53 protein-coding genes and 1 pseudogene (1 of these 54 running past the window's edge) are annotated in these 57,671 nt (G+C 37.4%); 38 read left to right on the forward strand and 16 right to left on the reverse strand.

The annotated features are described in order from the left end of the window. Positions 1–252 precede the first annotated feature (252 nt). From ACI6MV_RS03450 to ACI6MV_RS03510, 13 genes are all read left to right on the forward strand, one after another. A complete protein-coding gene (locus ACI6MV_RS03450) occupies positions 253–882 on the forward strand; it encodes a DUF1349 domain-containing protein (protein ID WP_407268538.1) in 630 nt (209 codons plus the stop codon). Positions 883–1,007: 125 nt separating this feature from the next. Then, the gene (locus ACI6MV_RS03455) at positions 1,008–1,211 is read left to right on the forward strand and encodes a hypothetical protein (RefSeq protein WP_407268540.1); all 204 of its coding nucleotides are present in this window, start codon (positions 1,008–1,010) and stop codon (positions 1,209–1,211) included. Positions 1,212–1,247: 36 nt separating this feature from the next. Continuing rightward, entirely contained in the window at positions 1,248–1,418 is a 171-nt protein-coding gene (locus ACI6MV_RS03460; protein WP_407268541.1) for a hypothetical protein, read from the forward strand. 251 nt (positions 1,419–1,669) lie between these two features. Further along, complete coding sequence (locus ACI6MV_RS03465) at positions 1,670–2,527, forward strand: metallophosphoesterase (RefSeq protein WP_407268543.1); 858 nt, start codon at positions 1,670–1,672, stop codon at positions 2,525–2,527. Positions 2,528–2,731: 204 nt separating this feature from the next. Then, the gene (locus ACI6MV_RS03470; protein WP_407268544.1) at positions 2,732–3,529 is read left to right on the forward strand and encodes a TIGR00266 family protein; all 798 of its coding nucleotides are present in this window, start codon (positions 2,732–2,734) and stop codon (positions 3,527–3,529) included. 694 nt (positions 3,530–4,223) lie between these two features. Beyond that, positions 4,224–4,466, forward strand: coding sequence for a hypothetical protein (locus ACI6MV_RS03475; RefSeq protein WP_407268545.1), 243 nt, complete (start codon positions 4,224–4,226; stop codon positions 4,464–4,466). Positions 4,467–5,217: 751 nt separating this feature from the next. Beyond that, entirely contained in the window at positions 5,218–5,739 is a 522-nt protein-coding gene (locus tag ACI6MV_RS03480; RefSeq protein ID WP_407268546.1) for a hypothetical protein, read from the forward strand. A 150-nt stretch (positions 5,740–5,889) separates the two neighbouring features. Continuing rightward, complete coding sequence (locus tag ACI6MV_RS03485) at positions 5,890–6,366, forward strand: P-loop NTPase family protein (RefSeq protein ID WP_407268640.1); 477 nt, start codon at positions 5,890–5,892, stop codon at positions 6,364–6,366. A gap of 395 nt (positions 6,367–6,761) precedes the next feature. Continuing rightward, positions 6,762–6,977 (forward strand): hypothetical protein, encoded by a 216-nt coding sequence (locus tag ACI6MV_RS03490; RefSeq protein ID WP_407268547.1) that lies wholly within the window; start codon positions 6,762–6,764, stop codon positions 6,975–6,977. Positions 6,978–7,038: 61 nt separating this feature from the next. Next, entirely contained in the window at positions 7,039–7,230 is a 192-nt protein-coding gene (locus tag ACI6MV_RS03495) for a type II toxin-antitoxin system RelE family toxin (RefSeq protein ID WP_407268641.1), read from the forward strand. Between the two features lie 202 nt (positions 7,231–7,432). Beyond that, positions 7,433–7,807: a VOC family protein gene (locus ACI6MV_RS03500; protein ID WP_407268548.1), complete on the forward strand. Its 375-nt coding sequence runs from the start codon at positions 7,433–7,435 to the stop codon at positions 7,805–7,807. Between the two features lie 148 nt (positions 7,808–7,955). Then, the gene (locus ACI6MV_RS03505; RefSeq protein WP_407268549.1) at positions 7,956–8,426 is read left to right on the forward strand and encodes a hypothetical protein; all 471 of its coding nucleotides are present in this window, start codon (positions 7,956–7,958) and stop codon (positions 8,424–8,426) included. Between the two features lie 330 nt (positions 8,427–8,756). After that, complete coding sequence (locus ACI6MV_RS03510; RefSeq protein ID WP_407268550.1) at positions 8,757–10,139, forward strand: Glu/Leu/Phe/Val family dehydrogenase; 1,383 nt, start codon at positions 8,757–8,759, stop codon at positions 10,137–10,139. 41 nt (positions 10,140–10,180) lie between these two features. Here the strand turns inward: ACI6MV_RS03510 and ACI6MV_RS03515 are convergent, their stop codons facing one another. After that, positions 10,181–10,483, reverse strand: coding sequence for a winged helix-turn-helix transcriptional regulator (locus ACI6MV_RS03515; RefSeq protein ID WP_407268551.1), 303 nt, complete (start codon positions 10,481–10,483; stop codon positions 10,181–10,183). A 400-nt stretch (positions 10,484–10,883) separates the two neighbouring features. Between ACI6MV_RS03515 and ACI6MV_RS03520 the strand changes: the two genes are divergently transcribed. The 3 genes from ACI6MV_RS03520 (at position 10,884) to ACI6MV_RS03530 (ending at position 13,169) form a co-directional block, all read left to right on the forward strand. Continuing rightward, positions 10,884–11,708 (forward strand): aldo/keto reductase, encoded by an 825-nt coding sequence (locus ACI6MV_RS03520; protein WP_407268552.1) that lies wholly within the window; start codon positions 10,884–10,886, stop codon positions 11,706–11,708. 553 nt (positions 11,709–12,261) lie between these two features. Further along, positions 12,262–12,594, forward strand: a complete 333-nt coding sequence (locus ACI6MV_RS03525) for a hypothetical protein (protein ID WP_407268553.1) — start codon at positions 12,262–12,264, stop codon at positions 12,592–12,594. Positions 12,595–12,623: 29 nt separating this feature from the next. After that, positions 12,624–13,169, forward strand: coding sequence for a GNAT family N-acetyltransferase (locus ACI6MV_RS03530; RefSeq protein ID WP_407268554.1), 546 nt, complete (start codon positions 12,624–12,626; stop codon positions 13,167–13,169). An 11-nt stretch (positions 13,170–13,180) separates the two neighbouring features. Here ACI6MV_RS03530 and ACI6MV_RS03535 read toward each other — a convergent pair whose 3' ends face one another. Continuing rightward, the gene (locus ACI6MV_RS03535) at positions 13,181–13,738 is read right to left on the reverse strand and encodes a hypothetical protein (protein ID WP_407268555.1); all 558 of its coding nucleotides are present in this window, start codon (positions 13,736–13,738) and stop codon (positions 13,181–13,183) included. A gap of 107 nt (positions 13,739–13,845) precedes the next feature. Between ACI6MV_RS03535 and ACI6MV_RS03540 the strand changes: the two genes are divergently transcribed. Together ACI6MV_RS03540 and ACI6MV_RS03545 are read left to right on the forward strand one after the other, a co-directional pair. After that, on the forward strand, positions 13,846–14,742 hold the full coding sequence (locus ACI6MV_RS03540; RefSeq protein ID WP_407268556.1) for a phosphatidate cytidylyltransferase: 897 nt from the start codon (positions 13,846–13,848) through the stop codon (positions 14,740–14,742). Between the two features lie 533 nt (positions 14,743–15,275). Then, positions 15,276–19,898, forward strand: a complete 4,623-nt coding sequence (locus tag ACI6MV_RS03545) for a discoidin domain-containing protein (protein WP_407268557.1) — start codon at positions 15,276–15,278, stop codon at positions 19,896–19,898. Positions 19,899–20,048: 150 nt separating this feature from the next. On the opposite strand, the gene ACI6MV_RS03550 is transcribed toward ACI6MV_RS03545, so the two are convergent. Then, positions 20,049–21,671 (reverse strand): response regulator, encoded by a 1,623-nt coding sequence (locus ACI6MV_RS03550; RefSeq protein ID WP_407268558.1) that lies wholly within the window; start codon positions 21,669–21,671, stop codon positions 20,049–20,051. A gap of 36 nt (positions 21,672–21,707) precedes the next feature. Further along, positions 21,708–23,507 (reverse strand): cache domain-containing sensor histidine kinase, encoded by a 1,800-nt coding sequence (locus ACI6MV_RS03555; RefSeq protein ID WP_407268559.1) that lies wholly within the window; start codon positions 23,505–23,507, stop codon positions 21,708–21,710. A 218-nt stretch (positions 23,508–23,725) separates the two neighbouring features. Here ACI6MV_RS03555 and ACI6MV_RS03560 point away from each other — a divergent pair, with 218 nt between their 5' ends. The 5 genes from ACI6MV_RS03560 to ACI6MV_RS03580 all read left to right on the forward strand — a co-directional run bounded on the left by ACI6MV_RS03560 (position 23,726) and on the right by ACI6MV_RS03580 (position 29,159). Continuing rightward, entirely contained in the window at positions 23,726–25,117 is a 1,392-nt protein-coding gene (locus ACI6MV_RS03560) for an ABC transporter substrate-binding protein (protein ID WP_407268560.1), read from the forward strand. Positions 25,118–25,146: 29 nt separating this feature from the next. After that, a complete protein-coding gene (locus ACI6MV_RS03565; protein ID WP_407268561.1) occupies positions 25,147–26,091 on the forward strand; it encodes a carbohydrate ABC transporter permease in 945 nt (314 codons plus the stop codon). Then, on the forward strand, positions 26,091–26,975 hold the full coding sequence (locus ACI6MV_RS03570) for a carbohydrate ABC transporter permease (protein ID WP_407268562.1): 885 nt from the start codon (positions 26,091–26,093) through the stop codon (positions 26,973–26,975). Before ACI6MV_RS03565 ends, ACI6MV_RS03570 begins: the two co-directional genes overlap by 1 nt. Before the next feature lie 24 nt (positions 26,976–26,999). Further along, positions 27,000–27,626: a YesL family protein gene (locus ACI6MV_RS03575; RefSeq protein ID WP_407268563.1), complete on the forward strand. Its 627-nt coding sequence runs from the start codon at positions 27,000–27,002 to the stop codon at positions 27,624–27,626. 90 nt (positions 27,627–27,716) lie between these two features. Continuing rightward, entirely contained in the window at positions 27,717–29,159 is a 1,443-nt protein-coding gene (locus ACI6MV_RS03580; RefSeq protein WP_407268564.1) for a 6-phospho-beta-glucosidase, read from the forward strand. A gap of 36 nt (positions 29,160–29,195) precedes the next feature. On the opposite strand, the gene ACI6MV_RS03585 is transcribed toward ACI6MV_RS03580, so the two are convergent. Both ACI6MV_RS03585 and tnpA read right to left on the reverse strand, forming a co-directional pair. Beyond that, positions 29,196–30,011, reverse strand: a complete 816-nt coding sequence (locus tag ACI6MV_RS03585; protein ID WP_407268565.1) for a YitT family protein — start codon at positions 30,009–30,011, stop codon at positions 29,196–29,198. Between the two features lie 287 nt (positions 30,012–30,298). After that, positions 30,299–30,732 (reverse strand): annotated as a pseudogene (gene tnpA / locus ACI6MV_RS24930) (IS200/IS605 family transposase). 91 nt (positions 30,733–30,823) lie between these two features. On the opposite strand from tnpA, the gene ACI6MV_RS03595 reads away from it, so the two are divergent. Further along, entirely contained in the window at positions 30,824–32,164 is a 1,341-nt protein-coding gene (locus ACI6MV_RS03595) for an RNA-guided endonuclease TnpB family protein (RefSeq protein ID WP_407268567.1), read from the forward strand. 455 nt (positions 32,165–32,619) lie between these two features. Then, complete coding sequence (locus tag ACI6MV_RS03600; RefSeq protein WP_407268568.1) at positions 32,620–39,402, forward strand: carbohydrate-binding protein; 6,783 nt, start codon at positions 32,620–32,622, stop codon at positions 39,400–39,402. An 815-nt stretch (positions 39,403–40,217) separates the two neighbouring features. Here the strand turns inward: ACI6MV_RS03600 and ACI6MV_RS03605 are convergent. Then, positions 40,218–41,099 carry a DMT family transporter gene (locus ACI6MV_RS03605; RefSeq protein ID WP_407268569.1) on the reverse strand — a complete coding sequence of 294 codons (882 nt, stop codon included), beginning with the start codon at positions 41,097–41,099 and terminating at the stop codon, positions 40,218–40,220. Between the two features lie 373 nt (positions 41,100–41,472). Here ACI6MV_RS03605 and ACI6MV_RS03610 point away from each other — a divergent pair, with 373 nt between their 5' ends. Next, on the forward strand, positions 41,473–41,778 hold the full coding sequence (locus ACI6MV_RS03610; protein ID WP_407268570.1) for a hypothetical protein: 306 nt from the start codon (positions 41,473–41,475) through the stop codon (positions 41,776–41,778). A 145-nt stretch (positions 41,779–41,923) separates the two neighbouring features. Here the strand turns inward: ACI6MV_RS03610 and ACI6MV_RS03615 are convergent, their stop codons facing one another. Next, complete coding sequence (locus ACI6MV_RS03615; protein WP_407268571.1) at positions 41,924–42,802, reverse strand: SDR family oxidoreductase; 879 nt, start codon at positions 42,800–42,802, stop codon at positions 41,924–41,926. Positions 42,803–42,889: 87 nt separating this feature from the next. On the opposite strand from ACI6MV_RS03615, the gene ACI6MV_RS03620 reads away from it, so the two are divergent. The 3 genes from ACI6MV_RS03620 (at position 42,890) to ACI6MV_RS03630 (ending at position 44,969) form a co-directional block, all read left to right on the forward strand. Then, complete coding sequence (locus tag ACI6MV_RS03620; RefSeq protein WP_407268572.1) at positions 42,890–43,324, forward strand: MarR family winged helix-turn-helix transcriptional regulator; 435 nt, start codon at positions 42,890–42,892, stop codon at positions 43,322–43,324. Between the two features lie 190 nt (positions 43,325–43,514). Next, on the forward strand, positions 43,515–44,387 hold the full coding sequence (locus ACI6MV_RS03625; protein ID WP_407268574.1) for a riboflavin kinase: 873 nt from the start codon (positions 43,515–43,517) through the stop codon (positions 44,385–44,387). A gap of 48 nt (positions 44,388–44,435) precedes the next feature. After that, positions 44,436–44,969 (forward strand): NADPH-dependent FMN reductase, encoded by a 534-nt coding sequence (locus ACI6MV_RS03630; protein WP_407268575.1) that lies wholly within the window; start codon positions 44,436–44,438, stop codon positions 44,967–44,969. Between the two features lie 108 nt (positions 44,970–45,077). Here ACI6MV_RS03630 and ACI6MV_RS03635 read toward each other — a convergent pair whose 3' ends face one another. Continuing rightward, positions 45,078–45,350: a hypothetical protein gene (locus ACI6MV_RS03635; RefSeq protein WP_407268576.1), complete on the reverse strand. Its 273-nt coding sequence runs from the start codon at positions 45,348–45,350 to the stop codon at positions 45,078–45,080. 50 nt (positions 45,351–45,400) lie between these two features. Beyond that, positions 45,401–45,844, reverse strand: coding sequence for a hypothetical protein (locus ACI6MV_RS03640; RefSeq protein WP_407268577.1), 444 nt, complete (start codon positions 45,842–45,844; stop codon positions 45,401–45,403). Between the two features lie 217 nt (positions 45,845–46,061). Between ACI6MV_RS03640 and ACI6MV_RS03645 the strand changes: the two genes are divergently transcribed. The 7 genes from ACI6MV_RS03645 (at position 46,062) to ACI6MV_RS03675 (ending at position 51,329) form a co-directional block, all read left to right on the forward strand. Further along, positions 46,062–46,496: a VOC family protein gene (locus ACI6MV_RS03645; RefSeq protein ID WP_407268578.1), complete on the forward strand. Its 435-nt coding sequence runs from the start codon at positions 46,062–46,064 to the stop codon at positions 46,494–46,496. Positions 46,497–46,734: 238 nt separating this feature from the next. Beyond that, positions 46,735–47,799: an alpha/beta fold hydrolase gene (locus ACI6MV_RS03650; RefSeq protein WP_407268579.1), complete on the forward strand. Its 1,065-nt coding sequence runs from the start codon at positions 46,735–46,737 to the stop codon at positions 47,797–47,799. Between the two features lie 146 nt (positions 47,800–47,945). Next, positions 47,946–48,224 carry a hypothetical protein gene (locus tag ACI6MV_RS03655; protein WP_407268580.1) on the forward strand — a complete coding sequence of 93 codons (279 nt, stop codon included), beginning with the start codon at positions 47,946–47,948 and terminating at the stop codon, positions 48,222–48,224. A gap of 109 nt (positions 48,225–48,333) precedes the next feature. Continuing rightward, the gene (locus ACI6MV_RS03660) at positions 48,334–49,374 is read left to right on the forward strand and encodes a C45 family autoproteolytic acyltransferase/hydrolase (protein ID WP_407268581.1); all 1,041 of its coding nucleotides are present in this window, start codon (positions 48,334–48,336) and stop codon (positions 49,372–49,374) included. Positions 49,375–49,549: 175 nt separating this feature from the next. Beyond that, on the forward strand, positions 49,550–50,269 hold the full coding sequence (locus tag ACI6MV_RS03665) for a 3-ketoacyl-ACP reductase (protein WP_407268582.1): 720 nt from the start codon (positions 49,550–49,552) through the stop codon (positions 50,267–50,269). Between the two features lie 68 nt (positions 50,270–50,337). Continuing rightward, positions 50,338–50,826, forward strand: coding sequence for an NUDIX hydrolase (locus tag ACI6MV_RS03670; RefSeq protein ID WP_407268583.1), 489 nt, complete (start codon positions 50,338–50,340; stop codon positions 50,824–50,826). Positions 50,827–50,984: 158 nt separating this feature from the next. Continuing rightward, positions 50,985–51,329 carry a DUF805 domain-containing protein gene (locus ACI6MV_RS03675; protein ID WP_407268584.1) on the forward strand — a complete coding sequence of 115 codons (345 nt, stop codon included), beginning with the start codon at positions 50,985–50,987 and terminating at the stop codon, positions 51,327–51,329. A gap of 42 nt (positions 51,330–51,371) precedes the next feature. Here the strand turns inward: ACI6MV_RS03675 and ACI6MV_RS03680 are convergent, their stop codons facing one another. Continuing rightward, positions 51,372–52,406: a GGDEF domain-containing protein gene (locus ACI6MV_RS03680; RefSeq protein ID WP_407268585.1), complete on the reverse strand. Its 1,035-nt coding sequence runs from the start codon at positions 52,404–52,406 to the stop codon at positions 51,372–51,374. Between the two features lie 351 nt (positions 52,407–52,757). On the opposite strand from ACI6MV_RS03680, the gene ACI6MV_RS03685 reads away from it, so the two are divergent. After that, entirely contained in the window at positions 52,758–53,705 is a 948-nt protein-coding gene (locus ACI6MV_RS03685; protein WP_407268586.1) for an ATP-grasp domain-containing protein, read from the forward strand. Positions 53,706–53,755: 50 nt separating this feature from the next. Here ACI6MV_RS03685 and ACI6MV_RS03690 read toward each other — a convergent pair whose 3' ends face one another. After that, positions 53,756–54,028, reverse strand: a complete 273-nt coding sequence (locus ACI6MV_RS03690) for a YqhV family protein (protein WP_407268587.1) — start codon at positions 54,026–54,028, stop codon at positions 53,756–53,758. A 199-nt stretch (positions 54,029–54,227) separates the two neighbouring features. Between ACI6MV_RS03690 and ACI6MV_RS03695 the strand changes: the two genes are divergently transcribed. Further along, the gene (locus tag ACI6MV_RS03695; protein ID WP_407268589.1) at positions 54,228–54,428 is read left to right on the forward strand and encodes a hypothetical protein; all 201 of its coding nucleotides are present in this window, start codon (positions 54,228–54,230) and stop codon (positions 54,426–54,428) included. A gap of 41 nt (positions 54,429–54,469) precedes the next feature. Here ACI6MV_RS03695 and ACI6MV_RS03700 read toward each other — a convergent pair whose 3' ends face one another. The 4 genes from ACI6MV_RS03700 to ACI6MV_RS03715 all read right to left on the reverse strand — a co-directional run. Continuing rightward, positions 54,470–55,594: a CAP domain-containing protein gene (locus ACI6MV_RS03700; RefSeq protein WP_407268590.1), complete on the reverse strand. Its 1,125-nt coding sequence runs from the start codon at positions 55,592–55,594 to the stop codon at positions 54,470–54,472. Positions 55,595–55,924: 330 nt separating this feature from the next. Then, positions 55,925–56,083, reverse strand: a complete 159-nt coding sequence (locus tag ACI6MV_RS03705; RefSeq protein WP_407268591.1) for a hypothetical protein — start codon at positions 56,081–56,083, stop codon at positions 55,925–55,927. Positions 56,084–56,427: 344 nt separating this feature from the next. After that, positions 56,428–56,928 (reverse strand): GNAT family N-acetyltransferase, encoded by a 501-nt coding sequence (locus ACI6MV_RS03710; RefSeq protein WP_407268592.1) that lies wholly within the window; start codon positions 56,926–56,928, stop codon positions 56,428–56,430. Between the two features lie 43 nt (positions 56,929–56,971). Beyond that, positions 56,972–57,671 carry the 3' portion of a glutathione S-transferase family protein gene (locus ACI6MV_RS03715; protein ID WP_407268593.1) on the reverse strand. 341 nt of this gene lie beyond the right edge of the window, so only the last 700 of its 1,041 coding nucleotides appear in the window; its start codon lies off the right edge, out of view — the gene reads right to left on this strand; it ends in the stop codon at positions 56,972–56,974.

The following is a 57,671-nucleotide window of genomic DNA, read 5'->3' on the forward strand; positions in this document are numbered from 1 at the left end:
TTAGCCCGCAAAGTTTCTAGGTGAGGTCTACTGCAAAAGCGATAGCCGATCCCTCTGGGGGAACCGCTTATCTGTAGACCACAGTTGATGCTGTGGTCTGTTTAGTATTATTCATATAGTAACTAAATTATACCATAGAATGTCTATTATAGAAAACAGTACGGGAGGGGTGTTTGAGTCCGCAAATCATTAGTTATTCGACGGGATATTTTGTTATGATAATTAGGATGTGGACAATGAGGAGGCGTGGTCATGACTGAACATCAAATATTGCTAGAAAATTTTAGCCAAAAACACCTAAATCATGGTTTACAATGGTTGAATGAGCCAACAGCGTGGAACCTTAATTCCGAAAGCCGAAGTTTAATTTTAAAAACGGATGCGCAAACAGATTTTTGGCAAAAAACACACTATGATTTTCAAGCTGATAATGGACATTTTTTATATTATAACTTGCATGGGGATTTTAGGTTAACGACAAAGGTGAAATCAAAACCCATTCATAGATACGACCAAGCTGGATTAATGGTTCGGTTCTCGAGTGAGACATGGTTAAAGACGTCCGTCGAACATATTCCTGATGGCAATAGTAAATTGGGGGTTGTTGTAACAAATCAAGGTTATTCGGACTGGTCAAGCCAGCAATTTGTGATAGAAGAAAGTTTCTTGTTTTACCGCATTACAAGAAGAGATGACAATTTTTACGTTGATTACTCGTTAGATAGTATCTCATGGAGTCAAATCAGAATAACCCATCTATCGGAAGAAACAAACGATATGCAGGTTGGTATCTATGCATGCAGTCCACAGGGAGAGGGATATGAAGCGGAGTTTGCGTATATTAAAATCGAATCTATAGATGACACAACTGAAGTTTATTAATTAAAGGACCAGATAGAGGATCTGTCAAGCTAGTATATCTATGATAAAATTATGCTAAGTGGATTGCTAAGCAATATACATGCTATTATAGAAGTGAAAAAATTGCAGGTAAGTAGGTGATTGATATGTTTAATATGGCCTTGCCTATAACGATCATTGTTATTATCTCGATTGTTGCCTTAGTATTAACTTTAGCATTAGCTGGCAAAAGTGATGACGATTATGACAAAAGTTCAAAGAAGAATGTGACACAGCTATCATTAATTTATGTTGTGGCGATATTGGGATCTATAGTTGCATTAATTATATTTATCTATTTCTTTACTTAACACACCGGAGCATCACAAGCTTAGGAGGGTAACAATATGAAAATAAATACATTTCTTTTGCTAATTATTGTGATGATGCAGCTTTCCATGCTCATTAATATTACCGTTTTCGAAGGACAGTGGAACGGAATTGTTTTAGCTTTACATACGGTCTTGTTTATTCTTGCATTTGCAATGTACGTGGATGGTAAAAAAGAAAAGAAATGAGATGTTGTGTAAGACTGCATATAAATTTCCTTCTCAAAGATAGGTCCAATATTTCGAAGCCGCCTCGATCGATTACGTCCCTGAGAGAAGGGAATAGACTCTTCGTTTTTCTTCCTTGATCTTCATTGTGAAATCCCCTAAATCTATTATTAAGATTCAGAAAAATTATAATTTTTATAAACAACTTTATATGTTCATATGCTATTCTTTTTATGAATACTCACAAATTAAAATCCTGAGGAGATTTCAAAATGAAAAAATCACATAAAAGAGTAGTGTATATTTTAATAGCTTGCATCGCGATCGTTTGCTTTTGTCTTTTCCAAAACAATGCATTAGTAACAACAACGTACAATTATCGTTCTGATGAGGTTCCACAAGCTTTTGATGGATACAAGATTGTTCAATTGTCCGACCTCCATAATAAAGCCTTTGGCAAGAATCAAAGTCGTCTAGTGAAAAGAGTTGAAAAGCAAACTCCTGATCTGATTGTGGTAACGGGTGATTTGATAGATTCGGAAAAATATAATGAGAGAATTGCTCTTGAGTTGATGGAAAAGCTAGTGGACATTGCTCCAGTATATTTTGTCACTGGTAATCATGAATGGTGGTCAGGGAAATATGAAACATTAGAAATGAAGTTAAAAGACATGGGTGTAAACGTTCTGCGCAATGAGGTTGAGGAGTTAAGCATTGGTACAGATAAGGTACAACTCATTGGGATTGATGATCCAGCAATCCCAGGTGAATCGTATGATGAACATGCTGTCGCAGAAGAAGCGATCAAAGCATCGATGGAAACTGTGGAACAAGAAGCAGATTTCACGATTTTATTATCACATCGCCCAGAACTGATTTCCTTGTATGCTGACTATAATATGGATGTAGTTTTCTCAGGACATGCCCACGGTGGTCAGTTTAGAATTCCGTTTGTTGGTGGTGTAGTCGCGCCTAACCAAGGACTTTTCCCAACCTATACTGCAGGTCAACATAAGATGGGCCAAACAACGATGATTGTAAATAGGGGGCTTGGAAATAGTATCATTCCATTACGAATATTCAATCGTCCCGAGATTGTTGTTTTGACATTGGAGTCTGGTAGTAGTTAGAACAACAAGGTTCGCTAGGATATTATCATTACTCGCTCTCATCGCAGGTCTATTCTCCGTAATTCCAAAGTAAAATAAGGAAGAATTATACGGAGGTATAATATCCAACCGGTAACAATCGTGGTTTAATTAAGTTAGTGTTGTTTGGCCATGCCGTATCTTCTTTACGTTTGGCATTTTACTTATAGAAATGGAGAGGGAAAAATGAATAATCACGAGATTGATTACAAGCTTTATGGAGATGACATGCAGTTTGTTGAGGTGGAGCTCGATCCGGATGAGACGGTAATTGCAGAAGCGGGAAGCTTAATGATGATGGATGAGAACATTCGCATGGAGACGATCTTTGGTGATGGTACTGCGCAAAAAGGCGGGTTAATGGGTAAGTTGATTGGTGCGGGAAAACGGGTAATTACTGGCGAGAGTCTATTCATGACGACATTCACAAACGAAGGAAGCGGCAAAAAACATGTTTCTTTTGCTTCTCCATATCCAGGCAAAATTATTCCAATGGATTTAAGTGAGTTGGACGGGAAGTTAGTCTGTCAGAAGGATGCATTTCTGGCAGCGGCAAAAGGAGTTGCCGTTGGTGTTGAATTCCAGAAAAAAGTTGGCACAGGTTTCTTTGGTGGAGAAGGCTTTATCATGCAAAAGCTAGAAGGTGACGGAATGGCATTCATTCACGCTGGGGGAACGATGCATAAGCGAGTACTCGAGCCTGGTGAAACACTCAAAGTTGATACAGGGTGTCTGGTCGCTTTGACAAAAGATGTTGACTATAATGTAGATTTCGTTGGCGGTGTTAAAACCGCTATGTTTGGTGGAGAAGGTCTGTTTTTTGCTACGTTAAGAGGCCCAGGAACAGTTTGGGTTCAATCTCTACCATTTAGCCGCTTGGCAAGCCGTGTCTTTGCAGCAGCTCCTCAAGGTGGAGGTAGAGACAAAGGGGAAGGCAGTATTGCTGGAGGGTTGTTTGATATATTAGGTGGAGATAGAAGATAAATTTCTGCTGTTAAAACTATGAACCTAACTAGAATAAAGGATATCCGATCACTAATAAGTAGTTCCGTTTCGGTGGAGAAACATTTAAAACAGACCAAATCGCATATGATTTGGTCTGTTGTTTTTTTCTTATATATCAATGTTTACTGGATATTTTATTGGTCTTTGCTTCACTCACATACATCATATTAGGAAATATAAAAGACAAATTAATTAGCTATAAAAGAGGTTTTATTTGGACACTGTTATTATGTACAATAATTTTCATAGGCTATAAGTTCGCTTTATCTATTTTTGAGAATTCAAGACCCCATAAATATTATATCTCAATTGTTCAAGGAGACGGGGAAACTATACAAATTTTCAAGGATTTAGAAGAAGCTTATCCAGATAAAATCATACATGTTGAATCTTTAAAGATTTTTAAAAAATTAGTTCATTTATGACTAATGAAAGTGATATAAATGAATACCCATTTATAATTATCCATGTTTATAAAAGTGCTAAAAACAGGATATATCGGCTTGGAAACAACTATTATAGAAAAAGCAATTTCTTACTTAGAGAATTGTTTAGAATAATTCGTTTTATTAAACAAACGGGAGGAAATCTGGAACAGGTAAATTATCAATTTCTAACTGTGATTAGATAATATTATGATATAATATAAATAATTATTTGAAGAGGTGATTTAATGGATAATGACCAGTTGCTTAGAATCATCTTAGAACGATTTGATAAAGTGGACTTGCAGTTCAAAGACGTATTAAACAGACTTGATAGTATAGAGAAAAGTCAGCAGGATGATGTTAAAGGAACATTACATTTAATATCTAAGAAGGTTGACAATATATTGTATGATGTTGATTATTTAAGTGAGAAAACTGGTAAACATGATACGAAAATAAATAATCTTGAGAAGAGAATCCAGTCTTAATGGAGAGGTTGGATTTTTTTCTAATATAGTTTGTGAATAGTTACACATAAAATGACGAATACTTTAGTTGGGTAAGAAAATAAAAAAAGAACGCTTGGGATATTTAGGAGCCAAGCGTTTTTCAATACATTTAATACTATCATTAATAGTGCTAAACATAGTGCGTTCTATTTTGATATTTTAACTGTTATAGTAGTTTTTCACCAAAGTAATGGAACTGCTTAGATATCAGTAAGGATATCCTTTTTTCACTGAATAAGAAAGAACTAAAATTTGTGCATGTGTCTAGCTTTGAGCACGAGAAAACTAGGCAACTTCACGAATCTCCCTAAGATAAGTCATCATTGATTCAAGTTGTATGGAAGGTCGACTAGGTGCTGACTTGTCGTCCAACGTCGACATATCACCGATTTGGGGGCGTGATTTCTTTATCTCAGTCGATTCGCTCCAGTCGCTAGGTTTCTGAGCGATAATCTGCGCTAATCTTACCAGTCCATAATCCAACGTTTTATTTATACTCACATGAGTCAATTTCATAATTACCTTATACAGCTATCTTCATCCATATATTTCGGAGACGGTTTAATCCGACTATATATGGATGAAGATAGCTAAAAATCAGTATTATGAAATTGACTAAAGTAAGTAATTGTAATTTTATGTTAAAATAAACATAGAGTTTGTGAAGAAAAGCTATTAAACTTTCGAGGCAGGATTATTTAGCAAGAAAAATATTTGCAGGGGGAATTCAGTGAAGAAAATAATGATATATATTTCTATAGTTTTGTTGGCTATTGGGTTAGGTTACGGAGCTGCATATATTAACTCCCCAACTCAACATTCGGAACTTGATGTAGTTGCAACATCTATAGGATTTAATGATAATGAAGAAGCTGTTGTACAGGTTTTCTTTACGGTTGACTTAGATAAAAAGCCTATTTTTCCAAAACAACATATAGTAAATATTACATGGAGCCAAGGGTGGAAATTAGACGAGTACAACATAAAGAAAAACGGAAAATTCATGGATAGTAATGTAAGAGTTTCACATCAAATTAATAGTGGAAATGTGTCTTTACCAATTGATACAGAGGAAAATTTAGATGGAAATGATGTAGGTGATGGATACATAATATTAACTTCCGATGATAAAGAAATGCTGAGTCGAATAGAATCGTCAAGTGTAAGTGTCGATTTTTATTATCAAAGTTTTATTAAAGACTTTAAAATTGCTGATTCAACCGTTTGGAATAATGAAAATGTCTTACATTAAATAAGAATCTAAGAATATTCATTGCTTATTGCATTAACTGGAGTAATTAGTTGAGCAGGTGGCAGCGACAGCTTGTTCCACGACCAGTGCTTATATATTGTTTAATAAGAAAGTAACTGTGGAGGGGGAGCTATCATTAGAATTCATATTATTGGTGGTGCAGGTAGTGGAAAGTCATTTATAGCTGAAAGATTAAGCAAAGAGCTTAATTTACCACATTTTGATTTAGATAATATATTTTGGGATAATAATGCAAACGAATACGGAGTAAAAGCTCCATTAACTGAAAGAGATAATAAGTTAAAAGAGATAGTCGAACAACCTTTGTGGATATTGGAGGGAGTATATCTTAAGTGGGTAGCACCTAGTTTCAAATTAGCTGATAGAATATTTGTCCTTACTACTCCAATTGAAATTCAAGAAAAAAGAATATGGCATAGGTATGAGAAAAGAAAAAACGGTGTTATATCTTCAAAAAAAGAAACATTCGAGAGCATTATAGAACTAATTGAATGGAACAAAAAATATAATCATGATTTCTTATCAAACTTTGTTAGAGATAATGAATATAAAGAAAAAATAATTCAAGTTGATGATAATGAAGACGTCCTTGATTATTTTATTTAGATCTTCAACTATACTATATGAGGTTGTTTAAAAAGGTGCCAAATGATCAGCGGCGAATCTCTTCGTTGGTTCATCTTTCCGGTCCTCATGTAGGAAAAGCCTACAATGCGGTCCTCAAGATTTCACCGCCTCGACCTTCTTGCTGCTAATTCGTCACCTTTTTGAACACGTACTATATATAAGGGTGACTTATGTTTAATAAGATTAGGACAAGCAGCTAGGGGTTCATATTTCGTAAGAACTTTACATTTAATATGAATTTCCTTTGTACGTTCAAAAGAAAAAAATAATCAATTCATATGTTGACCGCATTCACACAATAGCTAGAAGAAACTAACTCAATAATGTGACATTATGATTATAAGAAATACAATAGGCGTACTGGAGGAATTCTTATGGCAGTAAGAAGAGAAGAACTGTACAAAATCATTGACAATATTTCAGAAAGAAACTTAGAAAAGGTAAAAGAAATCCTTGAAACTTTGACAAAATATGAAGAACAATTTGAAGAAGTTGAGCCGTCTAATGATGAGAAAAAAGTAATTAAAGAGGCAATTAATGGAGATTTTCATTCTTTTGAAGATGTTTTTAAGGATGAATTAGATGTTTGAGATTAAAGCTTCAAACAAAGCCAAGTTTGTTTAAAAACAAGATATTCCTACAAGACAAAGAATAAAAGATGCTTTGTTACACCTAGGAGAAGATCCTTATAATCGAAAAGAAAATGACATCAAAAAGATGAAAGGGTACAGCGTCACTTTTAGACTTAGAGTTGGTGATATCAGAATGATTTATAAGGTTGAAGATGAAAAAGTTATATTGTATGTATTAGATATTGACTTCCGAGGTAACATTTATAAATAAATACAGGATTAATAGGTTAGGGCCACTAATAATTGACTTAAATGAACGGATGCTTTAATTCAACAAAAGAATGGTCATATATTATTGGCAATTCTTTTCTTAAGTCATGATTTTATAATTTTCCGAATTTTATGTTAAAGGGGATGGGTATATAAAATAGGGAACTATTTGATGTACCAGATTAAATTAAGGAGAGGTACATATGAGTAATTCATTTATTGAACAAGTACATTATATTAGAATTCCTGTAAAAGATTTAGACCGGTCTGCACAATGGTATAGAGATGTTTTAGGGTTTCAGTTATTAAACATTACTGATGATCCATTTGCGATTTTAAAAGTAAATGAAGGACCTTTTTTACTTATCTTAGTTCCATCTGATGATGAAACTTTTGCACATTTTACAGTTAATAATGAATCAGCTTTTAGTATCGGATTTACAAGCTCGGAACTATTAAAATTGCATCAACACTTAATTAATAATCAAGTTAAGGTTGAGGATATACATGTAGATAATGGTCACGCCTATTTCTACTTTTATGATCCAAATGGTAATAAACTTCAAGTACACTGGTGACACGATAAATCACCTTATCTCATTAACGGGTAGCATTATCTCAAGATGGATATTCGCACCTGTTATTATATGACCGGCTACTTACTAAAAGATTTTACTGGAGGTACATATGTAAAGGAAATTAATAGTAGTAATTTTGTTATTGGTTATGCTGTTTCTCAGTGCTTGTAAAAATGATCAGGATAATCAGCCCGTAGAAAGTGAAGCTGCTGCTATTACTCAGGATGATAATCAACCAGTGGAAAGTGTAGATACTTCAACCACTCAACCAGATAAGAGAGATTATCAATCTCAAATTCTAAAAGTTGATACCGATTTAGAAATGAATAATGGTTGGCATATTGTTCCAGAAGATATTAATACAATGATCATTTCTGTGGAAGCTGAAAATGTTGAAACAATACTATTTTGGATTTCTGAAACAGGAACAGGGACTTGGGATGAGAGAGAACTTATTGGGTACGACAAAGATGGAAGTGATGGATGGTCTATTGAATGGGATTTCGGTGATAGGGTACTCCACGACCATATTTCTGTTCAAGCCTTGGGAAGTGACCATACCACACAAGCAAATACGTCAATCAATGTCCATTCTGCTGACAAGACTGATAAGAAATAAATGTAGTAATAGTTCTGTAAATAATTACACTTACCAGTCGCTAGGTTTCTGAGCAACAATCTGCGCTTTTCTTACCAGTCCATAATCCAACGTTTTATTTATACTCACATGAGTCAATTTCATAATTACCTTATACAGCTATCTTCATCCGTATTTAGTTCGGAGACGGTTTAATCCGACTATACACGGATGCGAATAGCTAAAAATCAGTATTATGAAATTGACTAACATAGGCAATAATAAAAAATACGATTACTTCTTATACATAAAGGGAATGTGTACAAAGGTTAGTTTCAGTGGCAACAACTTTATAGTGGGGGTTTGAAATTTATGAAAAACAAAATGGTAACCGTAATCCAGCAGTCTTTGAGTGAATTGATGGAAAGTGAACAGTTTTTACCAGGGCTAAAGGACGAAACAAGAGATCGTGCTTTTCAATCATTAGTTTCGATACTTACTACACCAAATCGTGTAAACAAATCATTTCTCCGTATTTCTTTAGATAACGGCAAAGTCGTTCGTATTCCTGCCTTTCGCGTCCAGCACAATAATACGCTTGGTCCCTATAAAGGAGGAATTCGTTTTCATGAGTCCGTGAATGAAGATGAAGTCGTTAATTTAGCTAAATTAATGACGTTGAAAAATGCACTCCACGATGTGCCATTTGGCGGTGGTAAAGGTGGCGTTGTCATCAACCCGAGAGAATATAGTGTAAAAGAGCTCAATTTAATTTGCAAGAAATACGTGCACTATTTTAGTGATACACTCGGTACAGAGAAGGACATACCGGCACCAGATATCGGTACAAGTGAGCGAGAAATGGATTGGATGATGGCTGAATTTAAATCGATTCATCCTGGGGAAACGTACCGTGGTAGTTTTACCGGGAAAAGTGTCATGAATGGCGGGTCGTTAGGGCGTCGTGAAGCGACTGGTAAGGGTGTCTATTATGCATACAGATATTTACTTCATGATTTTATAGAAGAAAATAAAAATCTTTTGGATAACAATAAAAGTAATCCATTTGTTAAGACCGCTTTTGAACATCGTAAGCGACCGTTAACTATCGCTGTTCAAGGCTTTGGTAACGTTGGTTCGGTAGCAGCACTGGAAGCGCACAAATGTGTGTATCTTCAAAATAAAGTCGTGGCGGTTAGTGATCGAAATGTAACGCTTTATAATTCTGAGGGTCTGGATATACCAGCTTTGATTAATTACAGTAATCAACATGAAGGTGATCTTCCTACAACGGAGAAAGAACTAGAAGCAGAGGACATAAAAGCAACGGTTCAAGATCGTGATGGTTTATTAGAACTAGATGTTGATGTGCTGTTTTTGGCAGCGCTTGAAGACCAAATTCATCAAGATAATTGTAAAAATATTAAGGCGCGAATTATCGTGGAAGGCGCCAATGCTCCTGTTACACAGGATGCAGATAAGTACTTGAGTAATCAAGGTGTATTAATTATTCCAGATATACTAGCAAATGCTGGTGGTGTGATTGTTTCATATTTAGAATGGATTCAAGGGAGAGAAACCCAGTTTTATAAGGAAGAACAGGTGTTCAAGCTTCTTTATGACAAAATGTCGGCCACTTTTAAGAGTGTGTTACCAGAATTTTTTAACGATCCACTGCCATTAAGGCAGAATTGCTATATACACGCGGTCAAGAAGCTTTCGACAATTTTATATCGTCAGGGCAAGCTTTATTAATATGCATTTTGGGGAGCCTAGGGAGCGCGCAAACAAAGCGATTATCCCCATTCGGCTCCCCACTTTTTCATTTCTTTTAACACTTTATGGAACGATTCTCCCTTTTCTGTTACCGAGTATTCGACTGTTACAGGAACAGTTGGAATTGCATTTCGGTTGATCATTCCTTTGTTTTCGAGATGTTTTAATGTATTCGTCAGTGCGTTCGGACTAATGCCATCAATCGATCTGCGCAGTTCGTTAAATCGCTTTGTTCCAGGGTATAATTCTCTAAGTACGAGAAATGACCACTTATTTCCGATGATATCTAATACTTTTTCAATAGAGCAAGGGATTACTTGCATTACATTTCACTCCTCTAGTAAATGTGGTATATAATCAAAATTATTTGCCCTATGCAATCAAGTATAATCGAATAAGGTAATTATAAAATAACTAAGTTAGATAAGTTGATTTTGTTCTTATGTTAAAAGTTGCTCGCCCATGTAGCTTGTGTGCAATTCCACTATATATTGTAGGGAAGTTAGTAATGTATTCTTAACTAAGTTAAAAAAAGATAACTATATCACAAAAAATTCACTACTTTAAATATTAAACTAGCTTTTGTAAAATAACAATGAAGGATTTTTTATAATAGTATGAAGCAATAAAAAAGAAGGATAATACCCTTTGAACGAGTATATTTACTACTTATAAAAATTTCATCAAAGTGACATCAAAACGAATTAAAGGAGATATGTCAAAATGGATTACGTTACATTGAATAATGGCGTTAAAATGCCACAACTTGGATTCGGTGTTTGGCAAGTGAAGGATGATGAAGCAACTGCTGCAGTTACCAAAGCACTTGAGGTTGGCTACAGATCGATTGATACAGCAATGATATATAAGAATGAAAAAGGTGTCGGGGAAGCACTTCAAGCAACATCTGTTCCTCGTGAAGAATTATTTATTACAACGAAAGTTTGGAACAGTGATCAAGGCTATGAAAATACATTACGTGCTTTTGATGAAAGCCTGGAAAGATTAGGTCTTGATTATGTCGATCTATACTTGATCCACTGGCCTACACCGCAATTTGATGATTATGTAGATACATATAAAGCATTAGAAAAGCTTTATCAAGATGGGAAAGTAAAAGCAATTGGAGTTTGTAACTTTGAGATTGAGCATTTGCAACGTTTGTTAGATGAATGTGATGTAAAGCCGGTATTAAATCAAATTGAGTGTCACCCCTACCTTGCACAAAATGAATTAAAAGAATTTGGCGCAAAGCATGACATTTTCATTGAAGCATGGAGTCCACTTGACCAAGGTGGAGAAGTGCTACAAGATGAAGTGATAAAAAGTATAGCAGCAGATCGCAATAAAACTGCTGCACAAGTTGTGCTGCGCTGGCATTTGCAAAATAACACAATCGTCATTCCAAAGTCGGTCACACCGTCTAGAATTGAGGAAAACTTCGATGTGTTTGATTTCGAACTATCCGAGGAAGACATGGCACAAATTAACGAAATTAACCGTAATCGACGTAAGGGTGCACACCCGAACGATATGAATAAACGATAATAAACCAGTGAGGCAAGGGGAACATCCCCTTGCTTCTATTAATAATATCAGAACTTAAAGTCGGGACCTTAAACCGGGTTCAGTTTCTGGAGGAGACTAAATTTCGTAGTATAAAAAGCAAAAAAACGCTCGAATTTGAATTGGAATTCTTTTCACTAGCATGTTCTGAAAGTGAGATAGTATGATCCAGAGGAGAGAAACTATCATTAATATTAAATATATCTCTCTCAAATAAGTAGATTGGCAGGCGCTGAAATGAAGGTTAAAGAAAAGGCGTTTTATAAAAATGGTGTTCACTACATAGTGAGGTCTGCTATTGTAACAGATGCCAAAAGCTTGATATACAAGCGTTCAAGAAGCTTTCAACGAATTTATATTGTCAGGGAAAATTGTATTAATTCTTGGAATAAGTAGCCCAAATCATAAACTGGTCTGGGTGTTTCTATGCTAAAATGAAAACAGGAAGAGGGCGATCACGCTGGAAAATAAAATTTATTTTGCAGTACAGGAGACAGAAAGCAGTGGGTATTGGATTTCGTTAATCGAACACTTTTTGAAATTAGCAAACACGATTGAAATCCATTGTTGGAATGAAGAAACCGAAGTGATCGAAGAAATAAAATCACTTTTTCAACATTCACTTGAAAGTACGCTCGAAGAAAATATGACCATATTTAAGGGGAGTAGCAATCCACGCATAGATGACTATCTTTTAGACAGGCACGAAAAAATAAAGTGGTTTTCTTTATTTTTATATAAAGATTCCAGTTCTATTTTTCATGCAGGTCATTGGGGAAAGGAATTCTACTCACCGAAAGCTTCTGATGATGATATTGCTTTTATTAAAAGCGTTATGCCAGCGGAGACCATCTATCACCAGTATTAACTTATAAATCATGATTGGAAGGCAGTAGAATGAAGGTTAACAAAAGTGAGTTTCATATAAAAGGGTTACACTTCGCAGTGAGGTCTGCTCTAGAGAAAGATGCGGAACAGTTGTCTACAGTAAGATGGAAAATCGACGGCGAGACCGAGAATTTAGACCGCGTCCAAGGCGAAGCATATATTGATGAGGCTGGATTCAAACAACTCATTTATGAAGACACAGAAAGTGCACGTAACCTATTTTTAGTCGCGGAAGTAAATGAAAGAATTGTAGGTTTTTCAAGATGTGAAGGGAGCGAATTACAGCGGTTCACGCACAAAGTGGAGTTCGGTGTATGCGTGTTAAAAGAGTATTGGGGATACGGTATCGGTGAGAACTTATTACAACAATCGCTAGACTGGGCTGACGCGGTTGTTGTGAAGAAAGTAACGCTAAAGGTGCTTGAAACGAATCAGAAAGCGATCAATTTATATAAAAAATATGGTTTTGAAGTTGAAGGTATCCTTAAAAAAGATAAGATCTTATCCGACGGAAAATATTATAATACGATCATGATGGGACGGTTTCATGGCTGACCAGTGAATGGTTAGTTCTTCTTCTGTTTCACCGGCCCATATTCCATTAATCGTCCTTCATAAATGAGCTTCATCCGCTCATTATTACGAAAATCTTCTGGTGTGATTAAGGCTGGTAGCTTATCCCATAATTTAATTCCAGATCGATTAAGCACTTCTGCAACGAATTGAGAGCAAAAGTAGGAATTACTAAACTCAATCGGTTCTTTTACCGAAACGCCAAGCACACCTAGAATATTATACAAGTATTTATCTCCGTTTCGGATAAACACGTTCAGGACGCGCTTCATTTTTTCGACGTCGCGTTCGCTAACGTCTAGCTCGTAAATGACACAGGTTGTTTCTGGATATTTGCTGTACGTGCCAGTCCAGATATCTTCTTTGACAAATCCACCATTGAGCGGGTTTTTTGGTTTTTTTCTGCCAAAGCTATATAACTCGTTTAGCTCTCGGTCAAAAGAAATAGATGCATGGTTATAGGGTGCTTTTGTATATTTTTTAATTAATGAAGTAAATAACGTTCCTGTGTCTGTCAATAATATATAAACGTGTCTATTTAGATCTCCCATGGAAAATCCCCTCTTTTAAAATCCGCACTAATCCCCTATTGTTAATTATACAGGAACTCCAAATTTTGCATATAGAAAGTGTGAATCTATTGGTTGAAACATTGTCTATGATAACTATTTTATTTCTTAGCTTATGTGTGATTAGCCTGATTCTTTACATATGGCGAAAAAAACAGCCGAACAAAGATTTTTCCCCAATTTGGTTACGTGTGAAAATGTGGTGGGGAATGTTCGTCGTGTTCTCTCTTGCCACACTATCTAATCCAGTTGTCACTTTGCTGTCATTGATGGTGTTATGCTTTTTTGCCTTACGAGAATATTTCTCTTTGTGGCAAACGAGAAAATCAGATCGGCGTTTATTTTTATGGGCATACGTAACGATTCCAATTCAATTTTACTGGATCTATATTGAATGGTATGGCATGTTTATTGTTTTTATCCCAGTATATGTATTTCTGTTTTTGCCATTACCGCGCATGATTGGTAAAGGGACGGTTGGTTTCTTACGTTCAGTTAGCTCCACGCAATGGGGTCTGATGCTGATGGTGTTTGGGTTAAGCCACCTCGCATACTTTCCATTCGCAACACCGCAATATGGAGCAAACTTAGTGCTATTTCTTGTCATTTTAACGCAGCTAAATGATGTGATTCAAAACATCTATTCTATTTATTTTGGAAAATATAAAATAGTCCCGTCTGCGAATCCGTATATTACGTGGGGTGGTATGGTATTTTCATTAGTAATGACGATGTTGGTTTCATTTTGGTTATTTAGATATTTAACACCATTTCCAGCGCTGTATGGAGTATTGTCTGGAGCAGTCATAAGTATCAGTGGCTTTATCGGTATTTTAACGGTATCAGTACTGCGGAGAGATTTATTACTTGGAAAAGATGGCAGTGAAAAACTTATAAAAGGTAGATATTTAAATAGGGTGGATAGCTTGGCATATACGGCACCGATTTTTTTTCATGTTACGAGGTATTTTTTTGAGTTTATGTAATAAATACTAGAAGCTAATATAGACAACGGGTAAATAGTTAAATGGAAGGCTACACAAAGAGGAGAATAGAACCTTTTTGTGTAGTCTTTCTATGTTAATTTCCCTTGCAGTGAAGGAATGTACTTTTACTTTTGTGTCACCTGGCTTTAAAATACCGTCATTTCCTGGTTCTTCAAGTGAAAATCTATGATCAAAATATAGCTGCTTTTTACAAATAACAATAGATTACAATAGGGTTTTTAATAAAATTACTGAAAATTCACAAAAATGACACGGTAAAGTTAAAAAACGATGGCTTGTTACACAAATGTGTGTCCACTACAATTTTATGTGTAAGCGTTTTATTTCTTGAGTTGATGAAGAGAGCAATCATGATTTTAGTCTCTTGAAATAAAAGCAAACAATAAATGGGAGGTGAATAAACCGCCTGCTTTCATGATGAACTTCAGTAAGATAGGCGTGTTTCTAAGATTCAACTAGACCTTGGAAGTGGTTGTTGGAAAGAAGAAAAAGTATGGTATGGAGGTTAATCAATGACGAAGAAATTTTCATGGACAGTACCTGTAATTGCCGCATTCATTGTATTACTGCTAAGTAGTCCATCCGTCTCAAATGCTGCCACGACAGATGGAGCAAATGATACCGTTTTTGGAGAAAACGTCTATGTTTTTACCGATGATATGGATGATGGTGATATCCAAGAGATCCTAGATCGTGAGTTTGCTATATTAGAAGATGGTGATGGTGGAGCTGAGTTTACCGATCACCGGGCTACATTTTACTTTATGCCAGGTGAGTACAATGTCGATATCGATGTTGGGTTCTACACCCATGTAGCTGGATTAGGACAAAATCCAGATGATGTAGTCATTAATGGCTCCTTTGATGTTGATGCTCAGTGGACAGAGGGGAATGGAACACGTAACTTCTGGCGTTCTGTTGAAAACTTCTCTGTCAAGGAAACTGCTAATCAATCAAAATGGGCAGTCTCACAAGCGGCCCCAATGCGTCGTATGCATTTTGATAAAACATTATGGTTATGGGATTTAACACCATCCTATGCAGCTGGTTGGGTAAGTGGAGGTTATATTGCTGACTCTGTAATTGATGCGAATGTACTTCCAGCATCTCAGCAACAGTTCTTTTCTAGAAATAATAACTATAACAAGTGGGATGGAAGCTTGTGGAATACCGTTTTATTAGGTGATGAAAGTAATGAAGCGCCTAATGGCTTAGCTCCTTACCCGGAGAGTACTTATACGATTATTGACGAAATACCAGTAGTAAGAGAAAAGCCGTATCTTTATTCTGATGATGGTGAATACAAGCTTTTTGTTCCTGAACTTCAAGAAAATCGGACAGGTGTAACGTGGGATAATGGTGAGCAAACACCTGGTACTTCAAGATCCCTTGATGATTTCTTTATTGCTAATCCATCACATAGTGACGAAGAAATTAACGCTGCGTTAGATAATGGTAAAGATTTAATTTTTACACCAGGTGTTTATTATGTGGATGAACCAATTGAGGTTAATGACCCTAATACCATAGTTTATGGGTTTGGCTACCCTACTATCATTCCACAAAATGGAACTACTGCAATGAAGGTTGCTGATATAGATGGCGTTCAAATTGCAGGACTTCTATTTGATGCAGGCGAAGTTGAATCGGAACAATTATTAGAGGTTGGTCCGGAAAGTAGTTCAGCTGATCATGCTGAAAATCCTATTTCTCTTCATGATATCTTCTTTAGAATAGGTGGAGCTCATGTTGGTAGGGCCGAAACAAGTGTCGAGATTAATGCTGACGATGTTATTGTTGACCACTTTTGGGTTTGGCGAGGTGACCATGGCACAGGAATTGGTTGGGATGTTAACACTGGAGACTACGGTCTCGTAACCAATGGTGATGACGTTACCATGTATGGTTTATTTGTAGAACACTATCAGAAATACCAAACATTGTGGAATGGTGAGAATGGACGCGTGTATTTCTATCAAAATGAAATTCCATACGATGTGCCAGACCAGGCATCATGGATGAGTCATAATGGTACGCAAAATGGTTATGCTGCTTATAAAGTAGCTGATGATGTTAATAACCATACATTATGGGGTGCGGGAAGTTATTCTTATTTCCGTGATGCGGATGTTAACTTGTACAACTCATTCGAAACGCCGAATAATGATGGCATTAGTATGAACCACATGACGACCGTTTGGTTGAATGGGATGGCAGGAAGTGAAATTGAGAACGTCATAAACGGCATAGGTGATAATGTCACAAGTAGCAGTGATATGGTTGCAAACGTCGCTTATTTCTTAGGTGGCGACGATCAAGCTCCAACTGTTCCTGCTAATTTAACTGCGAAAGCTCTTTCTAGTAATGAAATTGAATTAACATGGGAAGCATCGACAGATAATGCTGGAGTAGCTGAGTATAATATTTATCGTGACGGTGCACTTGTAGGTTCAACAACGTCCACCTCTTACAACGATACTGGACTAGATGCTACTAAGACTTATAGCTATACAGTTAAAGCTATAGATGCAGCATCAAACGAATCAGCAGCTAGTAATATAGCTAGTGCTAAAACTACTGCGGTAGAAATTGTGTTAGATCGGACTGGTTGGACAGCTACCGGAACCGTTAATGGTAACACAACGAATGCCAACAATGTACTTGATGGCAATTTAAATACTAATTGGCAATCTGGAACGGCAATGAGACCTGGTATGTTTATCACTGTTGATATGAAAGCAGAAAAAACCTTCGAGCGTGTTGTACTGGATGCCAATGGTAGTGGGGACTATGCACGCGGATATGCGGTATACGTTTCTAATGATGGTACGAATTGGGGAGACCCGGTTGCAGAAGGTACAGGTGAAACTGCAAAAATCTTTATTGATTTTGCAGAACAAACTGCTCGTTATCTTAAAGTAGAGCAAACAGGCACTGTCGATCCAAGCTGGTGGACGGTGAATGAATTAAGTGTCGTCGATTATGAAGGTTCTGAAGATCCTGGAACAGAAGATCCAGTAGATGTGACAGAACTAAAGAATCTAATAATTACAGCAAATGCAATTAAGAATGATGACGGAACCTATACGACTGATTCGTTCCAAGCATTACAAACTGCAATCTCGACAGCAGAAGCAGCAGTTGATACTGTCGAAACAGAAGCTGAAGTGACTGCGGCAGTAACAGCATTACAAGCAGCTATAGATGGACTAGTAGAAGACCCAGGAACTGATGAACCAGTCGATCGTTCGGAATGGGAAATTACAACCAATATTACAGCGGCACAAGGTGATACAGCCATTTTACTTGATGGAGTGGTTGACGGACGGTGGTCATCTGGTACACCAATGGAACCTGGCCAATATTTAATTGTAGATATGAAATCAGAGAGAACGTTTAATCAGGTGGTCTTAACACAACAAAATGGTGACCATGCACGTGCATATGAGATTTATGTATCTACGGATGGTACGAATTGGGGGACGCCTGTTGCAAGTGGATCTGACATAGAAGAAGCTAATCTAACGATTGATTTCACAGAGCAAACAGCACGCTATGTCAAGATTGTACAAATGGCAACGTCCACTAGCTGGTGGTCAATTAATGAGCTTGATGTCATTTATAACGGTGAAGAACCCGTAGATGTAAGTGAACTTGAAGCTTTAATCACAACAGCCAAAGCAATCTCCAATGGAGACAGTGCATACACGGCAAGTTCGTTCGAAGCATTACAAAACGCAATCGTAGCAGCAGAAGCAGCGCTTGGCACGGTTGAAACAGATGCAGAAGTAACGGCGGCAGTAGATGCATTGCAAGCGGCGATTGATGGTTTAGAAGCAACACCAGAACCGGTGGATGTGAGTGCATTAGAAAACCTAATCACAACAGCTAAAGCAATCTCCAATGGAGACGGCGCATACACAGCAAGCTCGTTCGAAGCATTACAAAACGCAATCGTAGCAGCAGAAGCAGCGCTAGGCACGGTTGAAACAGATGCAGAAGTAACAGCAGCAGTAGATGCATTGCAAGCAGCGATTGATGGTTTAGAAGCAACACCAGAACCGGTAGATGTGAGTGCATTAGAAAACCTAATCACAACAGCCAAAGCAATCTCCAATGGAGACGGTGCATACACGGCAAGCTCGTTCGAAGCATTACAAAACGCAATCGTAGCAGCAGAAGCAGCGCTTGGTACGGTTGAGACAGATGCAGAAGTAACAGCAGCAGTAGATGCATTGCAAGCAGCGATTGATGGTTTAGAAGCAACACCAGATCCGGTGGATGTGAGTGAACTAGAAGACTTAATCACAACAGCTAAAGCAATCTCTAATGGAGACGGTGCATACACGGCAAGCTCGTTCGAAGCATTACAAAACGCAATCGTAGAAGCAGAAGCAGTGCTAGGCACGGTTGAAACAGATGCAGAAGTAACAGCAGCAGTAGATGCATTGCAAGCAGCAATTGATGGTTTAGAAGCAACACCAGATCCGGTAGATCCAGAGGACCCGGAAGATCCAAAAGATCCCGTTGACCCAGTAGATCCAGAAGAACCTGGAACAGAGGAACCTATTACTGAAATAGGAACAGATGGTACTTTTGTAGAAGTTGCTGCTGGTAAGGAATACACAATCTCTGGTACGAATGCAAAAGTGAAGATGCCAGCAGATTTACCAGCTGGAACAAAAGTGAAGGTAACAAAAGTAAATCCAGATACTACTGATAAAGGCGTGATCATCGCAGGTGATGTACTTGAATTTACATTTGAGTATCCAAATGGAGAAACACCTCCTGCAGGACCATTCACATTAGTATTAAGCTATAATGATGACGTCGACCCTAACTTAGTAGCAATTTACTATTATAATGAAGAAACAGGAGAATGGGAGTACAAAGGCGGAGAAGTAGATGAAACAAACCAAACAATCACATTAGAAGTACCACACTTCTCTACGTATGGTGTGTTTGTTGAAGCCGCTAATGAACAACCAGAAGATCCAAGTGACGATCAAGACGAAGAAGATGAATTACCAGATACAGCGAGTGGCATGTTTAACTGGTTACTAATCGGTATCATCTTGTTCGCAATCGGTGCGGGTATTCTTGTTTTTCAATATAGAAGAAGAATGAGTAATTAAAGGGTAGATTGCGAGTATAAGTAAAAAAGGCTGTCCGACAGGGCAGCCTTTTTTACTTAGGTCTAAAAAATAAGTGCAGAAAAATTAGCTATTGTTGTTGCGCAAAAGAATGAATATCCGACGCTGTGGAAAATACGCCCTTTTCGCTATCTATTTCACTATTTTCGTTTCTTTCTGGAACCGGGATGGCGTGATCCCCGTCCACTTTTTAAATGTACTACTAAAATGGCGTTCATCGTTGTAACCTGTTTTGTTCGCAACCTCATAAATCTTTAAGTTTTTTGTAAGTAATACTTTAGCCTGTGCTACGCGATATTGGTGTAAGTAATCCAAAAAGTTAATACCTAGTTCTTGCTTAAACAATGAGCTTAAGTAGGCACTAGATACGAATACTTCATTGGCAACAGACTCCAACGTGATATTATCGCTATATCGCTTTTCAATAATTGCTTGTGCTCTTTGTACCGTATGATGAACGGATTTCTCAGCAGTTAGAATTTCAAAGACATTTCGAAATATTTTTTTCAGGATGGAAGACATATCATCAAATGTTCGCATCGTTGGTAGTTGTTCAATCCAGTTGATTAAATCACTTTCCCATTCGATTTTCGTTAGCGTGTTACCTTGAACAAATTTTTGCATTTCTACAATTAGTGTAATTGCTTTTAAATTGATTTGCTCTTTGTGGTAATAGCTATTCTCTTCCAGATAACTCAACCAGTTTTCTAATTTGTCTAAAGCAGAATCGTACATTTTGTTATACATATGGGTGATGATTTCATCTTCAAGAACAGCTAATTCTTTATCATGTAAAATTTGTTTCTCTACTGCATCATGTATTTCCTCGTGGAAAAAGAAATGCTCTTCCCGATGGTAAAATTGTTCATCTAATACCGCATGTGCCTCGTTATAAGATTGATGAATATCGATAATCGATTCCTTTGCAGAACCGACCCCAACACAAATAGTTAGATTTAAATATGCTTTGAAATTATCTAACAATGTACTTAAGTAGCTTTTAAGATTGTTAGGTTCATAGTTGTGTGAGACATTCCCAATCCATACAAGAGCATCATGATCAAATATCACTTCGATTTTATTATTATAAAAGGCAGATAAAGTTTCGGTTGTAATATTGATACAGGCGAATTTTAATAATTCATAATCATTGACCATAAATTGATTTTCTTGTCGTGGTGTTAACGAAAGCATTCCTACATGCAGTGCTTCACTATTATTTATTTTCATCTTAAGTTTTGGGAGTAATTCCAGGCGCTTCTCTAATGGAGCGCTTTCTGGAAAGTGAAACCATCGTGTTAGTTGTTCTACTTTGTCATAATAAATACTTTTATCTGTATAATGTTCCAACATATGAAGCTGTTTATCTACTAATTTTTTATGTTCTAGCTTTTGGATGATTTTCAAAACAGCTGCCAGTATTTTAGAAGGCTGAGCAGGTTTTAACATATAATCAAAAACGTTTAATCGGATTGAATCTGTTGCATAGTTAAAATCTTCAAATCCGGTCAGTACAATAGATTCAAACGTATAGCCTTGCTGCTTGGCAGATCTGATGAATGCTAAACCACTCATTTTTGGCATTTGGATATCGGTTAAGACAATGTCGGGTTGATGCAAGCTCATCAAATCCAACGCTTGTTGACCGTTTGTTGCTTCTGCGCAAATATCGATATTATGCTTATTCCAATCAATTGTTGAAATAATTCCTTGACGAATTGTATCTTCATCCTCAGCTATTAATAGCTTATACATAAAGAGTTCACCTACTTTTGTATTTTGTTGACCTTGTTAAATATAGGTGATTGGGACTTTGATTTTGATCTTCGTACCAACACCTTGTGTGCTTTCAATCATCATTGTTGCTTGTGCGTCATATTTTAGCTTTAATCTTTCACTTATGTTCATCAAGGCATATCCAGGTCGTTGCTCCTCTGGCCTGATTGGTTGATTGGTAGCTGTAGCTTGTAAATAAGCATTTAGCTGTTGTAGTCTAGAGCTTTCTATCCCAGCCCCATTATCCATTACTTCCAGCAATAGATACTCCTTTTCTTTTGAGATATGAATGTAAATAAAACCATTGTCGTCAACTAAATTCAGTCCATGGATAATCGAATTTTCGACAAGCGGCTGAATTAACAGTTTAGGAACAAGTATATTTTTAAGCTCCTCATTGATTTGTATTTCATAAGAAAATTTATTCACAAATCGCGTCTTTTGCAAAGCAAGATAATTTTCAACGAGCAATAGTTCATTGCCAATTGTCACGAATTCTTTCCCATCACTCAAACTTAAACGGAAAAACTGAGATAAGGAGTAAATCATATCTGCAATCTCTGTTTCCTTTCGCTGCTGTGCTTTCCAAAATATTGTATCTAACGTGTTATATAAAAAGTGTGGATGAATCTGCGCTTGTAAAGATTTTAACTCTGCTTCCTTTTGCCTGAGCTGTGACATGTAGACATCATCAATTAATCTTTTAATACGTTGTACCATCATGTCGTAACCTCTACCTAATGCTCCTACCTCATCATTTCCACGAAATTCAACTCTTTGATTAAAATCCCCTCTTTGCACCAGATACATAGATTTTGTTAGCTTTTTTAACGGTTTTGTAATAATAGAAGAAACATACCAAGAAATCCACACACCAACAACAAAGCAAAATGCGGTAACAAGAAATGTCCATACTTTAATCGTACCCAGCTCTTCCAATAGCTCATCTCTCGGTTGGATAAGAAGAATTTCCCATCCGAAAGCGGATTGTTTTGAACTAGATAACAGCCACTCCTTATTTATTGGACTAATTTGATTCTCTTTGTTGTTTTTGAAAAATGGTGTTTCGAACACATCTTTTCCAATCCACTGTTCATCTGTGGAAGTGATGATTTGTTTATTGTTGTTTACGATGAACATCTGTGCATTGTTGCTCAATCCCTCTGTGTATTTTTTTCTCAATGTTTCCTCATTAATGCCAACAACAACGATACCTAAATCGTTAAGGGTATAAGAATTTTTTATTACTCTTGTTAACATTATTTTTGTACGGTTATCCCCTTCAAACAGCTGTTCATCTCCTTTGAGTAATGTCCATGATGGCCTTCCTTTTTGTTGTACTGCAAGTTGATAGTGATTCGTTTGTTTGAATTTCTGAAACGGCATCGTACTAGTAATACCAGATTGATTCACTGCCAGAGGAGGGACTTGATCATTAAACCCATATAAAACTAGTGATTGCATGTCTCTCTGGTTCACTAACAGACTCGAAACAATCTCATTAATCTGTTTGCGCCTGGCTAGTGAATCTTCTTGCGTAATCGGATTGAGAAACTGTTGAACACTGGAAAGTAAAAATAAATAATTCGTAAAATCAACAGCATCTCTAGATATGTAATCGAGTTGATCACTTACTTGATTGGCGTATTCCTGCTGTGCAATAGTTACTTTTTCCAACACTTGGTTTTTAGCGGTATAGAAAGAATACCAACCAGTAAATGCGATTGTAACAAGCAATAATGGAATAAACCAAAGTAGTATTTTAAACCGAATAGGTAAGTTTAAGTATGTATGGAGTAGCTGTTCTTTCTTCATAAAACTACCTCAATTCTAATAAATAAAATCGGCTAGGCAACGCTTTCATCTTATGATACTAGTATACTATATAAATGAAAAAGAACTAATATGGTTAACAAAACCTATTAAAAGTGCAAACGGTTTCTAAAAAATGCTACATTGTTTTCACACGTCTTAAACTCTAAAATTAAATGTAGCAAGACCAAGATACAAATAATATAAAAGGTGGGAATATCATGAAGAAGTGGTTATTATTACTATTATCTGTTGTTATTATCTCTTTCGGACTAGTCGCATGTAGCGACGATTCAAGCAGTACAGATAATAACACGGATAGCGAGAACACACAAGATGACACAGATACAAACGAAACAGAAGGTGAAAATGCAACGAATGGAGATGAAGCAGCAGAAGAACCGGAAGATGTTACGTTAAGTTTCTTCTCGACTAATCCAGATCGTGAGACAGGTATGGGTGGTGTAGAGCAACAAATCATTGATTCTTACATGGAAGAAAATCCACACGTCACGATTGAAGTGGAAGCGCTTCAAGATGAACCGTATAAAGATAAAATCAAAATTTATTCTTCTACCGATTCATTGCCAGATATTCTTATGACATGGGGACAATCCTCCTTTATTTCTCCATTAATTAATAATGGATTGCTACATGAGCTTGACCCGGCAGATTACGGTGATTATGGATTCATTGAAGGATCATTTGATGGATTCTCCAGTGATGGTAAGTTATATGGATTGCCGAAGAATACAGACTTTTTACCGTTATTTTATAACAAACGCCTGTTTGAAGAAAACGGTTTAGAGGTTCCAACAACAGAAGAGGAATTAATTGCTGTTTCTAAAGAATTACGTGAATTAGACATTAACCCAGTTGTAACAAATGCGATGGAAGGTTGGATTCTTCCAATGTGGTTTGATTATGCATTACAACGTGAAACAGGCAGCTTTGATTTAATGGATGAAGCACTTGCAGGTGATGCTTCTTATACAGATCCAGCAGTAATTGCAGCAGCTGAAAAAATGAAAAGAATGGCAGATGAAGGCGTGTTTGCCGATGGTTGGTTAACTGCAGATTATGGTACGGCAAGAAACTTATTTGGACAGGAACAAGCTGCAATGTACTTGATGGGTGCATGGGAAATGGGTCTAGCTACTGACGAAAACTTCCCAGAAAGCTTTAGAGAAAATGTGGCAGTTACGAACTATCCAGTATCTGATAATGCGGAAGCAGGAGATCTAGTAATCTATCAAGGTGGCGGATTCTCAATCGCTGAAAACTCAGAGCATAAAGAAGAAGCAGAAGCATTCTTAAAATACTTCTATAGCCCAGACAACTGGCCAAAACTAGTGTGGGAAAGTGGCGCAGCAATGCCAGCGCAAGATTTTGAACTAACTGGAGAAGAATCTGATCTTCAGAAGCAAATGGTTGATCTGTTCAACAGTGTAACATCTGCTAGTGGTACACCAGTACTTGATGACTCAACACCAGAATTTAAAGAAACAATTATGAGTCTTCACCAACAGCTATTCACTGGTGACGTTACAGCAGAAGAGTTCGGTGAACAATTAGACGAAGCAGCTGCTAAAGCTCGCGAAGCATCCGAATAAAATCTAAGAAATGAATACAGAAGGTGATGGTGCGAAACGTACCATCATCTTCCACATTAGAGCGTACTTTTACGAAAGAAGTGGTAGAGATGAATCAGCTGATGTCTGATAGAAAAACAATCTTCTTACTTGTTGCACCAGGCTTCTTAATTCTTGTTTCGATGATTATTTTTCCGATCGGAATGAGTGTCTACTATGGATTTACAGACTGGGGCGGTATTGGAGATTATAACTTTATTGGTTTTGAAAACTTTAAAAACATTATTTTTAACGATGAAATATTTCGAACAGCGCTAGTAAATGCAATCCTGCTAACACTTGCAACCGTATTTATTCAGCACCCAATTGCTATTCTTTTATCGATTTTGATCACGCATTGCGGTAGATGGGAAAAGGTGTTGCGCACGATTTTGTTCATACCAGCGATCATATCAATTGTTGTTATAGCAAAGTTATGGGCTAGTATTTATAATCCACAATACGGATTACTTAATAATGCACTAGAAGCGATTGGACTATCTGCATTAAAACAGGACTGGTTAGGTAATCCAGATATCGCGATATGGTCTATTATTGTCGTAACGATGTGGCAAGGGTTTGGATACGCATTTTTACTTTATTATGCAGGACTAAAAGGAGTGCCAGAAGAACTGTTTGAAGCAGCTAAGATTGATGGGGCAAACCCATTTCAATTATATACAAAAGTTGTTATTCCGCTACTCGCACCAATGGCAAGGGTTGCGATTATTATTGCGGTAATCACGTGTTTAAAACAAATGGAAGTTGTTTATTTAATGACAGATGGTGGACCAGGTAATAGTACACAATTACTCGGTAATTACTTGTATCAAACCGCATTTGCCTCTTCACAATACGGCTATGGTAATGCGATCTCTGTCATATTCGTTATTGTTGTTCTAATCATCACCGTTGTTTTAAACAAATTTCTTAAAAGAGATGTTGGTGAATATTAATGGAAAATCAAGTCAATACAAACCCAAACATGAACATTTCACACAAACCAAAAAGAAAAACCCCGGGTGTAGGCAAAATTATATTGTACATCTGTATGGCGATTATCGGATTTCTGCAGCTATTTCCATTGCTTTGGCTGTTTGATTATTCTTTATTAACAAGTGGGGATTTCTTTGGTGATGCGATTTTGCAAATTCCTTCACCACCACAATGGGAAAACTATGTTAGTGCTTTTACGCAAGGGAACGTATTGCCGTACTTCTTTAATAGTGTGTTAGTTACGTTTGTTTCTGTCGCACTTACTGCCTTCGTTTCGATTCTTCTTGCATATGCGTTCACTAGAATGAAGTGGAAGTTAAGTGTGTTATTTTTGAATATAATTTTGTTAGGTATGATGATTCCAATTCATGCTACGTTATTACCAAACTTTATTATCTTTAATGAAGTAGGACTATTAAATAGTTATTGGGCTTTGATCTTACCTTACACGGCCTTTAACATTCCAATTAGTATGTTTATCGTGACAGGATTTATGGAAACTATTCCACGATCAATTGAAGAAGCGGCGGTTATTGATGGTGCTGGTATATGGAGAATACTGTTTAAAGTAATATTCCCAATCACTAAACCAGCGATCGCAACGATTAGCGTTGTGAATTTTATTAACTGCTGGAATGAGTTTATTATGGCTTATACGTTCATTACATTGGATGAGTTTAAAACATTGCCGTTTTCCATTATTCAATTTGTCGGACAATATTCCTCTAATTATGGTGCCCAATTTGCGGTTATGTCGTTAATTGCGATTCCATCAATTATTATGTACTTAATTTTCACCGATGAAATTAACAAAGGCTTGATGGCAGGTTCTATTAAAGGATAATAGAAGTAAAGGAGGGGCTTTCACATGTCTATCGGCATAAATAGTTGGTTTTACAGGATTTGCGAATGGATTACACGTCTCGTTTATGTCAATTTATTATGGATTGGATTTAGTTTGCTCGGCCTCCTTCTTTTTGGAATAGGACCGGCTACCTCGTCGATGTTCACGGTTGTTCGTAAATGGGTGATGGGAGAGGAAGATATAAAAGTCTTTTCAACCTTTTGGCATGCCTATAAAAAAGATTTTTGGCAGGCAAATATACTTGTGTGGCTGCTTTTAATAGGTGGATTTTTACTATATATAGATTATTTATTTATTGGTAATTTGGACGGTTGGTTAACGAACATTTTATCAGGGATATTATTATTTTTAACCTTGTTGTACATTGTAACGCTCGTATTTATTTTTCCTGTATTTGTTTCCTTTCAATTACAGCCAGTACAATATTTAAAATACGCACTTCATTTTGGCGTATCATCACCATTATCGTTGCTGCTTATTATTGTTAGTGGATTGGCTATGTATTATCTTATTATGTTTGTTCCTGCCGTTTTCCCATTCTTGTCAGGGAGCGTCATTAGTTTAGTGATTATGAAGCAGGCAGACCAAACGTATAAAAAAATTGAAAACAAGCTTATTACTTCAACGTAATATTCAAATAGAATCAAATCCTATGAAAGAAGCTGTTAGTGGCATGACTAACGGCTTTTTTTCAAGATCTGAGTGAAGGAGGACATACATATGAATAAAGTAGTACTACCGAAAGATTTTTTATGGGGTGGTGCAGTAGCTGCGCACCAATTAGAAGGTGGCTGGAATAAAGATGGCAAAGGGCCAAGTATCGTAGATGTGATGACTGCCGGTGCGAAAGGGGTTCCCCGAAAAATCACAGATGGTGTAGTAGAGGGTGAATATTACCCGAATCATGAAGCAATTGACTTTCACGGAAATTATAAACAGGATATTGCTTTGTTTGCTGAGATGGGCTTCAAGTGTTTCCGGACGAGTATTAATTGGACAAGAATCTTTCCTAACGGAGATGAACTGGAACCGAACGAGGCAGGTTTGCAATTTTATGATAAGGTATTTGATGAACTATTAAAGCACGGAATTGAGCCGGTCATTACGTTGAGTCATTTCGAAATGCCGTATCATCTCGCTAAAGAATATGGCGGTTTTGCCAATCGAAAGGTTGTTGAATTTTTCGTTAGATATGCGGTTGCGGTGATGGAACGTTATAAAAACAAGGTTAAGTATTGGATGACATTTAATGAAATTAACAATCAGACAAATACGACTTCGGATATTTTCGGTTGGACGTGCTCTGGTGTTAGCTATTCGACGTATGAGAATCCGCAAGAAACGATGTATCAAGTGGCGCATCATGAATTGGTAGCCAGTGCGCTAATCGTTATAAAGGGAAAAGAAATTAACCCGGATTTCCAGATTGGTTGTATGGTGGCATTTGTCCCGTTTTATCCTTATTCCTGTAACCCGGATGATGTTATGGTTGCAGCTTCATCGATGCACGAACGGTTCTTTTTCCCAGATGTTCATGTGCGAGGATATTATCCGAATTATGTAAGAAAAGAATGGAAACGAAAGGGCTATCACATTGAAATGGAACAAGGGGATGAGGAAATCCTCAAAGAAGGAACGGTTGATTTTATCGGTTTGAGCTACTATATGTCCAATGCAGTCAAAGCAGATGTTAAAACGGACACAAGCAAGTCTACAGACGGCGCTTCGGAGCATTCTGTTCCGAATCTTTACGTGAAAGCAAGTGATTGGGGCTGGCAAATTGATCCTGTCGGGTTACGCTATACGTTAGTTACTTTATACGAACGTTATCAATTGCCTTTATTTATTGTGGAAAACGGTTTTGGTGCACTAGACGTTGTGGAAGAAGATGGAAGCATTGAAGACGATTACCGGATTGAATATTTACGCTCACATCTGGAAGAAATGAAAAAAGCGGTGGTACTAGATGGTGTAGATTTAATTGGCTATACGGCTTGGGGATGTATTGATGTTGTGTCGTTTACGACAGGCGAAATGAAAAAACGTTACGGCTTTATTTATGTTGATAAGCATAATGATGGAACAGGGACGTTAAAACGAAAGAAAAAGAAGTCATTTGACTGGTATAAGCAGGTAATTGAAACGAATGGAGAAAAGCTATAAAAGAGCGTGGGACAAGGGCTCTGACCCTTCGTCCCGCTATCTTCTGAAATTACCGATAACTTCTACGGTCTCACTAACACTGACGAATGCGGTTTGATCGACACGTTTGATAAGTGATTTGACGATCGCTAATTCGTAGCGGGTAATTACCGTGTATAATACTTTTCGCTCCTCGTTAGAATAACCACCATGCCCATCCATGACAGTAATCCCTCGAATTAAGTTTTTGATAAGCTCATTTTTCAACTCATCGCCTCGATTTGTTACTACCATTAAATTCAGCTTAATATGACGGGTATGCACGCGGTCAATGACAATCCCAGTTATATAAATGGAAGCCATCGTATATAAAGCTAATTCCCACGAGAAAATAAATCCAGAAATAAACACAACAATACTATTCAAACCGAAAATAAGGCCACCAAGCGGAATGTCACGCTTTTGCGTGAGAAGCAGGCCAACAACATCAAAGCCTCCAGTTGAGCCATAAAAACGGATAATAAATCCGATTGCTACACCAGCAATAACACCTCCGAATACGGATGAAAGTAAGGCGTCCTCTGTTACTTTCATCACTGGGGTATATTGCATCGTTAACGAGGTAACTAGGACAGAAAAGACACTGTTCCCGATAAATTCTCTCCCAAGTTTCATCCACCCAACAATTAGAATAGGGATATTTAAAATCACAAGCCAAATACCACTATTGATCGGAGTTACTAGTCCAAAAATCATGGCAAGACCTGTAACACCACCTGTTAACACTTCGTGAGGAAGCAAGAACATGTTAAAAGCAAAACCCAGGATGACAGAAGCAACAAATATGACGGCAAACTTATATAAACGCTTCATAGCGATAACCTCCCAATACAAAAATACACCTATTGAATTCTAGTGGTCATGGTTTTAAAAGTCAATGACTTTTGGGTAAGTAATAAAAGGGATATGGGCTACTGTCGCTTTCCGGATGCTGTTAGTATTTAATATGATTACATATAAAAAGCATGAAAAGGGTTTTTAAGGGGAACTGACTTCCAACAAGCTATTTTTGGAGAATCCTTGGCTAATAGTTTGATAAAAAGCATGGAGTTGGTAAATGATACTTGAACAAAAAGTAGCGACGCATTCCCCTTCAAAATCTACTGATTTAGTGGGGGTAAGTCGCTACGGTTTGATGTTCCTTGTTCTTCAATATACTTTTTCACTACTTCTATAGTTGCTCCACCAGATGTCAAAATCATATAACTCCTACTCCAAAAATAAGGTTTCCAATAGTACCCAGTTAAGTGCTCGGCAAATTCCTTGCGAATATACCTGGATGTGACGGTTTTATAACTGTTAATGGTGTTGGCTAAATTTATTTGCGGCGGCGCATCAAACAAAATATGGATATGGTCTGCTTCGCCGTTCATCTCTATGATCCGACAATTCTATTTCTCAAATAAATTATTGGTGATTTCTTTCAACCGACTCAAGATTATTTCGTCGATACATTTGTGCTGTATTTTGCAACCACAACTAAATGATAAGTTAGTTTATATACTGCATGTCTATTCTTGTTGTAATCCAACATAATCCTCCTTTCAATCGTATACAACTAATTTATAATATATGTTAAAATTAGGATAACAGATGGAAGCGAGAAACGGAAGGAGGGTTTGGATGTGAAAATCACCAAAACACTAAAACGAAAGATTACGAATCATGCTCGGATTTTTGATGAAACGTTGCACATCTACAATCGAGCATTGACGTTCATCATGAACGTGATCGATACAGAATTTGATTCCCTAGACAAGATGACTGCGACATCGATTGTTGCCCCTGTAGAGAAACTCATACATACCACACAAACAAACCCTTCTCCGAAGTATAAAACATACAATCAACAATTTTACAAATTTCCTTCTTATTTTAGAAGAGGAGCAATTGCTTCAGCATTTGGCAAAGTCAAGAGCTACCGTTCTAATCTTAGAAATTGGGAAGAGGAACGAAAAATAGCCCTAGCTGAAGGGGAACGCTTTAAGAAAAAACCTCCACGTCTCCAATTAGAACATAAAGAATTCCCGGTATTTTACCGTGGCAATATGTTCCGTAACCCTTCTGATACGACAGCTCAAATTAAAATATTTCATAAAAACGATTGGGTATGGATTGACATCACCTTTAAAGAACAAGACATGTATAAACGTGGGGTTTGGGATTGGAAAGCTTGTAATCCCAAGCTCGTGAAAGTCGGAAAGAAATACTTTCTTCATACGGCTTATCAATCAGAAGTGAAACTCACAAAAACGAAAATAAACGAACAAAGAATCTGTGCTGTAGATCTAGGAATAACGAATTCTGCGGTTTGTTGTGTGCTGGATGCAAAGGGAACTGTCTTGGCTCGAAAATTTATCAATCAGCCAAAAGAAAAAGACCAATTGTATACAATTACCAACAAACTACGGAAAGTTCAAGCACAATCTGGATTTGTACAAGCGCCACGTTTCTGGCGAAGAATCAATGGATTACAACAACAAATCGTCAATAATACCGCGCATCAAATTGTAACGTTTGCCCATGAACATGCGTGCGATTTCATCGCATTTGAATATCTCGACAAAATGAAAACTCCAAAGGGTTTTTATGGCGCGAAGAAACTCCGGTTTAAGCTTCGGTATTGGAGAAAAAAGGGAATCCAAAATAAAGTCGAAGAAATGGCGCACCACCAAGGCATGCGCATTTCCAGAATAAACGCACGTAACACGAGTGCGCTTGCCTTCGATGGTTCGGGGAAAGTACAACGTAAAGGTAAAAAAGACCTTGCCGTATTTACAACAGGTAAAGTATATCATGTGGATCTTTCTGCAAGTTACAACATTGGTGCAAGGTATTTTATTAGTGGAATACTCAAAACCTTTTCTGAAAAGCAAAGGTTGGCACTTCAGGCAAAAGTTCCTGAGTTGTCAAAAAGAACACAGCAGACCTTGTCTTCGTTAATTACCCTATGTTTGGCGCAGTAGTTCTGTAAATGGTCTACATAGCGAAACCTAGTGGTGTATTCAAGATAGGGGATGCTCCATCAAAATCTTGGATTTAGGTGGAGAGTTTCACTGATAAATTTAAATTATAGTAGTAGAAGCATTAAGATAACATTCAAGGCTCATCACTAAATTAGTGGTGGGCTTATTTTGCTGGGGAATTGGAAGCTGGCTTACTGTCATATATTCTATATACCACTGGAACAATAAACCTGAACCCGTTTTCGGATTATGCCCCCATGTTCGTACTAGAATGGGACGAAAAAACGGCCCTATGTCGAAAAAATGAAAACGATTTCTAAAAAATGCGTCGTTACTATAGTTAACGGTAGTAGTTATAATTAGATTAGTCTATCATGATTTACTAGAAATATATGGTTTTAGAGAGGAGCAGTAATCTATTTTTAAAAAAACTATTTTATTACGGGAGGTATATGATGTATAAGTCGAAAAAAACGTCAGCGATCTTCATGATTATTATTTTGTTGTGGTCTCTGATACCAGCTCATATAGTAGATGCAGAAACGGGGACAGGGGATTCCGTTTATTTAGATCCTAATCAACCTGTAGATACTAGAGTAGCAGATTTACTGAGTAGAATGTCGACAGATGATAAACTTGGCCAGATGATTCAAGCGGAAAGAGATGCAATTACCCCGGCTCAAGTAAAAGAGTTTAAGATAGGATCTGTACTAAGCGGTGGGGGGTCTTTCCCAAATGGTAACGAGGATGATAGTGTACCTAGTGAATGGTCGAAATTAGTAGATGGTTATCAGGATGCAGCTTTAGACACCGAGTTAGGAATTCCTATTATTTATGGTGTTGATGCTGTCCATGGACATAATAATGTAAAAGGTGCAACCATATTTCCTCATAGCATTGGCTTGGGCGCAGCAAATAATGAAGCACTTACCCAACAGATTGGCGATGCTGTCGCAGATGAAGCAAAATCAACAGGTGTTCATTGGACATTTGCTCCTACCATCGCAACAGCTCAAAATATTAAATGGGGAAGAACGTATGAAGCGTTCTCCGATAATGCTGACATATCAGCCAAACTTGGAGCAGCTTACATTAAAGGCTTGCAAGGTGAAAATCCAAGTGAAGATTTAGCGCAAACAAATAAAATTGTCGCTACTGCTAAACACTATATTGGTGAAGGTTATACAGATAGTGGGGCGAACCAAGGGAATATTTCGGGTTTAACCGAACAAGAAATCTTGGATAAAGAGTTGAAGATGTATGAAGAAGCCGTTGACGCAGGTGTTCGAACGGTTATGGCTTCCTATCATAGTATTCAAGGTTTGAAAATGCATGCAAATAAGCACTTATTATCAGATGTATTAAAAGGTGATTTAGGGTTTGACGGTTTTGTTATTTCAGACTATAATGCCGTGGACCAAATTTCAGTTGATCAAGATGGCAATAATGTAAGCGGTTTAAAGGATCAATTGAAAACGGCAGTGAATGCAGGTGTGGACATGTTTATGCAGCCAACCAACTGGCAGACGGCGCTTGGACATTTAAAAACACTTGCAGCAGATGGTGACATATCTGAAGAACGCATTAATGATGCGGTCACTAGAATTCTTAAAGTAAAATTTGAAGCAGGATTATTCGAACATCCGAAAACAGATGAAAACCTTGCGGATGAATTTGGAAGTGACGAACATAAGGCAGTTGCAAGACAAGCAGTTCGTGAATCTCTTGTTCTGTTAAAGAATGATAAGGTAGATGGGTCACCTATTCTGTCGCAGCTGGCAGATATGGATAAAATTTTTGTGGCAGGTACAAGTGCAGATGATATTGGTATCCAATCTGGTGGATGGACGGTTAGCTGGCAGGGTAGTGCTGGCGAAACAACACCAGGTACAACTATTTTGGAAGGTATTAGGGAAAAGGTTGGAGCAGAGAAGGTAACGTATAACGAGCATGGTAGAGGTGCTGCTGGTCATGAGGTTGCGATCGCTGTTGTAGGTGAAATGCCATATGCAGAAAGCGAAGGCGACACCAATGAGCTGAACCTAACATTTGAACAAAGTGAAACACTTAAAAACATTCGACGTGCAGATCCAGATATTCCAATCGTTGTTGTTTTGGTTTCTGGTCGACCGATGATCATAACAGAAGAATTGCCAGAATGGGATGCACTAATTGCAGCATGGCTACCGGGAACAGAAGGTGGAGGTGTTGCTGATGTGTTATTTGACGACGCATATGATTTTAAAGGGAAACTGCCTATTCGTTGGCCGTTCTTTATGGAAGCATATCCATCTTTTTACGGTGATGATAGTGAGAACTTCTTGTTCGAAACTGGTTACGGTTTGACGAAAAAGGAGGAAACACCTACAATACCGGATTCTCCTGAAGAACCTGGCACAGAAGGACATTCCGTACCAGGAACAATTCAAGCTGAAGATTGGTTGAATCAATCAGGGCTTGATACGGAAAATACGCAAGATGAAGGTGGAGGCCAAAACGTAGGTTGGTCTGATACTGGTGACTGGATTGATTACCAACTGAATGTAGCAGAAAGTGGGACATATAGTATTGATGTCCGTTACGCAGCAAATGAAAATACAGGAATTGAAATCGTTGGTCAAAACGACAAAGTATTAGGCGAGATGTCGGTAGCAAGTTCTGGTGGTTATCAGTCTTGGACTACACATACGATCGAGAATGTTGTGTTAGAAGCAGGACAACAGGAACTGCGTGTTTCTTATACTGGTGGAGCGCTAAATCTTAACTGGTTTGGTTTTACAAGAACAGGGGATATTCCACCTGATTATAATCCAAACCCTGAACCTCCTCCGCTACCAGAAGATGATAACACTGCGATTGTGAAAGAAGATGCAGTTGAAAATTGGGTAACATTAGCTCGCGACTCGCAAAATATGGGTTGGTACTATAATTCTCGTTGGCAAGAGGGAGATCCCAAGCTTGAGCAACAGGATAATTTGGATATTAATAAAGCGGCTGTGGACTCTGAGATTAACTCGATCAACATTGATCCAACACAGCAATACCAGTCAATTATGGGGATTGGTGCATCTGTTGACGAATCAACCGTTTTTAATATGCAAAAAATGAGCGTGGCAAAGAGAAATGAATTAATTGAGAAGTTGATGGATCCTGAAAATGGTATCGGTATTAGTATGATGCGTTTAACCATTGGCACATCGGATTTTACCGCACAGGAGTTTTACTCCTATGATGACATGCCACCAGGCGAGACAGATCTTGATTTCAGTGAATTCTCTATAGAAAAAGATAGAGAGTACAAAATTATTGAAACAGCTAAGAAAATGCAAGAAGTAAATCCAGATCTTACATTCTTTGCATCTCCATGGAGTCCTCCAGGTTGGATGAAAACGAATGACAGCATGATTGGTGGTCAACTAAAAGAGGGCTACGAACCAATTTTAGCAGATTACTATTTAAAATTTTTCGAAGCATATCGCGCTGAAGGTATTGAAATCGATGCGATGACGCTTCAGAACGAACCGTTACTTGAGATTGATTATCCAAGTATGCACCTTCCATGGGATCGTGCGGTAACACTAGCGAAACATTTAAGGGAGAAGTTAGATGCAAATGGTTTTGAACACGTGAAATTATGGATGTTCGACCACAATCCATCAGATGCGCAAAGCTATGCTGGCAGCTTTTTAGATGATCCAGAAGGCTATGCAGCAGTGGATGGAACGGCATTCCATGATTACGGTGGGGCACTATCAGAAATGACAAAATTAAAAGAACAATTCCCCGAAAAAAATATTTATTTAACAGAGCGCTCGGTATGGGGAACTTACGGTGCAGACCGAATTGCACAATACTTTAGAAATTATGCGCGTAGTTATAATTCATGGGTTATGATGCTTGATAGTGATGTGAATACACACCACTGGGTAGGTACACCAGACCCAACAACGATCATTCAGGACTCTGCTAACCCTGATAACTATTGGTTAACTCCTGAATATTATATCAATGGTCATTTCACGAAGTATGTCAAGCCAGGATATAAGCGAATTGGAAGCGATTATGGATCTGCTGATGAAGTAACGAATGTGTCGTTTATGAGTCCTGATGAAAAAGAGATTGTATCTATCGTCATTAACCAAACGGATCAGGATCAAAAATTCAAATTAGTATCAGAAGGCACACAAATCACTGCGACTTTAGCAGCGAATTCCGTTGCTACCTATCGTTGGGACAGGTTGGATACCCATAAGGCACCTGGAACGATCAAAGCTATTGATTTTGATCAAGCACAAGGAAATTATGCTACAGATAATGGCTATATTGGTGGTTTAACGGACAGTGCTACTTTTGATTATCTAGTAGACGTAAAAGAAGATGGGGAGTATTACCTTGATCTTGGTCATGCGGAACAAACGAATGAACCAATATTTGAGGTATCCATCAATGGACAAAATTTAGGCGCTTTAACTAGTCAACCAACCGGATGGTGGGATAACTGGACGAAGATTAGAACAAAAGTAGAGCTAGAGAAAGGTATCCAAAGGTTAAGAATCACAGCTAATGGCGATGCATTTAACCTGAACGATATTTCAATTACAAAAGCACATGGTACACAAAATGTACCAGGGAAGCTACAAGCGGAGAACTTCGATACGCATAATGGTGCTCTCGTACAAGATATAACAGATGGACAAGCGGTAGGCTATTTAGAATCAGACGATACAATGACTTATACCGTTAATGTCCATGCAAGTGGTACGTATAAAGTAACCTATCGTTATGCATCTGGAAACGCCAATCCACAATTAGAATGGATCGTGGACGGTTCCAATGTACACTCTGCTAATCTAGCAAGTACCGGAAATTGGGAAACTTGGAGTGAAGCAACAGAAGAAATAGAATTAGAAGCAGGCGAACACGAATTACAGCTAAAAGTAGTGGAAGGCTTAAATATCGATTGGATTTCGATTGGTTCTACTATAAGTGTGAGTAATGCTACTGTTTCAGAAAATGAGGAAGATGGACATACGTTAAACGTTGCACTTGAGAATGATACGTTTGTTGAAAATTTAGACACTGCAGCTTGGACGATTGACGGTCCTGGAGGTGTGAATATTGCTGAAGTGAATCGTATCGATGGTCAACAAGTGGAAGTCGTGTTAGAAGGTAATCGAACGGTTGATTATGATTCTAATATGCAGGTGAATTTATCTGTAAGCAATTCACAACTTCAAGGCTGGAGTAATTCGGATGCTAGTTTTGTTGTGACAGATGAAGTGACGTTTGTAGCTACAGATGATGATGAGAGCATTTCTGTACAGCCCGAAACATTAGATCCTGGTAATGGAGAAATTAAAGTAACGATTGACGGTGGAACATTCAACGAGAATACTATTAATCAAATGACTCTTACGGGATCTGTCGTTGAAAGTGGAAACTTGATAATCGACGAGGTTGTATATAATAGCCCAACGGAAGTAACCCTAAGCTATACCCAAGATGATACACCTATTTATGAGGATGTAACACTTACTGTTTATATCCCAACAGAAGGTTATGCTGATTCTACGAACGGGGTAGCACTAACGGATTCGTTTGTTCTTCTTGGTACAACGAATCAGGAAGAGCCAACTGCAATTCCTGGAGAGATTGGTATCGGAGACTTCTACAAGTTGAGTGGTGTGACTGTATCTGATTCAGCACTTACTGATGTGCAAGCGGGTGATTGGATTGAATACATGATTGATGTTCCTGAAGCTGGTGACTATTTGTTTACACTTGGAATAAATACCAATGCCGCTGCAGGTGTTCACATAAAGAGTGAAAGGGCAGATACGTTAGCAGAGATTAATGTTCCTAATATTTGGGGAGCATGGTCAGAAGTTATACAGCCAATCACACTAGAAGCAGGAGAGCAAAAGATAAGAGTGTATGCGGACAATGGAGAGATGGAACTGAATAAACTAGCTATTGATGTAATAGAGCCTGTAGAGTCCACAGAAGCTGTAGTTAAAGTGGAGGCGGAAGATTACGTTGATGCAAGTCAAGCAATCATTCAACTAGGTGATTCGAGAACCAATATCGGATACACAGTTGCGGGCGGCTGGATTGACTACGTGATAAACGTTCCAGCGGGTAAGTATAAAGTTGCTTATCATTATTCAACTACTGAAGGTGGCGTAAGCACTCGTGCTAATATAGGAGAAAGTCAAGTTACTACTCCCCTAGCAACAACAGGTGATTGGGCTACTTATCAAGATGTAGTGTCCAGTGAAACGATTGTTATACCAGACGGGGATCAAACACTTCGTTTAGAGGTACTTGGTAATGGCTTCAACTTGGATTGGTTTGAATTGCAGTTTGTCGAGCCTTTACCTGATGAAAATCCGTCAGGTGAAGATGTCGTAATAACAGAACCAATTGAATCAGACGGTAAATTTACGGTCGATATAAATAGTATTGAACGAGTAAACAACGCTGGTGAATTAATCGTCAATATGGAAGAACTATTAGAAGCAAAAATTGAACTTTCAGAAGCGCAAATTCTACTCTTGAAAGAAAAAGGTGTTAGATTGACCTTGCAAAACAAGGAAACTATCGTAAGTTTTCCATCAAACGCATTACCTAATGGAGATGTCACAATCGATATTTCTGAAGTTACCGATCAAACGTATACAGATGAAGCTATAAGTAAAGTGTTTGATTTTACTGTCAATAACGGTGAGTTTTCACAGTTTATAGAATCCGTAACGGTAGGGTTCAAAGTAAATGATACGAATGGGAAGAATCTAGAAGTCCACTATTATGATGAAGATTCTAATGAATGGATAGCTATCGGCGGTGAATATAGAGAAGGTTATATATTTGCTGAGACAAATCACTTTAGTATATTCACAGTATTAGAGGTTTCACCTGATGAAGATGGCGAGCAACCAGGAGATGGTGAACAGCCGGGAGAAAATGAGCAGCCAGGAGATAGTGAGCAACCAGGGAATGGTGAACAGCCGGGAGAAGATGAGCAACCAGGAGAAGGCGAGCAGCCAGATGACAGCGAACAACCGAGCGATGGCAAAGAACCAGAAAATGATAATCAATCAGGTGATGAAGATCAATCTGATGATAAGGATCTTCCAGACACTGCGACATCTACCTTTAACTTTATGTTAGCAGGATTGATTATTCTTTTAATCGGCGGGCTTGTTTATGTTAGAAGTAGAAGAAGCACTTTAGAATAAATGAAAACACCACCAATTTACTGAAGATAAATTGGTGGTGTTTTTACGTACTGAATATGAAGCAGTTACTACTTAGGGAGTATGTGGAAGAAGGTGAGGTAGTAATAAAGCGTATGTTGAAAGTGTGGTGATGGTCTAAGAGTGTGGATCTCGGAGCTGAGTGATTTGATTTGGGAAAATTGATAAATTAACAGGCGAGATTTTTGAAAAAGACTTTCTAATCTTTTTTGCCTTTGTGCCCAAATAATATTTAATTAAAGCAAAAAAAGCAAAAGAGCTCGATATTATAAATTATCGTGATTAGATGATGTCTCTATTGAAATGGATTTAATTCAAATTATTTAACCTGGTAAATTTGCATCAAAATTATTAGACTTTTATGGTTCTCCATTAATCTATTACACCACCACATATAGTACTCCGCATATCTAAATAGTTGAACCAACCAACTCCCTATTAGGGCTATTTAACAACTTACTGGCAACAGCAATCATATCTGTTATGAACACACTACGGATAGGGAAAAATATTAACCCCACCTAGTCCATCAAGTCAAAACACCCCAACAGCATAAGCAATCACTTTTGTGAACAACATCTAGGAGAAATCGACCCATAATCATTTCGGGGATTGGATGATTTTTATTGCGTGGCGTGTATGCACTAGCTTGCGGAGAAAAGTGTAGCATACACATGGCGGTCGATGCATTTGTTTACTAGTTAATATTTAGACTCTACCAAATGGGTTATACCATTGACCTTTCGTTCCAACGAATGATAGAAAGGATGAGTTACTGAGGACAGAGAATTTCTGCATTACTGGGTTGCTTCTTGCGATTCTATTCTCGCCCCCGGTAAACTCAACAAACTCATACCGACTAAAAATAACAGTGAGCCGAACACCACGTAGATGGTGATTGGTTCATTGTAAAATAACCATGACCAGAATAAGGTGAATAACACACTGGAATTCACAAGAATCGCTGCAAGTAAAAAGGAAACACGCTTTAATGCCGTTGAATAGATGATAAAGCTAACGCCTGTTATTAGTCCTAACAACAGCAATGCAATCAGCGATACTCCACCAAATTCACCAGTTGACTGAAATTGAAATGGAAGTGGGATGGCTGTTATGATACTACACCACAGAAAGATCGATAAATTCATGTCGATCGCGCCCATTTTCTCTATCAATATCTTTTGGCTTACAAAATGAAAGCTAGCTCCAAAAGCAGATATAGCGAAGACCAGTGTCAAAAACAAGTCAAATTCCAATAATTCACTTAAAGGCAAGCCGTTCCAACTAATTACAAAAACACCGGAAATGCAAAGTGCAACAGCAGTCCAGGAAAGTATCGAGGCTTTTTCTTTAAAATAAAAAATAGAAAAGAGCAGCATGAAGATAGTTAAAAAAGGTGTGACTAATATTTGTTCATAAGCATAGCCGATCGTAACACCAAAGTTTTCAAATAAATAGTTTACTATTTTTCCGAGTGCACCATACCAAATCCATTGTGATTTCCAGGAGATGTTTATCTTTCGCTTGCTCAACAAAATAAACAAAACTAAAAAAGCGACACCAAGTGCGAAACGCAGAAATGTGATTGTATAGCTATCTAAAGAAAATGAAGCAGCCTTAACGAGTATGCTAACAAAGCTCCACATTAATGTACTAAGTAATAGAAGAAAGATTCCCATATGTATTTCGTCACCCTTTTTTTTGTAGCTCGGTTATCTTTATTCTAATCTAGTTAAGATTCGATTACTATATTTCCGGGGAAATTATTTCTTTATAGTTTGGTGGAAATTGGTGTCCTAACTATTGATGTTTAATTTTTCTCTATTTAACAATGTTTGAGGGATGTTAATGTTTGAATTAGCATACGAAATCTCAACCAAAATAGCCTATTAACAATAGTTGTTCTCAAAGAGCTACGCTATGTTAGTTATGCTTTTTGATCTGTTGATTTTCATGAAAAGTGGGTAATCAAAATTTTATGTTAAAATAAAGATAGTGTTTGTGAAGTTTATTGTTAAATGGCAGGTTAATTGAATCGTAAGGAGGGCGAAGATGTTTGCGCAGATATTTTTAGGGATTTTTATGATTATTATGGGGATTTCTCATTTGTTAAATAAAAGGTTATTTCTACAGAAAAATATCGAAAATCTTGTAAGTGATGTTCGCTCATATCAAAAAGGTGCAGCGTTGTCTTGTTGTTTATCTGGAATACTCTTTATTACTATGGGTATTATTGAAAAAAAAGCAATATTCGAAACGTCAACTTTTGTAATAACATACATTTTTTTAGCTATTATTCCTCTGACCATCGCTATATTAAACAATAAAAAGCATTCTGGTAAATATTTGGTTAGGTGAACCTGATTTCTTTCTTATTATCAATAAATATACTTGAACAAATCTTGAATAGCATTAGGTTTAGAAAAAGATTTCGGATCTGCGGATAAAAACTAAAAAGCACCCTGCCAAGCAGAAAATTGCTCGAACAGGGTGCTTCCAAACTTTATAATGAAAGATTTTTGTGGTTTTTAACCATATCAGTTAGTGACGATTCTTCACCAATTAGATTTTTTAAATCATTGGATGTTTTCGCTGTTTCGCCTTCAGAAATTGCCTGATAAGTGGAAGCTGAGAATGCTGCAACGCCTTCAGGAAGTCCGATACTCGTTAACAATTTAACTTGTTCTTCATAACTAACGACAGTATGTTTCACATTTTTGCCGGTAACTTTTGTGACCACCTCTGCTAATTCGTCAAAGCTCCATGTTGTAGAGGATACAAAATTATATGTTTTATTTTCGTGCCCTTCTGATGCAAGAATTGCGGCTGTACCTTTTGCTAAATCAGCTCGATTAACCGTGTTGATCCGACCTGCTCCAGCATTGGTAACGATTGCGCCATTTTCAATAGAAGCAGCTAAATCTTTGTTAATAAATACTTCTGAATATAGCGAGTTTCTAATAAATGTATAAGGGGTACCTGACACACGGATGGCGTATTCTGTGTTTAAGTGTAGCAATGCCAAAGGTATTTGCGATTCTTCCGCGAAAGCATAGCTTGTATATGCGATATGTTTTACACCTGCATCGCGCCCTGCTTTAACGACATTTGCATGCTGAACAATTCGTTCTGTGTCATCAAAGCTGGAACTTGAAATAAATAGTAATTTTGATGCGCCAGCGAAGGCTTCTGGTAGTGATTCAGGGTTATCATAATCCCCGTATCGAATCTCGATTCCTAAGTCAGCGTATTGCTGCTTAGCTTTGTCTGTGTTTCGTGCAACAGCGACGATATCTTGTGCAGGGATTTTTTCATTCTCAAGCAGGTTGTTAATGATTAATCCTCCTAATTGACCTGTAGCACCTGTAATAATAATAGACATGTAAATCCTTCCTTTCTGCTTTTTCTTTACTATTTGTGAAAAAAACATTAACCTTAAAGGTGATTAGCTTATAAAGGTGTGTGAGCAGTGAAATTATCATGGAATGACTATATTAGCATCAAACTACACAAAACTGATTTGAAACTAACCAGCTACATGAAAGCCCAACTTGAACCATTTAACCTTGCACCAGAACAGAGTTTAATTATGCTGTTACTTTGGGAAGAAGATGGTTTAACCCAATACCAATTAGCTAAACACCTGAATAAAGACAAAACAAATATCGCAAGAATGTGCGCTAACCTAGAGAGAAAAGGGTTCATTTATCGTGTCAATTGTAAAGATGACCGACGTTCCATCAAGCTATTTCTCACTCCTTTAGGAAAACAATCAAAGGAAAGAATTATCCCGATTACGGAAAAATTCAATGACATAGTCTGTGAAAATCTAACATCAGATGAAATAAATCAACTGGAACATCTTTTAACAAAAATCAACGATAATGTAGAAAAATACAGTTAACACACTAATCAAGGATAAATAGTTGCTATAGCAACAAAGTTAAACGATAACAAACAAAAAGTAAAGTAACTCGCTTGCAGGATGAGGAGTAAGCATACTTACTTTTCATTGGAACGATTAATCAGTAAAATAATAAACTAGGAACAGGGTAAGGTATGAGCACAGTTTTTCAAAAGGAAAAGGGATGACAATGGAGATCATACATGTAACAGATAAACTAGCAGCAGACACAGCATTATTAACCCTCGTGGTTGGGGAATTTGACGGTGTGCATAAAGGACATGAAGTACTGTTGCAAACGGCAAGAAATAAAACAGATCAAGCGCATGAAAAGTTAGCGGCTGTGATTTTTTCTCGAAATGAAAATAAGCTCATCTCTGATCAAGATAAGTTGAACAGACTAAAGCAGTATGGTGTTGACAGGGTGTACCTCTTTGATAGTAAAACTACTGAAGCTTTTATGTTGGAACAGGTTGCTTCATTAAATATAAAGCGAGTCGTAATTGGAGAAAAACAATCAGCAAATACGAAATCGCTTATTGATTTTTGTAAACAAATGAACATAGACATAATCGAGATATCGTCTGTAACAGAAAATGGAAAAGCAATCAGTACTAGTGGCATTCGAAAATTAATTGGCGAAGGATTTATGGAACCAGTTCACGTGCTGTTAGGTCGTCCGTTTACACTTACTGGAACCGTCATTCATGGAGAAAAGGTGGGGCGCCAACTAGGGTTTCCAACGATTAACCTTGGTGGGGTGGACGATTTCGTGCAGCCAAAGCCCGGCGTTTACCTTGGCGTAGCAGGGATCCATGAAGATGATGTTATTACTGCCTATTGGCATGTATTAATAAGTGCTGGCTACCGGCCCACGGTAAATGGCAAAGGTTACTTAGTTGAAGCTCATTTGTTAAACTTTAGTGGTGACTTATATGGTAAAACGGTATCTGTTTCTTTTCTCCGTTATATGAGAGGTGAAATAAAATTTACCGATCTTAATGCCCTAGTGCAACAAATGGATCAAGATAAATTGGATGCACAGAAACTGATTGGAATGTAAGTTCCTCTAAGGAGTAGGAATTTGTCCATAAATAAGGAGGGAGCAACAGTGAAACTTGTAGGAATTGCGGGTTCATTAGCTAGCTGGAAGACGAATGTAGCCGTTCATACAGTATTGACAGAAGCGAGAAGGCTTGACTCAACTGTAGAAACGGAATTGATTGATTTAAGAGATTTTGAAGTAGAATTTGCAAATGGAAATCCGTTGGCGTATTTCAATCAAGATACATTTAATGTTGTTAACAAGGTGATGTTAGCCGATGCATTAGTATTCGGTACGCCGATTTATCAAGCATCAATCACAGGAGCTTTGAAGAATTTACTCGATCATTTAGAGCCTGATGCATTTAAAGGTAAGGTAACGGGAATGATTACAACCGGCGCAGTGGAGAAGCACTTTCTTGTGGCCGAGTATCAATTAAAACCAATCCTTTCTTATTTAAAAGGACTTGTACCAACCGGGAATGCTTTCATTCATAATGATTCTTATAATGATGAAAATGAAATTATAGATCGAGATGCATTTGAGCGCATGCATAAACTTGCTGCTGAAGTGATTCAATTGCAGAAAAGTTTAGGTTAAAAGTAGAAAATTATGGGACCATAAAATAAATAACCATCTGTCCTATCATAGACTCGGATAGGGCAGATGGAAGTTATGTGAGTTTAGCTTTGTCGTTATAAAAAAACACTAACAAATAGAAACCTCGCCTTTTATAATCTCACCATTCTGGTCATCAACATGTTCTGTTCCACTTTCACAGTTTTCTTCATTCTCCCATTCAATTATGTATTTACCCCTTTTGTGACTCACTTCACTAATCTTGACCACTCCAATTTCTCCAGCGTGACGATTCAAAATAATTTCTTCTGCTTGTTCTTGAGAGATTTTAGGTGCTGGCTGATTACAAGCACCTAAAGTCAAACTTACAGCTACTAATACCACTATTAGTATTTTTTTCATAGGTTCTGTCCTCCAATATGATGTGCATTCTTTCGGATAACGCCATAAAATCATTTCTTCCTATTATAAGACAGCTTGATTGCAACTACAGTGAGCCCAACTAAAATGATCGCCCCTGCAGCGAGAAGTATCTTTATAATCTGAGTTGGATTTGTCTTTTCTCCAACATGTTCTCCTCTTCGGATCGCTTTTCTATATTCTCCATCTGAAACTTCAACGGCAATCGCTTCATTTGTGTTTATACCTTTAATTGAATAGTATTCGGTGCCGCGTTCATATGCATTGGAGAAGTTGCCAGTATAACTTTCCATATCGGAATAAACAGTTACCTGCCCAATCTTCTTATCAATATCCGTTACATACTCATCGGTTACTTCATAGATGTAACCATCCCAAACAACAAATATATACGCCCATGAAGTGGCTAATGATTTGCTAGGGAACAGAAAAGCAATCAACAAAGCTAATAACAGAAATATGCTGATTTTCTTCACACCATCACAACCTTTCGAGTTAAACTCGGGTTTTAAGATGAATCCAACATCACTTTTCTTTATTGCCTTCAGGATAAGTTAATTTTACATCGACGATCTATTACTTTTTAGACGTAACTATTTTTGAAAAGTCACAATTTTTCATTTCTTAGTAGACAAATCTAGCTATAGTTGTAAAATTTAAATTAAGAGTTTAAAAGAAGGAGGAGTGTGAGTTATGTCAAAGCATCACTTGTTTACGAGAGTTGGTTACAACTATATCCCAACAACTGCTATTGATGAATCGATTAATTGGTACAAGGAAAATTTAGGTCTAAAGTTTATTAACAAGTTCCAGGACAGAGGATCACACATCGCCGTATTTCATTATCCACATCAGCATGCGATTGCTACTGTACTAATTGAAACGACGGACAAAGCGCCTTTTGAACTTCTTCGTAATGGACAGCCATTTCCAGTAATGGCTTTGAATTGTGTGGATATTGATTATACACATCAGCAAATGAAGGAAAAAGGTATTAAAGTGGATACGATCAAGCCACTTGGTAATGGAGAGGCTAAATATTTTTATTTTAGAGACAACCAAGGTAATTTGTTGGAAGCTGCTTGGTCTATTTGGGATACAAAGGATGATATAAAGGAAGATTTTTAATCTGGGGAGAAGATGGTTAGGATCTATGTTGCCCACATGATTCCTGTAATTATGTGTTCCGCACCGATAATGAGAATAAAGGAATATCATCTAAGAAGGACGAATAAATTAAAGTGAGTCTATGTGGGTAATATGTTAGTCAGTTTCTTATATAACATTCCAACGTGGGAATGTAGTCTATTTACATGCACCTTTGTAGACATGGATGAGGTTCAAAAAATTCTAGGAGGGAAATTAAATGCACATAACCGAAAAAAGTGTGAAAACCAATCGTTTAACTTTGTCTTATTTAGAGGCCGGAAACCAAGAAAATCCAACTTTGTTCTTCATCCATGGAAATGTATCATCAAATCTATTTTGGGACGAAATTTTGGAAGCGTTTTCTTATGGTTATCATGTAATTGCTCCAGATTTAAGAGGGTACGGAAAAACAGAAAAATTAGAGGTCGATGCGACAAGAGGATTACGTGATTGGAGCGACGATCTAAGGGCGTTTAAGGATACACTAGGTATCTTGGACAAGATTCATCTTGTCGGTTGGTCGTTAGGCGGCTCTGTCATTATGCAATATGCCATTGATTACCCTGAAGATGTTGCATCATTAATTATGGAGAGTCCGATGTCACCGTTTGGCTTTGGCGGCACGAAAGATGAAATTGGAACACCTTGCTACGCTAATTATGCTGGTTCAGGTGGAGGGACTGCTAATTCAGATTTCGTCAAACGATTGCAGGAGCAAGATATGACCGAGGAAGATCCAAACAGTCCGAAAATGGTCATGAATCAGTTTTATTTCAAAGCCCCTTTCCGGGTAGACATAGCAAGAGAAGCAAAGTTCGTTCAAGGGATGTTATCCATTGGTACGGGAGACGGACTTTATCCGGGGGCTATGCAAACATGTGAAGAGTGGCCGGGTGTTGCGCCAGGGGAAATCGGGATTAATAATGCAATTTCTCCGAAGTTCGTTAATTTAATGGAATTCGCAAACATTAATGAAAAAATTCCTGTACTTTGGATTCGCGGGGAAGATGATTTAATAGTTTCAGATCATTCATTTCTGGACTTTGGATTTTTAGGAAAATCAGGCTATGTACCGGGGTGGCCAGGTGAAGACGTTGTACCACCGCAACCAATGGTGTCACAAATGCGCTATGTACTAGAAACATATAAACGCAATGGCGGTCAATACGATGAGGTCGTTATGAAGGATACGGGGCATACACCACATATTGAACAAGCGCAGTTGTTTGAAGAAAAGGTAGTCTCATTTCTGAAGAGGATATCGAAGCCGGTTAGTAGGTAATCATTGATCGGCGAGGAGAGTATTTCTAAAGTTCTTTCCTCTGCATTCTATTTCATTTTATCCCCTAATATTTTCTTGTGCTTTCATTCGCCTAACATTATGATAAAAAAGAAGTAAGAATTATTAAAAATTAGCGAGGTGACGCGTTGAAACCGTATTTGATCATTAGCCAAGTGTTGTATCTCCTATCCCTTCTTCCATGGTTTGTCATTTGGGGCTTGTCCTTTATGAGCTTTGATGGTGGTATCAATTTTTATAACTCTGCATTTGTACTAATCATTTCCTTGTATCCTGTTGCCATCATTACCTGTTCAATCTTGGGGTGGGTACTTCATAAGAAAAAGCAGCGAGCTGCGTTTATTGTTAATTTGGTCCCTACGTTATGGGTGATCAGTTTCCTTGCATTCATGTTCATTAATATTTAATCGATTGTTACTGAAAGACGTACCGGATCCGGTACGTCTGTCTTGCTTGCAAAAATTGTTGATGATAACCTAAACAAAAATTGACATGGAAGATAAAAGGGTGGAGTGTATGATACAGGTATATACGGATTTGATTCAATTCAGAGGAAATCATTACGATTTTGGATATATGCAAGGAGAGCTGTTAAGAGAATCCCCGATTTTACCTAATCGTGAAAAGCAGTTGGCGTCGAAAAGAAAACGTCATTTTAATATAGATGAGCAGGAAGCAATTGATATTCTAGCTAAGTTTATCCCAGGCATGCTTGATGAGCTAGAGGGGTTAGCGGATGCGCTAAACTGGAAAATGAAAGATGCACTTCGGGAGTTTGGTGGCTATTATATCGATTATGACAGAAGCGGCTGTTCCATTTTAACGGGTACGCCATTTATGATTCGGAATTATGATAGTCATCCTGGTGCTTATGAAGGGCGATATGTGCTATATCAGCCAACTGATTCTGGCTATGCAACGATCGGCCCATCGATGCAAATCACCGGACGAATTGATGGGATGAATGAAAAAGGATTGGCGATGGGATATAACTTTATTAATCGAGTCGGTTCAGGAGACGGGTTTATTTGTAACATCATTGGACGGATGATTCTTGAAACATGTGCCAATGTAGAAGAAGCGATTATGCTATTAAAAGAAATCCCTCATCGAACGTCGTTCAGCTATGTGTTACTTGATCCGAACGGTGAGACATATGTAGTAGAAGCCTCACCAAGATCAGTTGTAGCCAGAAAATCAAAGCTTAGCACGAACCATTTTGAACTACTAACAGAAGAAAATCGCTACAGGATGGATGATTCGTTGCGCAGACAACAGCTGTTAGAAGCAAATTCAAATAATAAGGACGATGTGTATCAAGCATTCCGAATGTTAAACGATCCGGAAAAAGAGGTGTTCTCAAGTAAATACGGGGCATGGTCAGGAACGTTGCATACCGCTGCCTATATTCCAGGGGAGAAAAAAGCGTGGTTTGCCATTGGTGGAAATCGTATGCCAATTATCTTTGATTTTAATAAGTTTTTAGAAGGTGAAAAGATACCAATTAAGAAAATTAAAGGTGTGCTTGATTATGATATTCCGTTTATTAATATGTAAGTGAGTAAATTTCATAATATCCTTGGATAGCAATTCACATTCATGGGGATATGAATTGCTGAAAATCAGTATTATGAAATGGACTATCAAGCATAAAAATTGACCAGATGTAAACCATATTCTACTCTTGTTTGGATGAAACTAATTTTATGTAAATAACGAAAGGAAGATATACATGGGACAAGTTATTACAGGGAAAACAGCGCTAATCACTGGAGCTGGAAAAGGTATTGGAAAAGCAACTGCAATTGCATTAGCGAAAGAAGGTGTCCATGTTGGTCTATTAGCACGAACCTTATCAGATTTACAGCAAGTAGCTGCTGAAATTGAACCATTAGGTGTGAAAGTTGCTTATGCAACAGTTGATGTTTCCTCACTAGAACAAGTAGAACAAGCAGTAGCTCAGGTTACAGAACATCTTGGAACGATCGATATTTTAATTAATAACGCTGGAACGGCCAAGTTTGGCGGATTTCTTGATTTGACTCCCGCCGAGTGGAAAAATATTATCGATGTCAATTTGATGGGCGTTTATTATGTAACACGAGCCGTGCTTCCGCAGTTAATTGATAAAAACAGTGGAGATATTATCAATATCTCATCAACAGCTGGCCAAAAAGGTGCGCCGGTGACGAGTGCATATAGCTCATCCAAATTTGGCGTACTTGGCTTAACCGAGTCACTAGCACTTGAGGTTCGAAAGCACAACATACGCGTATCGGCTCTTACACCAAGCACAGTTGCTACGGAATTAGCTATTGCTAATAAATTAACCGACGGTAATCCTGACAAAGTCATGCAGCCAGAGGATTTAGCTGAACAAATTGTTGCCCAGCTCAAACTACACCCACGTGTATTCGTTAAATCAGCAGGACTGTGGTCAACAAATCCGTAAGAATTTTTTTCATGTGTCAGGTACGAATCGTACCTGACCATTTTTATTTTATCAGAGGGGGAAAATTGATGGAGCTATGGGATGTATATGATAAAGATAGGAACAAAACGAATAAACAGCATAAGCGTGGTACACCTTTACCTGAAGGAGATTATCATATTGTCGTCCATGTTTGGATTATGAATAGTGACGGTCAAATATTGATTACTAAACGACATCCTGATAAGCCACATCCTAATCTATGGGAATGTCCGGGTGGTTCCGTTTTAGCTGGTGAAGATAGTCTTGATGGTGCAATAAGGGAAGTAAACGAAGAAATCGGTATTACTTTGTCTAAATTAAATGGGCGATTAATTAAAAGTGAGCGACGTGATCAGTATCATGATTTTTATGATGTGTGGCTTTTTCAACAAAGCTTTAATCTAAGTGAAACGCTTCTCCAACAAGAAGAAGTCACCGACATCAAGTGGGTAACAAAAGCAGAACTTGACAAGCTACATGAGGCTTGTGGTTTAGTTTCAACGCTTAGTTACTATAATATAATCTTTCCGTTCTAAAGTGTTATTTGTCATCTTTTATCATCGTAAATCTTACCAATTCCTTGAGTCTTCTAAACATTGAAATCCAATCAAATTTTTCCATATGATACGCTCAGATTTGTTACCTTATGATAAAATAGTAGTAATAATGGAAAATTATTCAAGGGGAGATTGTAATGGATTGGTATTTACATGTTTTAAGAAAATACGCTGTTTTTGAAGGAAGAGCAAGGCGAACAGAGTATTGGATGTTTACGTTAATTAATATAATCATCGGCATTATTTTTAGCATCATGGAGACGATTTATGAAGGAATAGTAATTCTATCGGCAATATATTATTTAGCAATTATAATTCCTGGATTAGCAGTTACGGTTCGAAGGCTACATGATATAGGGAAAAGTGGATGGTGGTATTTTATCGGTTTTATACCTCTTGTTGGCCCTATTATCCTGCTCGTGTTCACTTGCTTAGACAGCGAAGAAGGATATAATAGTTGGGGACCAAATCCGAAAATTTAATCACACATTGAAATAAGCTAAGGGAAACATCTGTCCCTTAGCTTAATAACTGACTTGATTTCTTCCTTGTTGTTTGGAAATATATAATGCTTGGTCAGCTCGATCAATTATTGTTTCTGTTGTGTCACCAGCGACGGAATCCGCTATACCGAAACTCGATGTGATATTATGGACGGAAGCAAACGAATTTTCTTCTATCTCTTGTCTTAATGTCTCAGCCAATTCAATCATGTCTTCTTTGGTTTTGGTGTAGGAGATGATCATAAATTCTTCGCCACCCCAACGCCCAAAATCATCATCTTTAAATAGATGATTTTGAACAAGAGAAGTTACTTCAATCAATACTTTATCTCCAACCAAATGCCCGTATACATCATTTATTTTTTTGAAATGATCCAGATCAAAAAATATAATCGACAACGAGACCTGTTTTTTTAGAGCATTATCAAGCAATTCATATATCTTTCTTCTATTTGAAATTTTTGTTAGTTGATCTTGATAGGCGAATTTTTCAAGCATGTGTGACTCTGCAAAGGCACTTATGATAGAAGAAGCAAAGTACATAAAAATAATATAAACTAAAATAGATAAGTAATAATGAAAGGCTGACTCCAAATATGGTTGTGGAATACCGTCCCAGTAATAGATGCCAAAAAATACTGTGATGATCCAAAGACAAAGTGAATAAATCAGGCCTTGTTTTCCTCTAATCGTTACAAAAATAAAAATATAAACAAGTGGAGTCCAATACGAACTACTACTCATTTCAGGAGTAATCTCAATAGCGAAGGAGTGGAAAATATCAAATGATACTATTAAATGAATGATACTAATTAGAGCTAAATTACTAATTTCAGCTACTAGTATCCACTTTCTAAGATAAAGTAGTATCCAAGATATACTATATGAGACAAGCAGCAGTTGTAGAATAATAATATTTATTTGTTTGGTATCATCTATGTGCGATAAGGACATGGCAACAGCAAATATTAATAAAGGTAGAATGCACAAATAAAACTTCCGCTTTAATTCTTCAAATCTATCTACGTCGGTAGTCACTTCCATCATCTCCAGCATATATAGTTAGGTGATTTATGAAATAGGTATTCTTATTGGAACGGTGTACAAACAGATTATATAGAAGTACTTTCTTTTATTATATAGATTTTTCTGCATAAAAACGATGGTAAATGTAAGCTTTTACATATGTTAAATATTCACATCCGTAATACCTTATTCAAATAGCCTATCTTTTTTGTCAATAAACACAACAAATTACAGAACTTCCTTTGTATCCCTTCATAGCAGAAAGTATTTTGTTCAGTAGTTCTATTCTTTGACACTAGTACGTTAAACGAATAGTATAAAATAAATCCGACTAAGTTAATCGGAAAAAAGTTTTGTCTATAAACAAAGGGGGACTAATAGATGTCAAAAATATATGTGATCCACGAAAATGATGATTGGACGAAGCATTTAACAAAGCGGTTAGAGGAGTTAAAGCTTCCATATGAAACGTGGCATCTTGATAAAGGAATCGTCGATTTAACTGCTGCACCTCCTGAAGGTGTGTTTTACAATCGTATGAGCGCGTCTTCTCATACACGAGGACATCGATTTGCTCCGGAATTGACTGGAGCGACACTGGCATGGTTAGAGCAACATAATCGTATCGTCTTTAATGGTAGTCGTGCACTCAATCTTGAGGTTAGTAAAATAAATCAATATGCCGCCCTAGAAACAAGCGGTATAAAAACACCTAAAACAATTGGTGCAGTAGGTCGTGATCAAATTCTACAAGCTGCGGAACAACTCGGTACCGCACCGTTTATTACAAAGCATAACCGTGCAGGTAAAGGGCTAGGAGTACAGCTATTTTACTCAATCGAAGGATTAAAATCTTATTTGAATGGTCCGGACTTTGTAGAACCGGTAGACGGTATTACATTGATTCAGGAGTATATCACATCACCCGAAGCTTTCATCACAAGAGCAGAATTTATTGGAGGCAAATTTGTATACGCTGTAAGAGTTGATACCTCTGATGGATTCGAGCTTTGTCCGGCAGATGCCTGCCGTATCGACGATCAGTTTTGTCCAGTAGGTGAGCAATCGGAGGAACATCGACCAATGTTCGAAATAGTCAATGATGTAGACACTCAACTAATCAATAAATATGAAGTATTTCTTGAAGCGAATAACATTGCAGTTGCTGGTATTGAATTTATTTCCGATGCGAATGGTGAGACATTCACGTATGATGTGAACACAAATACAAATTATAATACGGATGCAGAAATGAGAGCGGGGAAATTTGGCATGCTTGAGCTTGCTAGGTTTTTAGGCGATGCATTAAAAGTAACTACAAAACCTTAATTATAGATAGACCGAAAAGGCGTATCCAATATGGTGCGTCTTTTTATATTTTATTTTTTCACACCATAAATAATCAGCGCAACGCCAAGAAAAATCCAAATAAACTTTCCGAATGACATTTTTTCAGCTAAGCCAATCATACCTATCGTTGTAGTAATAATCAGTATTAAAGGCCCGATAAATGCTAGCGAACTGTTAATAATTAATGCTTTTCCTACGTCATTAAATCTCAAGATTAAATATGCAGCAGCAATTTCGATGCTACCAGATAACAATCTAATCAAAGCTATGGCGAGAACGGCCTTTTCGAATAATGTAAGCATTTTTTTCCTCCAGACAAATAGATTACTTGTCTGATTTATATGCAAAAGCAGTTAGAATAAGGACGAGCATCTGTATATTTTGAGTAAAATTGATTCTATAGGGTTGAGGAAAATAATGGAACTTTTTCTAATATGAAATCGTATAAAAATCAAAGGGACTTTGATGTAGGCGTATTTCCTAAAGGGAGAGTGATAAGTCATGAAAAAATGGTGGAATAAAAAAAGAGCAAAAACGAGAAAAAGAAGGCGAAAGGTAAGTAATGAAACTTATACTTTCGCTGATGGTTTATTTGATCTGTTATTTTGGATACCGGAATTAATATTATTTCCGTTAAGAATTATATTTTGGTTGCTAAAAGGCGTGGGAAAGTGGATCGGGGATATTTTCGATATTGTATAGAAAAATAGTCTCCCAAGGAGGGAGACGTTGCTACCAAAATCTTACTTCGTTAAATAATTTTCCGTATAGAAAGGTTTTGCTTCTTGGTCAAAGGCAACTCCAACAGTAAGTATTTTATAATCTGCTTGCAGTTTGTTTTCACGGTGGCCAATCGAATTCATTAAACCTTCATGCGCGAAAATGCTACTTGTTTGCCCTGCTGCAAGGTTTTCACCAGCCATTCTGTAGCTGATGTTATCTTCGTTCAATCGATCAAAAGGTGATTGTCCTTGTAAATTTGTATGGCCAAAATAACTGTTATCTGCCATATCTGTGCTATGATCGCGTACCGTCTGTTGTACTGATTCATCCCAAGCTAGAACAGAAAGACCATGGTTCACTCTTGTTGCATTCGTAAGATCGAACAATTGATATTCAAATCCTTCTTTTAGTGCGTCACTAGGCTCGCCGAAGTACGCTCCTTTTTGTTGCTCCAGATCACCGCTAATAATTTGAATAGCAGTTACCGTACTATTTTCATGCTTATCATAAAAAATAGTCACATAATTGCCATCGATACGATACGTATCGAACTCTTGGTTGTTTTGCAGTTGATAATTCACAAATCCTTTTTGTATATACTCAAGCGGATCATCTAATGTTGAAAGAACGGATTCTCTTGTGCTATTTATCGAAATCCCTTGAAGCGATGATAATAAATCTTGGTTTGTGTATAATCCAACTACTTTATTTTGCTCGTCGTAAGACACCATGAAAAAGTTATGATAGTTTTCATGATAAGCAACCCAATCTACCCCATACTCATTCATGGAAGATCGTTTAGGCGCTCCGACCTGCTGTTCTACCTCACTTCGATCATCCCCAAGTTCAACATTGTGGACAGAAAATGATTGTGCGGACGGTCCATCTAAGCTTGGCTTTTCAGGAGCAGGTTGATTTGGTTGCTGTTCGTTATCTTCTATTGTTCCTTTGATTCTTAGAACCAATTGCTGAATCTCGTAATTTATATATTCAACAGTATCTCTCACTTTTGGATTGTCTCTAATTTCATTTACATCGGCTCGCATTTCATCAAAAACGCCGGTTACCCCTGATTGGTTGAATGTGTCCCCATAAAAATGCCAAAGCACACCCGCAACGATTATTAAAGCGATGATATTTCGCACAAAATGGTCAACCCCTATCTCTATCTATTCAATTGTACTATTGTAGCAACTATTATTAGTATAAACAATGGAGAGGGAAAAAAGACATCTTTAGCGTAACAATACTAGAGTATCTAATTTAAATTTTATGTTAAAATAACGGGGATGTATGGTTGAAATCAAATCAATCCTTTTCGTGCTATAAGTATAAGAGAACAATAGTTGATCCAAGCAGATGATGATGTTTCATCAACCAGATGAAGAGGTGTATATAAAATTGCTATATTTCAAGTTCCTTGTTTATGAATTTTTATTATTTAGTTTGATATTCATTGTGAATTATTATTATGATCAATACCTTAATGCGCCATTTACTTGGATTGATTTACTGGCCAGCATTATAGCTATTCCTATTTTTTGTTTGTTACTTTTGCTATTGTCCAAACTGTTCAAACGCTTCAATTCTATCTCATTTAATAAGAAGACTTTGATATCGATTCCAAATTTCATTATTTCAGGATTAGTTACAAGTATTATGTTGTCTCTTGTTTTGATGTAGAGCATCGTTCCTATGAATCAAAGGTGACGGGTGTTGACTATGTCAGGTAGGCGGTGACGAACTGTTTACACATTAGCTGATTTTCCAGATGATGGTCAAACACAGCTTTTAAAGGTTATTAAAATAAGCAGAGCTGTGAGTGTATAAATGATGCGTAGAATAAAATCCGTAACTATATAGAACGAGATGATGAAAACAACTAAATACAAGGTGAGACGATGCAAATTTTTGGATTTGACTCAAAAACAAACCGTTTGGATATTGATCCAAACGGTTTGCGTGTTTGCTATGTTGGTTAAAACGTTAATCGAAATGCCATTACAATGATTCCATCGTCGGCAGGTTCAAAATCATATTTTGGTAACCGTTCAAAACCGAATTTTTGATAAAGCTTCATAGCGTTTTTCATGAATGATCCAGTATGCAGACCGATCGCATCATAGCCCTTTTCCTTTGCACGACGAATACATTCCTCGATTAAAGTACTAGCGACACCTTTGCCTTGTGCTTGTGGGTCAACAGCAAGTACGCGCAACTCTGGATAGTCTAATTCCTCTACATAACCTTCGTAAGCGTCGGTATTGGCTGGAAATAAAGCAACACTACCGGCAATCTCTCCATCAATCTCGGCTACGATCACTTCTACTCCAGGCTGTGTATCTGCATCCGAAGAAATTGCCTTTTTCAAGGCGTTCCAGTGATCCTCCGGGAGAGCATCAGTGTGAATGCTATACGCATCCACACGTTGCTGTCGGATTAGCGGTAATTCTTCTTTTTTCGCATCACGTATTTTCATCGTTCACCTCTCCCTGCTTTAGTCAATTTCACGTGAAATTGACTTACTTTATCAAAAATTTCTCTTGTTTATTGCTTATCTGTTCACGATTATGCGCTGTCTCCCATGCAGATAAATCTGGTCCTTTTGGCAGGATGGAAACTTCATCCTTATCGGGATTGATTGTAATCGATGTATGATAATGACGTTTAATGGCATCGAAATCAGTTGTTTCACCAAAGCCAGGTGTTTGATACAGATCACGTGCATATCCCCATAAATGCGTGAATTCACGAATCAGATTACGGTTTGTATTAAATGCTGTGTAATAGGCAGCATCGAATCGAGCCAGCGTTGTGAAAAGACGGACGTCTGCATCGGTAATATAATCTCCCAATAAGAAACGCTGCTTGGAAAGACGTTCTTCAAGTGCATCTAGTCTCGCAAATAACACGTCATATGCCTGTTCGTAGGCTTCTTGTGAATGAGCGAAACCGCATTTATATACACCATTGTTCACCTCATGGAAGATCACATCACTTATAGCATCAATCTCTTCTCGTAAATGTTCAGGATATAGATCAGGAGCATTTTGTTTATGAAAAGGAGACCAAACCGTTTCAAAGTAATGGGTTAGTTTAAAATAATCATTATTGACTGCTTGCTTTTTCTCTATATCAACCATAACAGGTACAGTTGGACGACCAGCATAATCAGCATCAGCGTTAAAATAAACGTCACTTATATATTGAATATCTAAGCCG

The organism is Radiobacillus sp. PE A8.2 (assembly GCF_045635475.1).
Classification (GTDB): domain Bacteria; phylum Bacillota; class Bacilli; order Bacillales; family Amphibacillaceae; genus JBJGXI01.

Bases quoted from the DNA above. Each gene is read 5' to 3' on its own strand.
- ACI6MV_RS03675 (WP_407268584.1), top strand. From the start codon at position 50,985: ATGGATTGGTATTTACATGTTTTAAGAAAATACGCTGTTTTTGAAGGA.
- ACI6MV_RS03685 (WP_407268586.1), top strand. From the start codon at position 52,758: ATGTCAAAAATATATGTGATCCACGAAAATGATGATTGGACGAAGCAT.
- ACI6MV_RS03470 (WP_407268544.1), top strand. From the start codon at position 2,732: ATGAATAATCACGAGATTGATTACAAGCTTTATGGAGATGACATGCAG.
- ACI6MV_RS03580 (WP_407268564.1), top strand. From the start codon at position 27,717: ATGAATAAAGTAGTACTACCGAAAGATTTTTTATGGGGTGGTGCAGTA.
- ACI6MV_RS03710 (WP_407268592.1), bottom strand. From the start codon at position 56,928: ATGAAAATACGTGATGCGAAAAAAGAAGAATTACCGCTAATCCGACAG.
- ACI6MV_RS03705 (WP_407268591.1), bottom strand. From the start codon at position 56,083: ATGAAATTTGGAATCGATATCAAAGTCTTCTTATTAAATGAGATAGAA.
- ACI6MV_RS03570 (WP_407268562.1), top strand. From the start codon at position 26,091: ATGGAAAATCAAGTCAATACAAACCCAAACATGAACATTTCACACAAA.
- ACI6MV_RS03490 (WP_407268547.1), top strand. From the start codon at position 6,762: ATGGCAGTAAGAAGAGAAGAACTGTACAAAATCATTGACAATATTTCA.
- ACI6MV_RS03600 (WP_407268568.1), top strand. From the start codon at position 32,620: ATGTATAAGTCGAAAAAAACGTCAGCGATCTTCATGATTATTATTTTG.
- ACI6MV_RS03670 (WP_407268583.1), top strand. From the start codon at position 50,338: ATGGAGCTATGGGATGTATATGATAAAGATAGGAACAAAACGAATAAA.
- ACI6MV_RS03455 (WP_407268540.1), top strand. From the start codon at position 1,008: ATGTTTAATATGGCCTTGCCTATAACGATCATTGTTATTATCTCGATT.
- ACI6MV_RS03660 (WP_407268581.1), top strand. From the start codon at position 48,334: ATGATACAGGTATATACGGATTTGATTCAATTCAGAGGAAATCATTAC.
- ACI6MV_RS03585 (WP_407268565.1), bottom strand. From the start codon at position 30,011: ATGAAGCGTTTATATAAGTTTGCCGTCATATTTGTTGCTTCTGTCATC.
- ACI6MV_RS03540 (WP_407268556.1), top strand. From the start codon at position 13,846: ATGATAACTATTTTATTTCTTAGCTTATGTGTGATTAGCCTGATTCTT.
- ACI6MV_RS03645 (WP_407268578.1), top strand. From the start codon at position 46,062: ATGTCAAAGCATCACTTGTTTACGAGAGTTGGTTACAACTATATCCCA.
- ACI6MV_RS03530 (WP_407268554.1), top strand. From the start codon at position 12,624: ATGAAGGTTAACAAAAGTGAGTTTCATATAAAAGGGTTACACTTCGCA.
- ACI6MV_RS03695 (WP_407268589.1), top strand. From the start codon at position 54,228: ATGAAAAAATGGTGGAATAAAAAAAGAGCAAAAACGAGAAAAAGAAGG.
- ACI6MV_RS03665 (WP_407268582.1), top strand. From the start codon at position 49,550: ATGGGACAAGTTATTACAGGGAAAACAGCGCTAATCACTGGAGCTGGA.
- ACI6MV_RS03680 (WP_407268585.1), bottom strand. From the start codon at position 52,406: ATGCTGGAGATGATGGAAGTGACTACCGACGTAGATAGATTTGAAGAA.
- ACI6MV_RS03545 (WP_407268557.1), top strand. From the start codon at position 15,276: ATGACGAAGAAATTTTCATGGACAGTACCTGTAATTGCCGCATTCATT.
- ACI6MV_RS03500 (WP_407268548.1), top strand. From the start codon at position 7,433: ATGAGTAATTCATTTATTGAACAAGTACATTATATTAGAATTCCTGTA.
- ACI6MV_RS03465 (WP_407268543.1), top strand. From the start codon at position 1,670: ATGAAAAAATCACATAAAAGAGTAGTGTATATTTTAATAGCTTGCATC.
- ACI6MV_RS03535 (WP_407268555.1), bottom strand. From the start codon at position 13,738: ATGGGAGATCTAAATAGACACGTTTATATATTATTGACAGACACAGGA.
- ACI6MV_RS03450 (WP_407268538.1), top strand. From the start codon at position 253: ATGACTGAACATCAAATATTGCTAGAAAATTTTAGCCAAAAACACCTA.
- ACI6MV_RS03520 (WP_407268552.1), top strand. From the start codon at position 10,884: ATGGATTACGTTACATTGAATAATGGCGTTAAAATGCCACAACTTGGA.
- ACI6MV_RS03555 (WP_407268559.1), bottom strand. From the start codon at position 23,507: ATGAAGAAAGAACAGCTACTCCATACATACTTAAACTTACCTATTCGG.
- ACI6MV_RS03575 (WP_407268563.1), top strand. From the start codon at position 27,000: ATGTCTATCGGCATAAATAGTTGGTTTTACAGGATTTGCGAATGGATT.
- ACI6MV_RS03615 (WP_407268571.1), bottom strand. From the start codon at position 42,802: ATGTCTATTATTATTACAGGTGCTACAGGTCAATTAGGAGGATTAATC.
- ACI6MV_RS03650 (WP_407268579.1), top strand. From the start codon at position 46,735: ATGCACATAACCGAAAAAAGTGTGAAAACCAATCGTTTAACTTTGTCT.
- ACI6MV_RS03605 (WP_407268569.1), bottom strand. From the start codon at position 41,099: ATGGGAATCTTTCTTCTATTACTTAGTACATTAATGTGGAGCTTTGTT.
- ACI6MV_RS03550 (WP_407268558.1), bottom strand. From the start codon at position 21,671: ATGTATAAGCTATTAATAGCTGAGGATGAAGATACAATTCGTCAAGGA.
- ACI6MV_RS03460 (WP_407268541.1), top strand. From the start codon at position 1,248: ATGAAAATAAATACATTTCTTTTGCTAATTATTGTGATGATGCAGCTT.
- ACI6MV_RS03690 (WP_407268587.1), bottom strand. From the start codon at position 54,028: ATGCTTACATTATTCGAAAAGGCCGTTCTCGCCATAGCTTTGATTAGA.
- ACI6MV_RS03475 (WP_407268545.1), top strand. From the start codon at position 4,224: ATGGATAATGACCAGTTGCTTAGAATCATCTTAGAACGATTTGATAAA.
- ACI6MV_RS03610 (WP_407268570.1), top strand. From the start codon at position 41,473: ATGTTTGCGCAGATATTTTTAGGGATTTTTATGATTATTATGGGGATT.
- ACI6MV_RS03625 (WP_407268574.1), top strand. From the start codon at position 43,515: ATGGAGATCATACATGTAACAGATAAACTAGCAGCAGACACAGCATTA.
- ACI6MV_RS03515 (WP_407268551.1), bottom strand. From the start codon at position 10,483: ATGCAAGTAATCCCTTGCTCTATTGAAAAAGTATTAGATATCATCGGA.
- ACI6MV_RS03505 (WP_407268549.1), top strand. From the start codon at position 7,956: ATGCTGTTTCTCAGTGCTTGTAAAAATGATCAGGATAATCAGCCCGTA.
- ACI6MV_RS03560 (WP_407268560.1), top strand. From the start codon at position 23,726: ATGAAGAAGTGGTTATTATTACTATTATCTGTTGTTATTATCTCTTTC.
- ACI6MV_RS03510 (WP_407268550.1), top strand. From the start codon at position 8,757: ATGAAAAACAAAATGGTAACCGTAATCCAGCAGTCTTTGAGTGAATTG.
- ACI6MV_RS03635 (WP_407268576.1), bottom strand. From the start codon at position 45,350: ATGAAAAAAATACTAATAGTGGTATTAGTAGCTGTAAGTTTGACTTTA.